Here is a 55,757-nt window from a genome sequence, read left to right as displayed (position 1 = left end):
CATGGTGCATGGTGGGGTCGGGCGAGCGCTCAGCGGGGAGAGTGGGCCTGGCGAGCGCGTTAGTGCCCTGCTCGCGCTTCCGGGCATTGGGGGCGGATGCGGGAACCCAGCCGAGCACCCATCCTGTCAGCTCGACGCTTCAAGATCGGTTGAGCAGCACCGAAACCCAGTGTCGTCGTCGAGCATGGTCTCCGCCGCGTCGTTGTACGCCGAAGGGGCGGCTCTGGCGAACGGGCTGGTGAAGGCGCCGGCCTTGAGTTCTCGCCGTCCCGGCTCGGGCTCGTCCGAGCACCACTCCCAGGTGTTGCCGCAAAGGTCGTAGACGCCGTACGGGCTGACGCCGCTGTGGTAGCGGTCGACCGGGGTGGTGGAGCCGATGCCGCCTTCGCGGCTGTTGCACTTGGCTGGGGTCGGCCGGTCGCCCCACGGGTACAGGTGCCCGCGTGGGCCGCGGGCCGCCTTCTCCCACTGCAGGCTGGTGGGCAGTGCCTTGCCGGCCCAGCGGGCGTAGGCGGTGGCGTCGTGCCAGGTGACGAAGACGACGGGGTGGTCACGTAGGCCTGCTGGGCATCGGCCGTTGGGCCAGTGCTGCGGCGCCGGGTGCTTGGTGGCCGCGACGAACCGGGCGTAGTCGGCGTTGGTGACCGGGAAGACGTCGATGTAGTACGCGGCCAGCCACACCGGCTCGTTGTCGGGGCCGGAGAGGAACACCCCGGCCTCGATCAGGGCCATCTGCCTGCCGTCGGTGTGGTGCCGTCTGTGGTCCTGCCGGGGGAGCACAGGCGTGGCGCTGCCCTGCTCCGCGGGGTCGGACGGGACGGTGGTGAGCCGTGCGAAGCGCTCGTGGACCTCGGGGCCGGAGGAAGCCAACGAGGTGTCCAACGCGGCCTGGTTCACCGGTCTGGGCTGGATCCCCGCACCGCGCGCCTCCCACTTCGAGACCATCCGGTCGCTGACGCCGAGGTGGCTGGCGAACGCTTCGATGCTCATCCGCTTGGCCTGTCGGAGGGCCCTGACCTCGAACCCGGTCCACAGTTCGACAGTTGCCACCGTGCTCGCTCACCCCCATGGTGTGTCGTCCTCTGCAGAGCCCTCCCGTGCGCCGGGCAACTAGATCAAGTCGCCCGGTACTTCGTTGTACTCCTTGCGAAGCTGTTCGATGACCGGGTGGGTGGCGGGCAGGGCGAGGCCGTCCACTCCGCTGATGGCGCGCACGCCGATGCCGACGTTCGTGGCGAAGGCGGCGTCGTAGCCGGCAATGTCGGCCAGGGTCACCTGTGCAGCGGTGGACGGGTGGGCTTGGCGCAGCAGTTCCATGGTGGTGCCGACCAGGCATTCGGCGTCAGGCCAGACCACGCGGTCGTCCTTGACGAACCCGATGTTCCACGTGCCGCCCTCGGAGATGACCGACTGGGCGTCGGTGAAGAGCGCGTCGTCGAAGCCGGCCCGCTGCGCATTGCGGCGGTGCCGGAGCGAGCCGAAGAGGCCGATGCTCTTCACCAGCGGCATGTCGCGGGTGAAGACGACCGACTGGACCCGCAGCGGCGGCAGGGGGAGCGAGCCTGCTGGCCGGGTCGTCACCAGGACCTGCGGGTGCGCGTCATCGCCGACGTGGCCGAGGTCCATCCCCGGGTCGAAGACGGTGATCCGGACCACGCAGGTCCCGCTCGCCGGCACAGCTCGCCGGGCGAACTCCCGGACGCGGTCGGTGTCGAGGTCGACGCCGAACACGGCCTGGCAGTCGCGCTGCAGACGCGCGAAGTGGAGGTCGAGGCCGCGTACCCGGCCGTCCTCGACGCGCATCGAGGTGAAGTGCCCGAAGTTGGTCAGGGCAAGGGCCTGGAGGTCGGCCAGGCCGATCGGACTACCGTTCAGTTCCGCCATGGGCCCAAGCATGGCACTACGTCACGACGCGGTGACGCACTTCTCGAACTCGGGGCAGCAAGTTCGGTGACGGTTCGGTGCCGGGTCGGGGGGAGGACGTGACGCCGAAGTCACCTTCCGCGTCAGGCTTGTCACCCAACGTTGGCGGCAGCCGATCGCCCACCCTGCGCGATACGGCAGGCAAGAGGCACGAACTCCCGAGCCAGCAAAGACCATTCTGCTCCCGACCCGGGAGGATCCCGTGTCACAAGCGCAACTCTGTTATAGCCAGCTGATGCTGGCGGACACCCCCAACGCGGTTCAGTGGGCCAGGCGCCACGCCGTCGACGTCCTGCGCCGCTGGCTGGTCCCCCCCGACGTCGTCGAGGTGGCCAGACTGCTCGTGTCCGAGCTCACCACGAATGCGGTGCGTCACCCGCAGGCCGGCGACGACCTCTCGCCGTACTCGCCCAGTTCGCCCGTCCGCTCGGTCGTCCTGCGGCTGGTGTCGGAGGATGACAACCTCTTCCTGCTGGTCCAGGACGGTGACGCCCGGCCGCCGACGCTCAAGTCCGTCGGGGCCGATGCGGAGAGCGGCCGGGGTGTCTTCCTGGTGGACGCACTGAGTGCTGGCTGGGGCTATTACCACCCGGCAGGCCTCACAGGGAAGGTGGTCTGGGCCCGGCTGAGTCTCGCCAGCGGGCCCAGCGAATCTCCCAGACCCGGCGATACCAGCCCGGCCGACGAAACCGTCTCAGCGCCCCCGCTCCTGATCGCCCGGACCCTCGTAGGCCTTCGGGAACTCTGAGGCAGCCTAGCGAACGGCTGGCGCCGCCTCTTCCAAGCGGAGACCCAACTCACTTGCATCTATCACTGATTGGGGATAGCCATGTCCGAACCCATGTCCAAGGCCGGTCCGGCCGGCCCGCCGCCGCCCGGCTACCGCATGCTCGACTTCCTCGGCGGTGCGAGCCACCTGGTCGAGGAAACCACCTGCCGCGGCTGCTACATGAACTCCAGCGAGCAGCGCCTGCCCGACATCCTCACCCCGGTCTTCGACGACGGCATGATCACCGTCCGCCAGGACGCGGAGTGGACCGTGCCCGGGTTCATGGTCGTCGGGGTCCGACCCCACATCGGTGCCCTGGACGAGATGGGGCTGCCCCTGGTGGAGCGGATCGGCCGGGTGACGCACTTCGTCCGGCGCGCCATGCGCTCCTGCCTCGGCCTGTCGGCGGTCCAGATGTACCAGGAGGAGAAGCTCGACCGCCCCCACTTCCACCTCTGGATGCTGCCGCTGTGGCCGGACGTCATGGCCGCCCACAACATCAACCCCCGGATCTACGAGTCGAACATCGCCCGCTACCTGCGCCTCTTCAGCCTCGACTCGCACGAACCGGCCATCCGCCACTGCGCCGAGCAGGTGCGCGACTACCTCGCCGCCATCCCGGAGCTGCAGGCCGGCACCGTCCTCTGACATCCACCGATCGCCTCTGCGGCCGGTCGGCCGGTCCGGCAGAGCGCACGGCGAGGGGAACCGAACAGCATGCGCATCGCCCATGTCGCCCCGCTGTGGGAGAGCGTCCCGCCGCGCGGCTACGGTGCCGTCGAGTCGCTGGTCGCCGAACTCGCGGCGGCCCAGGTGACCGACGGACACGAGGTCACCGTCTTCGCCTCCGGCGACTCCAAGGTCGCCGGCAACCTGCGCACCACCGCGGAACTCGCCCTCAACACGGACGAGCGGGTCCGCGAGCCCGAGATCTACCGGATGCTCCAACTGCAGGACGTCCACGACCACGCCAACGAGTTCGACGTCATCCACTCCCACGTCCACTCCAACAGCGGCTGCCTGGCCGTGCCGGCCCTGCAGAACCTGCGGACCCCGGTCGTGCACACGGTCCACTGCTTCTTCAACGAGGACAACTCCCAGCTCTTCCGCCGCTACGCGGCCGAGCGCTACGTGGCGATCAGCGCCGACCAGCGCGCCCGGCTGCCCGAACTCAACTACCTCGGCACCGTCCACCACGGCCTAGACGTGGAGGCCTTCCCATTCAGCACCGGGCCCAGCGGGGACTACCTGGTCTTCCTCGGCCGGATCCGGCCCGAGAAGGGGGTGCACGTGGCGATCGAGGCAGCCCGCGTGGCGGGCCTGCCACTGCGGATCGCCGGCCGGGTCAAGCCCGGCGACCAGGAGTACTTCCAGCGCCAGGTAGAGCCGCACCTGGACGGCGCCCGGGTGAGCTACCTCGGCGAACTCGGCTTCGACGCGAAGACGTACCTGCTGGCCGGCGCCCGCGCCACGCTGATGACCTCGCTCATCCCCGAGCCCTTCGGCCTCGTCCCCATCGAATCGATGGCGTGCGGCACACCCGTGGTGTCCCTGCGCACCGGGGCCGCCACCGAGCTGATCCAGCACGGCATTACCGGCTACCTCGCCGACAGCGCACACGGCCTGGCCGACTCCCTCCGGCGGGTTCACGAACTCGACCGCGCCGCCTGCCGTCGCCACGTGGCCGCGACCTTCTCGATCCGCCGGATGGTCGACGGCTACCAGTCCGTCTACCTCCGGGCCACGGCACAGCACTGAGCCACCAGCACAGCACTGCCCACCAGCAACCTCCTCCTCGACCACTGGGGACTCCATGCACAGTGTCATCCTCAGCGCGGGCAAGAGCTGCTTCGTCGCCTGCCCAGGCTGCTACAACCACTTCGGTGCCACAGTCAGCGCCACCGCCGACGTGCTCGCCTTCGCCGCCGGCCTACGGAACCGCTTCGGCCTGGAACGGATCACCGTGGGCGGCGGCGACCCGCTCACCCGCCCCGACATCCTCGTGCTGCTCACCGGACTGCACACCCTGGGGCTGCGGATCCACCTGGACACGGTCGGTACCGCGTTCCTCGGCCCGGCCCGGATCCGCTTCATGGGCAAGGGCGTCGCCGAGCATGTGTCCGCGGACCGGGTAGCGGAGGTCGCCGACCTGATCGGCATCCCGCTCGACGGCAGCACCGACCGCATCCAGCAGCAGTTCCGCCGACATGCCAGTGTCTCGGCGCAGCAGGAGATCCTGACCCTGCTGGACACCGTCGGCGCGAGCGTCTGCATCAACACGGTGGTGCACTCCGGCAACCTCGACGACCTGGCACAGATCGCCAGCCTGTTGGCCGGTCACCCCAGCATCCGCGAATGGCAGCTCTTCCAGTTCATGCCCATCGGACCGCTCGGTCACCGGAACCGCGAACGGTTTCTCGTCACCGAAACCGACTTCCATCGCGCAATCATGACGATCCATCAGGAGATGCTGGGACGGATCCGCGTGGTGGCCAAGAGCGCGGCGGAGCGCAAGCACCGGTACCTGCTGATCGACTCCGCCGGCCTCGTCTGGACACCCGACCAGTCACCAGCACCCCCTTGGCAGACCGAGGACTCCAACGACCGGCGCCACCTGATCGGGAACATCACCGACCGCGACATCCTGGACCGTCTGGCCGACCAGCAGACCCGGGAGCCGGTGTGAGGGCCGACCTGCTCGCCGTGAGCACCCACCCCGACGACGAGGTGCTCCACTTCGGCGCCCTCCTCCACCAGAGTGCACAGGCCGGCGGAACGACCGTCACCGTCACCCTGACCCGTGGTGAGACAGGGCGGACCCTGGGCATCTGCTCCCGAGAGGACCTGCCCGCCGTCCGGGAGCTGGAATTGCACCGGGCCGCGGAAGCGCTCGGGACCAGCTGCGCCGAGGTGCACGGCCTCCCCGACGGAGACCTCGAACTCCACGAGGCAGCGGGGGTCGACCTGGTCCTCAGCGCGCTCCACCGCTGGCGACCCCGCCAGGTGGTGACCTTCCCGCCCAACGGGATGAACGGCCACCCGGACCACCGGGCCACCCACCGCATCGCGCTGGCCGCCCTGCAGCGGCACTCCGGTGCCCCGGAAGTCCTTCTAGCCACCAGCAGCACGCCGTACACCGAACCCGCCAGGCCCGGCTTCCTCGCGCCGGAGTTGGTCGAGGCGGCCCGCCTGGCTCCGACCTGGAAGGTGCCGGTCGGAGCCAGCCTGGAGGCGAAGCTGCGCGCCATGGGCCACTACGAGACCCAGGCGCGCAGCATCGCGAAGACCCTCCGCTGCTACCCCGGAACCCTCGTCACCGAGGAGTTCCACCAACTCGCCTGAACACGGACTCACACGGCGGTCGGCAGCAGCTTCCGCACGTGCTCCACCACCTCGGCCACCGGCACCAGCTGCGTCTCGCCGGTGGCCCGGGTGGTGACCTCGACGGTCCCCTCGGCCAGGCCGCGGGCGCCGACCGTGATCCGGTACGGGATGCCGATCAGCTCGACGTCGCTGAACTTCACCCCGACCCGCTCGTTGCGGTCGTCCAGCAGCACGTCCACCCGCTCGGCCCGCAACTTCCGGTACAGGTCCTCGGCGGCCTCGGCCACCGCGGCGTCGGTGACGCCCAGGACGACGAGCGCGACCTCGAACGGGGCCACGGAGACCGGCCAGACGATGCCCTTGTCGTCGTGGTGCGACTCCACGATCGACGCCATCGCCCGCTCCACGCCGATGCCGTAGCTGCCCATGGTCGGCACGACCCGGTCGCCGTCGGGGCCGAGCACGGTGACGCCGAGCTTCTCGGTGTACTTGCGGCCGAGCTTGAAGATGTGGCCGACCTCGATGGTGACCACCACGTCCAGGGGCTCGCCGCAGGTGGGGCAAGGCTCGCCGGAGACGACCTCGCGCAGGTCCGCCCACCGCTCCACCGCGATGTCCCGCTCCACCGCCAGGCCGCGCAGGTGGACGCCGTCGGCGTTGGCGCCGGTGGTCATGTCGGTGCGCCCGCGCAGGGCCTCGTCCGCCAGGATCGGCAGGCCGGTGACGCCGACGGCGCCGAGGCTGCCGGGCGAGGCGCCGAGCGCTGCCTGGATCTCCTCCACGGTCGCCGGGCGAACGGCGGTGGCGGCCAGGGTGTCGATGAGCTTCTGCTCGACCAGGCTGTGGTCTCCGCGCAGCAGCACCAGGGTCAGTTTGTCGTCGACCACGTACACCAGCGTCTTGACCTGACGCTCGGCCGGGACGCCGTGCAGGCGCGCCAGCTCCTCGATGGTGCGAGCCTCGGGGGTGTCGAACCGCTCGGGCACGTCCAGCCCGGGGCCGTCCACCACGATGGCCAGGGCGGAGGTGGCCTTCTCGGTGTTCGCGGCGTAGCCGCAGCCCAGGCAGCGGACCACCAGGTCCTCACCGGCGTCGGAGGGGCTCATGAACTCCACCGAGGCGCTGCCGCCCATGCTCCCGCTGGAGGCCTGCACGGCGATGGCCGGCAGGCCGAGCCGCTCGAAGATCCGCTCGTACGCGCCCCGGTGCAGGTCGAACGAGCGGTCCAAGCCCTCGTCGGCCGCGTCGAAGCTGTACGAGTCCTTCATGGTGAACTCGCGCACCCGCAGCAGGCCGCTCTTGGGCCTGGCCTCGTCGCGGAACTTGGTCTGGAACTGGTACCAGAGCTGCGGCAGGTCCCGGTAGGAGCGCAGCTCCTGGGACAGGACGGTGAAGATCTCCTCGTGCGTCATGCCGAGGGCCATGTCCGCGCCCTTGCGGTCCTTGAGCCGGAACATCTCCTCGCCCATGACCTCCCAGCGGCCGGTCCGTTGCCAGATCTCCGCCGGGTGCATCGCCGGCAGGACGAACTCCTGGGCGCCGATCGCGCTCATCTCCTCGCGGATGATGTCCACGATCTTCGCGCGGACGCGCACCGCCAGTGGCAGCAGGGAGTAGTGACCGGCCATCAGCTGCCGGACGAACCCTCCCCTCACCAGCAGGCGGTGACTCACCGCATCCGCGTCCGCCGGGTCCTCCCGGAGAGTGGGCACGTACAGCTGGGACCAACGCATGGGACCGGAGACCGTCCTCTCGGTGAAACTGCGGAGTGTCGCGGCGGCGCTCGCGCCGACACCACGACGGAGAACGCAGTCTAGTGGTGGAGCACCGCCCGAATCGCTCCGTTTTGAGAACCCCAGGTGAGGGGCCGTCAGCACCAGCTTCCTCGCGCTCGACGCCACGGAGGAAACGGATGACCGACACCCCGGCTGACCTGCCTAGCAGCGACCGCTCGGTCGAGGACATCCGCCGCTACTACGACGACCTCGCCCAAGGAGAGCACGAAAGGCTCACCAAGGACGTAGCCGGTCGGGTCTCCTACGAGATCCACCGACGCTTCCTCGCACCGCACCTGATGGACAATCAGTACGTACTGGAGATCGGCGCCGGCCCCGGCCGCTTCACCACCCTGCTAGCCGAACACGGCGCCCGCATCGTGGCCACCGACCTCTCGCCTGTCCAGCTCCGCCTGAACCAGACCAACGTCGCCGCCGCCGGCGCCGAACACGCTGTCGAGGCCCGCCACACCCTCGACATCCGCGACACCACCCGCTTCCCCGACGCCACCTTCGACCTCGTCCTTGCCTACGGCGGTCCCCTCTCCTACGCCTTCGACCAGGAGCGCCAGGCCCTCACCGGCCTCCTACGCATCCTGAAGCCCGAAGGCGTCCTGATCGCCTCCGTCATGTCCCTCTGGGGCAGCTGGCGCGCCCGCCTCCCCGGGGCCGCCCAACTCGCCATCCGCTATGGCACCGACGTCACCGACGCCGTCATCCGGACGGGCGACCTTCGCCACGTGCCTGGTATGACCCACGTCTGCCGCATGTTCACCTGGGAACAGCTCACTGCGCTCGTCGCTGACTGTGGAGGAGAGGTGCTGGCAGGCTCAGCCAGCAACTGGGCAAGCCTAGAGGACCCGACCGTCCTCGCCGAGATCGAACGATCTGCGCGGCTCTGGCAACGGTTCCTCGCTTACGAGACATCCGCCTGCAGTGGCCTCGGCGCCCGAGACGGGGGCACCCACATCCTCTTCGCGGCACGCCGGAGCAGCTTGCCTGGGGGTTGCTACCCCTCCCAGGGGCGATGAGGACGCGTCCAGTTCCACGGCACGCACCTCTTCGGCCTGGTTGCTACCCCTCCCAGGGGCGATGAGGACCGGTCCGGCTGGGAGACCAGCAGGGCGTCGGTGGTTGCTACCCCTCCCAGGGGCGATGAGGACGGTCGGCCAGCAGGGCGGCCGAGTCTCAACGCCTGTGTTGCTACCCCTCCCAGGGGCGATGAGGACGGGAAGCCGCGGCAATGCTGCGCGAGCACTGCCCGTTGCTACCCCTCCCAGGGGCGATGAGGACTGGAGTCCGCCTCCGCGGTGACCGGCCGGGCGCCGAGGTTGCTACCCCTCCCAGGGGCGATGAGGACCACCGCCCCGGGTGAGCTCGGCCATCACGAGACGGGTTGCTACCCCTCCCAGGGGCGATGAGGACTCGCCCAGGCCGGCGTCACCGGAACCGTCACCTTCGCGTTGCTACCCCTCCCAGGGGCGATGAGGACCCGGGTCCGGCGCTGGTCGGCGATGCGGTTGCGCTGTTGCTACCCCTCCCAGGGGCGATGAGGACTGGGGCCCGGCAGGCCGGGCTCGACCGCGGTGTGATGTTGCTACCCCTCCCAGGGGCGATGAGGACCGGCTGCTCCGCAGCAGCCCGCAGCCGCTGCTCCTGTTGCTACCCCTCCCAGGGGCGATGAGGACAAGAAGGTGGCGCCCGGCCTGCCGTCCTACAGTCTGTTGCTACCCCTCCCAGGGGCGATGAGGACCAGCAGGCCGCCAGCGATCTGGGCCAGCACGCCGCCGGTTGCTACCCCTCCCAGGGGCGATGAGGACGCGTCCTCCTGGTCGAGGTCAGCGACCGGCGGTTCCTGTTGCTACCCCTCCCAGGGGCGATGAGGACCCCACGGTAAAGCCGCAGCTCCGAGGGTTGTGGAGACCTGCTCCGTGGGCGTGGATTTCAGCGAACCTCCGGTCGTGCTCCCGGCTCCGGTGTGTTGCTGAAACGGCGGTGGTCAGAGGATGTCGCTGGGAGCTGGCTCGGTCACTCCGACCTCGATGCGTTGGGGTTCTGCGCCGTAGGGCATGGTGTAGATCAGCAGATTGTCGTGAGTGAGGTCGAGGACATCTTCCACGGCAGCGCGGAAGTGTCGGAGTTGGGCCTGGCTGAGTTGCCCTTCGAAGACGCTTCGCTGCACGTGATGGAGGTACTTGCGGCATGTGCGCAGGATTTTGGGGTTTCGCTGGGCTGCGGTGTCGTAGACGACGATGACGTGGATGGCCGGTCACCACCAGATCCGGAACGGCTTGTAGGGCGTGCCTTCGAGGCAGTGGCGGGTGAGGGCGAGGGCATCGAGGTAGAGCAGTTCGTCGTAGGCGACCTGTCGGCCGAGGGTGCGGTGTGCGACCGTGGTGGCGAGTTCGTCTCGGACGGTCTGGACAACGAGTCGGCGTCCGCTGTCGCTGAGCATCGCTTGGTTGGTGTCCTGGTCGAAGTGGTGTTCCTTGAGCTGGTTGCGGCTGGCCATGCGCAGGAGGATGCGCTCTGCGAACAGGGGCTTGAACATCTCGGAGAGGTCGAGTACCAGCGAGTGCCGCTGCCGTTCCATGGTGCTGTGCAGGAACGAGATGCCGCTGTGGAGCGGTGTCAGGCGCAGGGCGGTGAGGACTCGGGCGTACGTGATGCCGTTGACGTAGCTGACGAAGGCGTTGCCGGCGTTCTTGGGCGGCCTTCTCTGGCGGCCGCCCAGTTGGAGCCAGTCCGGGAGCTTGGTGTCGATCACCTCCCAGGCTGAGCGTCGGAAGGTCCCTTCGGCTCCCATGAGTTGGGCTGGTGTGGCGGCACCTGCAACGGACTCCTGCAGGACGGCATAAGGGCGGGTGAGGAGTTTGCGGTCGACGACACGCCGGACGTTGAAGGCGCAGGCGTCGACGATGGAACGGGCGATACCGAGGCTAGCGGCGCTGTCGGCGGCGATCCGTGCCTGTGCAAGGACTGCTTCGCCGGAGGTGGAGGTGTCCGAGGTCAGGAGCGAGCCTGCGTAGTCACCGTAGTGGCTGAGGAGGTGGACGTTGATGCGGTGGCGGTTCAGAAGGGAGACGACCGACGTGTTGAGATCGACGTGGGAGCAGGCGACGATGTCGCGCACGTCGGTGACAGGGATGTGGACGTCGGGGTTGTCGTCCCGTTCGATGACGAGGGACTGGTCCTTGCGCCGGATGCGGCAGGGGGTGGTGAGCCAGTAGGTCCGGGTGGCGGCAGGCATCGTGGTCGTCAGTCCGTCCAGCAGTAGTCGGTGTAGCTGCAGCCACGGCAGTCGGAGCGGGTCAGCCGGTCCGGCGAGCTGGCCTGTGCACAGACGGCCAGGACCTGCTGGATGTCGGCCTCGGCTTGCTCGGCCTCCTGCTCGGTGAATGGGTGGCGCTGGGTGCGGCGGGTTGCGGGGTAGTGGAGGACGGTCCCCTGGGCGTCGATGCCGATCTGCTGCAGGCGGTAGCAGTAGTGGCGCCCCTGCGCCTGATCAGCCGGCGTTGGTCGGCTGGAGGACTTGACCTCGTGGACCCAGTGTCGGCCGTCGACGAAGTCCAGTCGGGCGGCGCCGAGGTCCACGGGCGAGTTGCGGGTGTAGCTGGTTTCGTGGACGGCTTCTCCGAACTGGACGGCAGCGCTGAGGTGTTCGGGTCGAAGGCCTCGCGCGTAGAGCCAGAGTTGGCGTTGGCAGTGGTAGAGGTACTTGATGTGGACCCCGCCCACGTCGGCTTCGTCGATCACAGGACCTCGCCGGGTCGGTAGGTGTCGCGGTGTTCACCGTGGACGGCCAGCAGCCCGCGGTCCGGATGGTAATCGCCTTTGATGACACGGACGTTGAGGCTCTTCTCGTACCGGGTCAGCTTGGCGGTCCAGGCAGGCATGGGGATGAGGAAGTTGTCGGCGAGCAGGCGTCCCTGAGCGCCGGTGCCCTGCGCGAGCGCCTCGGCGTAGGCGTCGAGGTCTTGCTCGAGCACGGCCTCGGTCCCGTCGAAGAGTTCGTCGAAGGTCTCGGTGAGGTGGCTGCGGTCGGCGAACGGCCGCTGGAACCCCAAGAGGGCGCGTTCGAAGGCGTCACGGTGGTCCTCGACCTCCTCCCGCCAGCTGGCGCCCCAGGCAGTGGCGTAGATGGCGTTGAGCCATCGTGTGCCGTGGGCTTCGCTGATCAGGCTTCCGTGGTGCGCCATGAGGTGGTGCCAGGCGGCTTCCACGGGTTCACGTAGATAGACGCCGTCGGCGAATTCACCGGCCTGCCCGCGGCGCCGGGTCCAGTTGGGGGCGTGGACGATGACGTCGGCCGGCGGCCGGGAGCCAACGCGGTTGACGCGTCCGAAGCGCTGCAGCAGCGCCTCCAGTGGCGCCGCAGCGGTGAACAGGACGTCGAGGTCCAGATCGAGACTGACCTCGCACACCTGCGTGGCGATCAGCAGCCCGGGCCGGTGCTCCGCGGTGCTTCCGAATCTGGCGAGAATGCTCCTCTCGATCCGGTCGCGGTCGGCTCGGGTGAACCGGGAGTGCAGGAGGAACGCGCTGTCGTCACCGTGGCGGGCACGTGCGTGCGGTGCCAGGTCATCGAACAACGCGAGGGCGTGGGCAACGTTGTTGGCGACGACCAGCACGCTCTCGCCGTGGCCGATCCGTCGGCGGATCTCCTCCTGCGCGGACGGATCGGTGAGGTGGTGTGCCCGGATCTGCAGACGGTGCCGCGCAGGCAGACCGAGGTCGGGGGTGTCCACCACCTCCGGCCGCGCACCGAGGCCGTCACGGAACAGGTCTGCCAGGGGCTCGGGCAGTGTGGCGGACACGACGGCGATGCGTCCGCCCAGGCGCTTCCACAAGCGGACGGCCGCGAGCAGGTAGCCGAGTCGGCGGGGGTCGTATGCGTGCAGCTCGTCGAGGATGAAGACCGAGTTCGCCGCATCGACGAGCAGGCTGGAGTGGGCCGGGCCCGCCAGTGCTCCCCGGAGGAGCTGGTACGGCGTGCCCACCCGGACGCTTTCGCGGAAGAGCTTGGTCGCCGCAGCCCGGGACAGCGCTTTGGCGGCCTCGTCGGCCCGGCAGGGATCGACCTCCTCCGTATCCGCGGCTGACTGGTCGCCGTGGCCGTCGGCGCTGCGGATGGCGGCGGCCAGGTGGTACGAGGCGGCGCGTGAGTGGGCCACGCCCACCAGCTCCTGGTCGCCGAGGAGTTCGCCGAGCCGGTGAGCCATCGCGTTGATCGAGGCCAGGTAGGGCAGGGTGAAGAACACCCGTGGCGCGCCCCCAGTGCCTTCGGCGATCTCGCCGACCTGCCGGGCGGCCCAGAGCAGCACGGCCTCGGTTTTGCCGCTCCCGGTCGGCGCGCGCAACAGCAGGTCGCCGCTGGCGGCGGCCGCGCGGATCTGGTGCTCGCGCAGCATGCGGCCGTGGTCGGCCATCTGCCGTTCCAGGACGGGCCGGAAACGGTGGTCGAGGGGTTGGCGGGTGTGGAGCGTGCCGTGTGCGGAGGCGAGGTGGTCGGACAGGGTGACCGCACCTTGCAGCAGCACCGCTGCCAAGCCCTGATCGCGGTCGACCCGACGGTCCCATTGCCGGAGAAGCGAGTTGAGCGTCTCGTGCGCGTGGGAGACGAGGTCGCCGGCACCCAGCAGTCCGCCGGCAGCGGGTCGAGCGGTCGTCGGCAGCCCTGCCATCGCGGCGGTCGCGTGCAGCCAGGCCTGCAGTGCGCCGACGGCCTGGTCGTCGACCGGGCCGATGCGGGCCGCGAGTTCGGCGACGGTGAGGTCGGCGTAGAGGAGCCGGAGGTCTCGGCCCGAGCTTCCGGTCAGAGGTCGGTGATGTGTGGCGACTCCGGCCGCGACCCAACGGCGCAGCCGGCTGTCGGGGACGAGGGAGTCGAGGAAGCCGAGCGACACGACTTCGTGTCGCTCCCCCCACGCGCGACTCCGCCCGCGCACCATCTGCTGGAAGCCGCGGGGGAGTTTGCCACCGTCGTGGCAGAGGGCACTCAGTTCGACGGCCGGCCAGAAGTGGCTTGCCAGGACATCCTCGGCTACCTCGATCCGGCCGACCCGCTCCCGCAGCCGGATCGCCGCGCGCAGGGTGGCCTCCAGATGGGCGGTGAGCTGCTCCGCGGCCCGGCCGCTGGTCGCGCTCTTCGCCAACACCGCGGCCAATGGGCCCGCCACGGCCGCCGGAGCCGTCACGCTCGTTCCCCGATGCCGCCGTTGGAGCCCAAGGCCGCTCGGGGATGGACGTGAGGAAGCAGGACCACTGCCTCGCCGTCGGGCCCGGTGAGGCTGTCCGGCACGATGACGTGGCTGCGCCCGACGGCATCGTGCCGGTAGTCGCCCCAGCGGGTGCGGTCGCGGCCCGGCGCCACCGCGGTGGGCAAGCGCAGGAGCGTCCCCCCGGCCTTCGGGAAAGCCGGGACGACGGCACTGCGCTGCTCGCCTTCGCGCGGCCGCAGGGTGGTGGTGCCGATCCGGATACCGACCAGGTCCTGGGATCGCCCGAGCCGGATCGGCCAGACCGGGCGGCGCAAGCGGTGGCGCCACAGGTCGATCTCGTCGACCAGCCACAGGGTGAGAGTGGCGCCGGCCAGGAACTCGCGCGTGCGCGGGGCGGGTGTCGTCGTCTTCCCCGCGGCGCCGAGCGGGTGGTAGGTCTCCAAGTCGACTCCGGTACCGGCGGCATGGAAGGCCATTGCGAAACGCAGTCCGGGATCGACGCGGTCCCACCCGCCGGCCGCTGCCGCGAGCAGTCCGCCGACCGTGGTCGGCGCGGGGCAGGGCAGGGTGACCTGCACTCCGGAGTAGAGGTGGTTGCGGAACGAGACGACAGGAGCGGTGAGCGTGACGCACAGAGCCGCGCGGTTGTCCTCCGTCACTTCGCGGGGTCCTCGAACCAGGCGGCGTGCTCGCCGGTCTCGATGCGCTGAGCCAGATCGTTGAGGAGGACCCTGGGGTGTTCCAGGACGACGGTGCCGTTGCCGATCAGATCGGCCAGGTCCTTGCGGGCACGGTCGCGCTGATCGCCCAGGAAGCCGGGTGCCCAGCCGATCAGGATCGGACCGTCCAACTCGTCGGCCCAGGCGGTGATCTCCTCCCGCAGCACGTCCGTCTGGAAGACGGTCCGGCCGTCGTGGGCGCCGACGATCCGGGTGAACGGGTTGACGCCTCCGAGCATCGGCGCCAGCAGGAGAAGGGAGGCGGTGCGGTCGCCGTAGTGCAGGGCCTGCTTGGCGCCGCCGCGCACCCGGGCCAGCGTCCGCAGCAGGGTGGCGGCGCGCTGCTGACGGGTGGCCAGCGGTAGGCGCAGAGCCGTGTTGCCACGCAGTTCGGCCTCCTCCGCACCGTTGATCCGTGCCTCCGCGGCCGCTGCCGGAGAGAGCGCGGTACGGATGCCGCCGGCCTCGGTCTCGAACACCCCTACCCGCGGCAGGTCCAGCAGCAGGTCGCCGGCCAGCGTGGCGCTGTACAGCTCGTGGGAGTGGATGACGGGGTGCTCGCCGGGCGGGAAGTCCCGGCTCATGGTGCCGAAGTCCATGGTCGGCCGCTGGGGCACCACCGAGACCAGGGTGCCGGTGGCCAGCACCGTGTCGCGCTGGTAGCTCTCCTTCTTGATCGCGACCATGTACCCGAACAGGTCGTCGTCCAGGTAGAGGTCGGGTCGGCCGGCCGTGTGGGCCTGCTGCTTGGCACCGGAGCCGCTGCGGGTGACGGGTGAGCGGTCGGTCTCGGCCGGCATGCTGTCGCGCAGCCAGCGGCGGAAGGCCTGGGCGGAGACGTAGGGGTGGATGTCGCGACCGACCCTGAGCTGCTTGACCTTGCCGTTGTTGTCGTCCGCCTCGCCGTTGTTCGGGGCTCCCGCCACCACGTCCAGCACGATCTTGCCCACCAGGTACGTCATCGCTCGTCCTCCTCCGTCTCGCGCTCGATCGCTTCGCTGTCCTGGAGCGCGAGGGGCTGCTCGGGCTCGTCCTCCGGCTTCTCCGGCTTCCACCCGAGCCGGTTCAGCTCGGCGAGTACCCCGACCAGGAGCATGTCGCGGTGGAACCAGGCCGGGTTCTCCGAGACCGGGTCGAAGAGCAGCTCGAAGCCGCGCTCGGACACCAGCGGTCCCGCCACGTCTTGGGGCGGCTTGACCGCCCACTGCACCCCCTCAGTCATCAGCCAGCGGCGCAGTTTGGCCGGCTCGCGAAGGAGGGTGCGGAAGGTGCGCAACTGACCCCCGGTGGTCGCCTTGTTCAACAGCACGGCCACGTTTCCTGCCGTCCGGGCGATCTCGGCCAGGTCCTTCTCGGTCATCAGCATCACCTCGGTGGCAAAGGAGTTCAGTAGGTCGGCCAGCGCTCGGGACCGTGCTCGGTCGTGCGCGGCACGGGTCAGGGTGCGCAGCAGGCGGCCGTGCCCAGTCGGCACGATCCTGGTCGGCGTGCGAAACGCGTTGTGGGCCAGAGCGACCAGACCGGGAGTGGAGGCGGTCGCATGGGCGCGCAGCAGTTCCGCAAAGCCCGCCCGTAGGTCGGGGTGGCGCTGAGTGCGGCGCAGCCACTCGGCCAGCGGCTGGTCCAGCTTGTGTGCTTCGAGCAGCTGGCCGCGGTTGTTGTTGTTGAAGAGCAGCAGTTCCACGGCTGCCCCGACCGGGCGGCGGTGGGTACGCAAGGCGGTCAGAGCCACGACCTCGCGCACGTCCTGCTGGCGGCGGGCGGCGTCCCCGGTCGCGGCGAGCATCAGGTTGTGGTCGACCTGCTCGGTAATGGCGTGCTGCAGGAACTCGTCGTCCCAGCTGTGCACGGCGATCGACGAGCCCCCGGTGAGCCGGACGCCGTACGGCAGTGCGTAGAAGCTCTGCAGGCACGGCCAGCACAGCGCCATTCCCTCGTGGCCGGGCGGCGTGGAGTTGCGGTAGGAAGCGCTTTCGGCCAGCGGAACGTCCCGCTTCCCGAAGAAGCCGATGGCAACCCGTCCGCACAGGACGCACTCCACATCCGGCCACGACGAGCGCGTCGGCAGGGTGCGCCAGAGCTTCACATTCTCAGCCACTTGGGCATCAGTCAGTTTGCGGTTTCTGGGATGGTTCATCGGAGCGCTCGGGAAGAAGGAGTAGCTGACTTTGAGCCAGAAGCCGATAGCGCTGTTGGTGTCTCGTACGAGCGCTGCGCGGACCGCATCACGAGCGGAGAGGTTGACAGCCCGCTCGAAGGTCTGCTCGCCCGGGGCGCTACCTGCCATGGCGAAGAGCGCGAAGGCGCCAACTCGCTGGAGTGGATGGGCAGTCAACACCACCGTCGTCTGAGTCGCCAGCTCCCAGTCTGAATCGTTCACGCGCTCACCCAACCAAAACCCGCGGAGTTCGCCTGCCCAAGTCCCCAGCTCCACAGGGCTTGCAACGTCTCTGGAGGGCCCGTCAGCTCTACCTCCACTGCGGCGCCGGGCTTCGCTCCCTGGCTCACGGCGAAGGACCGCTTCGGGCCGATCCAGGTCACCGCCTCCAGACTCACCGCCGGATCCACCTTCAGCGTCTCCGCCTTGCGTACCAGGTTCTGCTGGAAGTAGCCCGCCCACTCCGGCTCCGCCGGCAGGACCCAGGCCTGCCGCGTCGTCCGCTCGCCGGTCTCATCGCGCCCGGAGCCCTTCATCACCACGGGGGTAGCCGTACGCAGCACCGCTCTTCCGGAGGAGAACGACGGCGGGGCAACCGCGGCCACGCCGGTCACCCGAAGCGCCACCCCACCCCAGTCGACCAATTCTCGTTTGGTGAGACCGGACGCGAGCACCTGTGCGACCTCCGGTAGCGGACTGCCGAACTCCACCATCCCGCGACCGCCGACCGCATACCGGCCGCGCCGCTTGGGGGCCGACGCGAACACCGGCGCACCGTGTCCGAACGGCGCCATCCCGTGTGGCCCCAGACCCTGGTCATGCAGCCGCCGCCCTAGCTCGGGAGCTCCGCGGGCGAGCAAGTCGTAGACAAGCCCTCGGCCAGGCGCCAGCACGCTCCCCCACGGCATCTCCGACGCCGTCGTCACCACCGAGAGGCGGACCCGCATTCGCACTCCTGCGCTAAAAGGGCAAGCTTGATAGGCCAGCTGACGTAACGTCAGCTAGAGGTGGCTATGACCCTAGAACCGGCAACTGACAACCAGCAGGAGAATCCCGAAAGTGATCACGGACGCTCGCCCAGGTTCCGCCGATGGCAAGACGACGCAGCGTCGGTCGACGACTTCAACAGGCCTACGTCTGAGCTCCCGCCGCCACTGCGTCCACCGAGGCCCTGGCCGGGATTGCCAAGCACGGAACTGCCCAGCTGGGGGAGCTTAGACAAGCGCGGGCAGCACAGTTGGTCCGATCACAGACCTGTTGATCACGCCGAACTTCAGCGACACACCGGCCCATCCAACACAACCGGAGGTTCACTGCAAAAATGGCCGAGCCATCTCGCATCAACTGCTCTCGGACCTGCGGCTTCACATTGGGGTCCTCATTGCCCCTGGGAGGGGTAGCAACAGACTGCGCGGCGTGCGCGAAAACCTCCGCGGTCAGGTCCTCATTGCCCCTGGGAGGGGTAGCAACGCGCAGGTGCATCGCTCGCCGGCCGGCCGCTCGCAGGTCCGGGTCCTCATTGCCCCTGGGAGGGGTAGCAACAGGCGCGGTGCCTGGACGAGCGGTACGCCGGCGGGGAGTCCTCATTGCCCCTGGGAGGGGTAGCAACGGCTGTAGAGCAGGCCGAGCAGCCACCCGGCCAGGAGGTCCTCATTGCCCCTGGGAGGGGTAGCAACAGGATTAGCCACAGGTGCGGGGGCGCCGGCGACTCGCGTCCTCATTGCCCCTGGGAGGGGTAGCAACAGGCCGAGGCCGAGGCCGCCGACCGCGGCCGACACGTCCTCATTGCCCCTGGGAGGGGTAGCAACCTCACAGCCCACTCCCCCTCGCCCGCAGCGCCGCCAGTCCTCATTGCCCCTGGGAGGGGTAGCAACAACTGGTACTTGGTCATGAGGGGCTCCTGGTGGTCAGTCCTCATTGCCCCTGGGAGGGGTAGCAACAGCTGGTTGAGGAGGTCGCGGATCTGCTCGGCGATCCGTCCTCATTGCCCCTGGGAGGGGTAGCAACATGCGCACGGTGGCGCCGTCGGTGCCAGAGACCGAGTCCTCATTGCCCCTGGGAGGGGTAGCAACAGCCCTGCGCGCCGCGGTCCTTGCAGAGTTCCTCGACGTCCTCATTGCCCCTGGGAGGGGTAGCAACGCGTTCAGGGCGGCCAGGCGGGCGCGGGTGATGAGGTCCTCATTGCCCCTGGGAGGGGTAGCAACTCGCGCTGATCACCGCACTCGCCTGGACCTTCCTGGTCCTCATTGCCCCTGGGAGGGGTAGCAACTCGGTGAGCACCCCGTCCTCGTCGGGCAGGCTCAGGGTCCTCCTTGCCCCTGGGAGGGGTAGCAACCGCGACCACGTCGCCAAGCAGACCGCCCGCTACCGGTCCTCATTGCCCCTGGGAGGGGTAGCAACTCGCGCTGATCACCGCACTCGCCTGGACCTTCCTGGTCCTCATTGCCCCTGGGAGGGGTAGCAACTCGGTGAGCACCCCGTCCTCGCCGGGCAGGCTCAGGGTCCTCCTTGCCCCTGGGAGGGGTAGCAACCGCGACCACGTCGCCAAGCAGACCGCCCGCTACCGGTCCTCATTGCCCCTGGGAGGGGTAGCAACCGTTCTACGAGAGCATCGGTGTGACCTGCCTGGACCTGTCCTCATTGCCCCTGGGAGGGGTAGCAACCTGGTACGGGCGGAAGCAAGCGCCTGCGGCCGCGGTGGTCCTCATTGCCCCTGGGAGGGGTAGCAACCTGTCGACCCGGACGAAGGCCAGCCTGGCGGTCGGGTCCTCATTGCCCCTGGGAGGGGTAGCAACGGCCAGGGTGACGAGCCGTCAGAAGCGATTCCCAAAACGAAGATAGGGTCACGTTTTCCCAGGTGAGGTGTGTGGCCGTCGCTCGGTAGGCATGCTCGGACCGTCGTGTCGGTGCGGGGCGTGGTCGGAGGTGGCGGATGCCGTCGGTGCTGGGAGTGCTGGAGCGGCGCGAGCGGGTGGCGCTGGCCCGGGCGGAGGATCTGAGGGCCGAACTGGAACGGCTTCAAGCCGCTGTCGCGGAGGCGGAGGAAGCCGCGCGGCGCGCGGTCATCGCCCGCGAGGAGACCGTCGAGGCTCTGGCTGAGGCGGCCGATGAGACTGCGGTGTGCGGGCCGCCAGCGGCAGCGGTGCCGGTCGCGAGTGGGGTCGGGCCGCGGGTCGAAGTACCGCAGTGGCGCGAGGGGTTGGGGGCCGAGGTGCTGCCGCCCGAGTGCGCGCGGATCGTGGCCCTGGTCGAGCAGGACGTGGCCGGAGGTGGGGAGGGGGTGCGGGCGCGGGCGATGCGGGAGGATCTGGGCTGGCCCGCGACCGATGCGAGGGAGCAGGCGGCGCGGTTTAGGGCGAAGCGGCTGGTGGAGCGGGGCTGGTTGAGCGAGGGGCGGCCGGGGCTGTTCAGGCTGCGGACGGCTTGACGCGGCGGGGTGCCGGTTTGCCGGAGCGGGCCAGGCGGCGGGTGGCCGGGATGCTCGCGGCCCACCAGGCCATGGCCTCGGCGTTGTCGATTCGGGTCTCGTAGTCCCGGGCCAGGCGTCGGGCCCGGATCAGGTGGGAGAAGCTGCGCTCCACGACCCAGCGTCGCGCAAGGACCACGAAGCCGGTGGCGTGTCGCTGCGCTTGACGACGGTCAGGGCGAGGGCGAGGACGGTGTGGGCGAAGGCGACCAGCCAGCCGGTGTAGCCGCCGTCGGCCCAGAGCAGGGCGATGCGGTGGTGTTCGGCGCGCAGGCGCTCCAGGAGGTCGCAGCCGGCGTCGTTGTCCTTGACGGAGGCGGTGGTGACCATCACCACCAGCAGTAGGCCCAGGGTGTCCACGGCGATGTGTCGCTTGCGGCCGTTGATCTTCTTTCCGGCGTCGTAGCCCCGGGTGGCGGCGACAACGGTGGCGTCGGCCTTGACCGACTGTGAGTCGATGATCGCGGCTGTGGGCTCTTCCTTCTTCCCGGTCAGCTCGCGCAGGCGCTTGCGCAGTCGGCCGTAGAGCTCCTTGATGAGGTCGTTGTCGCGCCAGCGGCGGAAGAACCGGTAGACGGCCCGCCACTTGGGGAAGTCGGCGGGCAGGCTCGCCCAGCGCACGCCCTCGGCGACCAGGTAGCGCACCGCGTCGATCAGCTGACGGTGGCAATAGCCCTCCGGGCGGCCGCCTCGCCCGTTGAGCCAGGCCGGAACGGGCAGCAGCGGCCGCACGATCGCCCACTCCGCGTCGGTGAGGTCGGAGCCGTAGCGGCGGGTCCGACCGGGCTGGTCGGCGGCGTTCCCGAGCCGGTGTGCGAGGCAATCGCACGACATGCCGGAGCTGGACGCGGACGGAGCGAGCACGCCACAGTGGAGCACGAGGGCCTCCTGGTTGTTCGTTGACTCGACATCACCGAACTGTGCAGGAGGTCCTTCTCCCATGCGCTGGCCGCGGGGCGATCACCCGAACGAGGCTGATGCGCGCGGATGTTCGAGCAACAGCCGTGTCCCTCGGTTTGGGAATCGCTTCTCATGGAACGGGGGCGCCGGTCCTCATTGCCCCTGGGAGGGGTAGCAACACGCTGTGCTGCTCGGACAGGGCGACCAGCTCCCATGCGTCCTCATTGCCCCTGGGAGGGGTAGCAACAAGGCGAAGGCCACCTCGGAGGAGCTGGGCCGGCCGAGTCCTCATTGCCTGGGAGGGGTAGCAACTCGTCGTGCTCCTCGTCCTCGGTGCGCACCTCCTGGTCCTCATCGCCCCCGGGAGGGGTAGTAACGTCATAGCGGTGACCAGCGGACCGTACTGCCAGACGGTCCTCATCGCCCCCTGGGAGGGGTAGCAACCTTGTACGGTGGTCGCCGTCCGGACGACGATGCGCCGGTCCTCATCGCCCCCTGGGAGGGGTAGCAATGAGCTGCTGGCGGTCCAAGATGCGCTGGGTGAGTAGTCCTCATTGCCCCTGGAAGGGGTAGCAACTCGTAGGAATCGAACGCTTCGGCCGCCTCGTCGCTCGTCCTCATCGCCCCCGGGCGGGGTAGCAACCCCATGATCATGTTGCCCTCGCGCCACATGCGCGTGGTCCTCATCGCTCCTGCGAGGGGTAGCAACGTCATCAGGACGCCGCGCAGACTGCGGGCCTGGGCGGTCCTCATCGCCCCTGGTAGGGGTAGCAACAACACGTAATGCCAGAGCCACAGCGCCACCGCTGCGAGTCCTCATCGCCCCTGGGAGGGGTAGTAACAGGCGTGGGTGGACGCGATGTTGCAGGCGATGTACCGGTCCTCATCGGCTCGTGGCCCAGATGCGGGCCATCCGGCTGACAGAACGCCAGAATCGAGCGCCCGTGCCGCGCTTCATCTAGCGGCACGGGCAGCGGACTGTCGTGGGGTCAGCGTCCCAGGGTGCTGTCCGCCGGGATGGTGCCGAGGCGGCCGGCCTGGAAGTCCTCCATGGCCTGCTGCAGCTCCCGGTGGCTGTTCATCACGAACGGGCCGTAGTGGGCGACGGGCTCGCGGATCGGCAGGCCGCCGAGCAGCACCAGTTCGAAGTTGGCGCTGCGGGAGTCCTGCTTCTCGTCGGCGCGGATGGTGAGCGAGTCGCCCTCCCCGAAGACCACCGCCTGGCCCATGTGGAACGGCCGCCGCTCCTCGCCGGCCGAGCCGCTGCCGGCCAGGCCGTAGGCGAGCGCGTTGAAGTCGCTGCGCCAGGGCAGGGTGATCTGCGCGCCCGGGTTCACCGAGACGTGGATCATGGTGATCGGGGTGTGGGTGGCACCGGGGCCCTGGTGGCCGTCGAGGTCGCCGGCGATCAGCCGGACCAGCGCGCCGCCGTCGGCGGAGGTCAGCAGCTTGACGCTGCCGCCGCGGATGTCCTGGTACTTGGGGGCGATCATCTTGTCGGAGGCGGGCAGGTTCACCCACAGCTGCAGCCCGTGGAACAGCCCGCCGGACATCACCAGCGACTCCGGCGGGGTCTCGATGTGCAGCAGCCCGGAGCCGGCGGTCATCCACTGGGTGTCGCCGTCGGTGATGGTGCCGCCGCCGCCGTGCGAGTCCTGGTGGATGAAGGTGCCGTCGATGATGTACGTGACGGTCTCGAAGCCCCGGTGCGGGTGCCACGGGGTCCCCTTCGGCTCACCAGCTTGATAGTCCACCTCGCCCATCTGGTCCATCATGATGAACGGGTCCAGGTACTTCTGGTTGATCTTGGCGAAGGCCCGGCGGACCGGGAAGCCCTCGCCCTCGAAGCCCTCGGGGGCGGTGGAGACGGCCAGTGCCGGGCGGGGCACCGCGTCGGGTGCGGGGGCCGCGATGCGCGGCAGGATCAGCGGGTTCTCTACGGTCACGGCGGGCATGTCGGCCTCCTCGTTCGGGTCCTCGGGCCTACGTGGGCAAGATTAGTTCAATCCTCAACTAGAAGCAAGTTGAAGATTGAACTAAATGGGGAGGGAGCTGACCCGGGGCGTACCAGTGGGTCTACCCGGTCCGGCTCAGCCGTACATCCGGCGCATGGTGAAGTCCACCATCTGCTCCACCGCGCGGGCGTCGAACACCATCCGGTGCTCGCCCTCCATGTCCAGCGCGAAGCCGTAGCCGGTCGGCAGCAGGTCCAGCACCTCGGCGCCGGAGACGGTGAAGTGCTTGGACTCCTTGCCCGCGTACCGGCGCAGCTCCTTGAGCGAGCTGAACATCGGGATCACCGGGGTGGGGGTGTTGTGCAGGGCGAGGAAGCCGGGGCGGTCGCCGCGCGGGCAGTGCACCTTGGAGGTGATGAAGATCGCCTGGAAGTCCTCCATCGGCATCGAGCCGGTGGTGAAGGCGCGCACCGCGTCGGCCAGCGAGGGCGGCGAGGGCTCGGGGTAGAGCGACTGGCCGGCGGCCTGCTGCTGCTCGCCGTAGCCCGCGCCGGCCATGCCGGGGCCGGCCTGGGCGCCGTACCCCTGCTGCCCGTAGCCCGCGCCCATGCCCTGCTGACCCGCCTGCTGATAGGGGTCGCCGGGGTAGCCGCCGCTGGCGCTCTGCTCATAGCCGTACACACGGACAGGCTAGCGGGCCGGGCGGGCCTTGCGCGGCGGTCGATCCGGACAAGGTGGCCGGGGGCGGAGCTGTTGAGAGCTGACTATCGGACAATTCCATGCAGGGCAGTGGCAGACGTCGTAGAAAGGCACTCGGGGGGTCGGACGTGACCGTGTTCACGCCCGATTAACGCCCGGGGGCTTGATGAAGTTACTTACCGGTAGCATCATGAGGTGTACTGGCGGGTAGGGGCGCGTGAGGGCGCACCCTGAGCGACGAACCGGAGAAACGGCCATGGGTCACTACAAGTCCAACCTGCGGGACGTGGAGTTCAACCTCTTCGAGGTGTTCGGCCGCGACCAGGTGTACGGCACCGGTCCGTTCGCCGACATGGATGTCGACACCGCGAAGAACATCCTCAGCGAGATCTCCCGCCTGGCGGAGAACGACCTGGCGGCCTCCTTCGCCGACACCGACCGCAACCCGCCGGTCTTCGACCCGGAGACCAACACCGCGCCGATCCCGGCCACCTTCCGCAAGAGCTACCAGGCCTACATGGACGCCGAGTGGTGGCGCCTGGGCATCCCGGAGGGCGTCGGCGGCCAGGTCACCCCGTCCTCGCTGGTCTGGGCCTACGCGGAGCAGGTCCTCGGCTCCAACCCGGCCATCTGGATGTACTCCTCCGGCCCGGCCTTCGCCGGCGTCGTCTACGAGGAGGGCACCGAGGAGCAGCAGAAGGTCGCCCAGCGGATGGTCGAGAAGCTCTGGGGCGCCACCATGGTGCTGACCGAGCCCGACGCCGGCTCGGACGTGGGCGCCGGCCGCACCAAGGCGATCAAGCAGGAGGACGGCTCCTGGCACATCGAGGGCGTCAAGCGCTTCATCACCTCGGGCGAGCACGACATGTCCGAGAACATCATCCACCTGGTGCTGGCCCGCCCCGAGGGCGGCAAGCCGGGCACCAAGGGCCTGGGCCTCTACATCGTCCCCAAGTTCGACTTCGACTGGGAGACCGGCGAGCTGGGCGAGCGCAACGGCGTCTATGCCACCAACGTCGAGCACAAGATGGGCCTCAAGGCCTCGAACACCTGCGAGATGACCTTCGGCGCCAAGCACCCCGCCAAGGGCTGGCTGGTCGGCGAGAAGATCGACGGCATCCGCCAGATGTTCAAGATCATCGAGTTCGCCCGGATGATGGTCGGCACCAAGGCCATCGCCACCCTCTCCACCGGCTACCTGAACGCGCTGGAGTACGCCAAGGAGCGCGTGCAGGGCGGCGACATCGCCAACTTCGCGGACAAGGCCGCGCCCCGGGTCACCATCACCCACCACCCGGACGTGCGCCGCTCGCTGCTGACCCAGAAGGCCTACGCCGAGGGCATGCGCGCGCTGGTCCTCTACACGGCCTCGGTGCAGGACGACATGCTCGCCGCCCGCCTGCGCGGTGAGCGCGACGAGGCCGCCGAGCGCCTGAACGACCTGCTGCTGCCGATCGTCAAGGGCTACGGCTCGGAGAAGTCCTACGAGCAGCTGGCCCAGTCGCTGCAGACCTTCGGCGGCTCCGGCTACCTGCAGGAGTACCCGATCGAGCAGTACATCCGGGACGCCAAGATCGACACCCTGTACGAGGGCACCACCGCGATCCAGGGCCAGGACTTCTTCTTCCGCAAGATCGTCAAGGACGGCGGCCAGGCGCTGACCGCGGTCTCCGAGCAGATCCAGAAGTTCCTCGCCACCGGCGAGGGCGGCGAGGCGCTGGCCGCCGAGCGCGAGCTGCTGGCCAAGGCCGCCGGCGACCTGGAGGCGATCGTCGGCAAGACCCTGGCCGACCTCACCGCGGTCGAGCAGGACGCCAAGAACATGTACAAGGTGGGCCTCAACACCACCCGCCTGCTGCTGGTCTCCGGCGACGTGGTGCTCGGCTGGCTGCTGCTGCGCCAGGCCGTGGTCGCCCAGGCCAAGATCGACGGCGGCGCCACCGGCAAGGACCTCGCCTTCTACCAGGGCAAGGTGGCCGGCGCGAAGTTCTTCGCCCGCAACATCCTGCCCACCACCAGCGCCCAGCGCCTGATCGCCGAGGGCGTCGACCTGGACGTCATGGAGCTGGCCGAGGACGCCTTCTGAGCCGTCCCGCTCTGACCGCCTGACCCACCCTCAGCACCGTGGGGCCCGCACACCGCGGGCCCCACGGTGTTTTCCGGCCCCAGGCCGGGCGCGGCGCCCGCGGTAGGGCGGAGTGGCCGAAGTGGGGAAGGCTGGTTCGCAGGCGCACGCCGTTGGTCTGCAGTGAAGGTCTCATCGGCATTCTGTGGAGAAGGTGCGATCCGGCGCGATCGGGCTGTTGCGCAGGGTGATCCGGGGACTACTCGGGGCCGTGGGTCGTGGGTGTGCCAACCGGGGCGCGGACCGGGGGAGTTGCGGTGTAATGCACGGATCCGTGTGCTGCCCCGCCGGGACGGGCTGCGGCCGGGCTTCGCGGGGTGGCGGGGCGCCGTGCGGTGGGGCTTGTGCTGGGACGGGGGCGATACCCAACCTTGACTGTTCTGTCGGTGTACGGGCATATGCTCGTCCGGGGAAGCCCCACCCCACCGGCTCTCCGCTATTCCCTCGACCCAGGAGCAGCATGTCGCACGCCGAGCGTCCGGTCTTCTTCGACCGGACCCATACCGACGACCTGATCGCGTATCTGGCCGCCTCGCCGTCGCCGTACCACGCGGTGGCCCAGGCCGCCGAGCGCCTGGAGAAGGCGGGCTTCCGTCAGGTGGCCGAGGCCGACGCGTGGGAGGGCACGGCGGGTGGCCGGTACGTCATCCGGGGCGGGGCCCTGATCGCCTGGTACGTGCCGCGCTCGGCGGGGCCGGCCACTCCGTTCCGGGTGGTCGGCACCCACACCGACTCGCCGAACCTGCGGGTCAAGCCGGTGCCGGACACCGGCTCGGCCGGCTGGCGGCAGGTGGCGGTGGAGATCTACGGCGGGGTGCCGTTGAACACCTGGCTGGACCGGGACCTGGGGCTCTCCGGCCGGCTGGTGCTGCGCAGCGGGGCGACCCGGCTGGTGCAGCTGGACGAGCCGCTGCTGCGGGTGCCGCAGCTGGCGATCCACCTGGACCGGCAGGTCAACGACAACGGCTTGAAGCTGGACAAGCAGCGCCACCTGACGCCGATCTGGGGTCTCGGGCCGGTGGACGAGGGCAGCCTGATCCGGTACGTCGCGGAGCGCGCCGAGCTGGACCCGGCCGAGGTGCTGGGCTGGGACCTGATGACCCATGACATCCAGCCGCCGTCCTACCTGGGCCGGGACCGCGAGCTGCTGGCCGCCCCGCGGCTGGACAACCTGCTCTCGGTGCACGCGGCCACCGCCGCGCTGGCCGCCGTGGCCGCCGCGCCGGGCACCGAGGAGCTGCCGTACATCCCGGTGCTGGCCGCCTTCGACCACGAGGAGACCGGCAGCGAGTCGGACACCGGCGCCCAGGGGCCGCTGCTCGGCCGGGTGCTGGAGCGCAGCGTCTTCGCCCGCGGCGGCAGTGACGAGGACCGGGCCCGAGCGCTGGCCGGCACCATCTGCCTCTCCTCCGACATGGGGCATGCCGTGCACCCCAACTACTCGGAGCGGCACGAGCCCGGGCACCACCCGGTGCCCAACGGCGGCCCGATCCTCAAGGTCAACGTCAACAACCGCTACGCCACCGACGGCGTCGGCCGGGCCGTCTTCGCCGCGGCCTGCGAGCGGGCCGGGGTGCCCTGGCAGAGCTTCGTCTCCAACAACGCGATGCCCTGCGGCACCACGATCGGCCCGATCACCGCGGCCCGGCTCGGCATCACCACGGTGGACTGCGGCATCGCCGCGCTCTCCATGCACTCGGCGCGCGAGCTCTGCGGGGCCGAGGACCCGTTCCTGCTGGCCTCGGCGATCAAGTCCTTCCTGGAGGGCTGAGCCCCGGCGGCACGCACGATGACGGCGGGTCGGGGATGCTCCCCGACCCGCCGTCACGCATGCTCCGTCACTCCATACCGGCCAGCACCAGCGGCAGCCGGGTGGTGCCGCCGGCGACCAGCTTCACCGGCACGCCCCAGTCCTGCTGGTGCACGTGGCAGGCCGGGTACTCGATCTCCGGGTCGTCGTCGCAGGAGGCGGCCATCGCGGAGACGTGCAGCACACCCTCGGTCAGCTCGCCGGAGAGCACCAGCTCGCGGGAGAGCGCGCTGTCCGCGCCCGCGCCGGCGACCAGCAGCTCCGGCGGGGTGGCGCTGACCAGCAGCCGGGTGGACGGGCCGTAGCGCTCGTCCAGCTTCTGGCCGGTCGGCGCGGTGAAGACCACGTCCAGCCGCAGGGTGCCCGGCGCCACCTCGGTGGCGGCGCGCTGGGTGCGGTGCGCGACCGACTCCACCCGCACCGCCTCCTCGGGCAGCCGAAGCCGGGTCAGCCGGTGTCGGGCCGACTCCACCACCACGATGTCCCCCTCCACCAGCACCGCGCCGGAGGGCTCGCGCAGGTCGGTGGCGAGCGTGGTCACCTCGCCGCTCGCCGGGTCGAAGCGGCGCAGCGCGTGGTTGTAGGTGTCGGCCACGGCCACCGAGCCGTCCGGAAGCGCGGTGACGCCCAGCGGGTGCTGCAACAGCGCCTGCCCGGCGGCGCCGTCCCGGTGGCCGAAGTCGAAGAGGCCGGTGCCGACGGCGGTGTGCACCTCGCCGGTTTCACGTGAAACCCACCGGACCGCGGAGGTCTCGCTGTCGGCCACCCAGAGCCGGGAGCCGTCGGGGGAGACCGCCAGGCCGGAGGGCTGGGCGAACCAGGCCTCGGCGGCGGGACCGTCCACCAGGCCCTCGTTGGTGGTGCCGGCCGCGACGGCCACGGTGCCGGCGGCCGGGTCGAAGGCCCAGAGCTGGTGCACCCCGGCCATCGCGATCCAGACCCGGCCGTCGAAGAAGGCGACGTCCCAGGGGGAGGAGAGGTCGACCTCGGTGGCCGGACCGCTGGTCGGCGAGCCCTGCCACCACTGGCGGCCGGTGCCGGCCAGCGTGGTCACCGAGCCGTCGGCCAGCCGCAGGCCGCGCAGCGCGTGGTTCACGGTGTCGGCGACCACCACGTCGTAGCCCAGCTCCAGGCCCTCGGGCACCAGCGCCAGGCCCTGCGGCTCGCTGAACCGGGGCGCGGCGCCGTCCACCAGCCCGCGCTCGCCGTCGCCGATCCGGCGCAGCACCGTCTCGCCGTCCGCGGCCAGCTCCACCAGCGAGTGGTGCCCCGAGTCCGCCACCAGGAAGGACCCGCCGGGCAGCCGCACCGCCTTGCCGGGGAACTTCAGCGCCCCGGCCACCGGCTCCGGCGGCACGTACGGCCCGTCCCCGCGCCGCAGCGTGCCCTTGGCGGCGTGCTCCTCCTCCAGCTCACCCACCAGCCGCTCGATCGCGTGCGCGTGCCCCTCCCCGGCGTGCTGCGCGACCACGTACCCCTCGGGATCGATCACCACCAGCGTCGGCCAGGCCCGCACCGCGTACTGCTTCCAGGTCACCAGCTTGGGGTCGTCCAGCACCGGGTGCTCCACCTCGTACCGCGCCACCGCGTCCACCACGGCCTGGTGGTCGGCCTCGTGCACGAACTTCGGCGAGTGGACGCCGACGATCACCACGGTGTCGCGGTGCTTCTCCTCCAACTCCCGCAGCTCGTCGAGGACGTGCAGACAGTTGATGCAGCAGAAGGTCCAGAAGTCTAGGACCAAAATGCGACCTCGGAGGTCCGCCAGACTCAGTTCCTTGCCGCCGGTGTTGATCCATCCGCCTGCGCCAACCAGTTCGGGGGCGCGTACGCGTGCACGAGAAGACATGCCCCAATCAAACCTCACGGGCGCTGTCCGCATTCCGGAGGTCGGTTTCAACCAGTCACGGCGCGAGCGGTAGAGGTCTCAACGATCTCGCGTGCCACCAGGAGCGGGGTGTCTGCCCAGCCGAGCAGGGCTTTGGTGATGGCGACGGCCGGAACGATGCCCGTTCCGCGTTCCACCAGCAGAACCTGTACGGCTTCCATGCCGTTGCTCGCGAGAACAGGGCGACACTCCTCGACCAGGGCCGTTAAGCGCTCGGCCACCTCAGGCTGTAGACCGGCGACGGTCTCGAACATGTGGGCCGCTCCCTCCCGAGATGCGTGGCAGCACCGACGGCTGCTGCCTGAATCGGCAGTATGGCGCCCATGCCTCTGTGACCGCCCCTGAATTCCCAAGACGGGGAAAGCCCCGCCCACACGTCACAGGGAGACGCACGGACGGGGCTGGGCCCGCGCTGGGAGCCTTTCCACAGTCCATGGGCGGATCAGATGCCGTAGGAGCCTGATGCCCAGGTGTTCAGCGCGGCGGGGCCGGTGAGGACGGACCCGCTCGGCCGGGGGATGGGACGCCGGGTCCGGTTCACCTCGGCGAGCTGGGCTCGCACCCGCTGCATGGTCTCGGACTCCTCCTCGGGCTCTTCGACCACCTCAGGCACGTCCTCACCGGACTGCTGCTCAGGGACGGGCTCACAGGCACTGTGCGCGGGCAGGTGCCGCCGCTCCTCGCTCATGCCGCCTCCCCGGTCAGTACGGGAGCCGTCGGGCACCCCGCAGCGTGCTTGCGGATCTTCACCCGGGCGTCGGTCAGGGCCGAGCCGTCCGGGATGAACCGGCCGCCGGGGATCTTCGGTCTGAACGTGGCTTGGGCCCTGGCCAGTTCGCGGCGCAGGTTCTCGCACGTTTTGCAGGGCTCATGCGCCTTACCGTCAGTCGCAGTCATGCCACCAGAATCGGAACGTGTGGTTTCTCTCCCGAGATGCCGCGCGTCTGCCCCGGTGTATGCCAGGGTGCAGAACATGACCGTGGGGGAGCGAATCAGGCGGCTACGGACTGCCCTGACGTGGAGCCAGGGACGGTTGGCCCGAGAGATCTGCAAGGCGGCCCGGGTGCCGCTGGACAAGCTCACCCGCGTAGACGTCTACCGATGGGAGACCGGTCGCCGCACTCCAACCGTCTGGCTGCCGTTCATTGCCAAGGCTCTCGGCGTGGACGTCTCGGCTCTCGACGGCACCGTCCGGACGCTGGCCGAGCTGGTGCCCCGGTCCGCTGCTCTGGACGCCACACGGTCCGCCGCCGGCCGCAGGATCGGTGCCAGTGAGGTCTCCGACCTCATGTCCAAGGTGCACGGCCTTCGGCTCGCTGACGACGTGCTGGCCGGGCGCGACCTGATCATCCCCGCTCAGCGCGAGCTGGACCGAGCTGTGAAGCTGCACCGAGAGTCCACGTTCACCGAAGCCGTGGGGAGGCAACTCCTCATTGCCGTCGGCGAACTCGCGCAGATCGTCGGTTGGATCGCCTCGGACGCCGGGCAGCACCAGCCGGCCGAAGACGCGTACAAGCTGGGGATCACCGCCGCCCGAGAAGCCGCAGACGGGACGCTGGCCGGGAACCTCATGGGCTCTCTGGCCTACCAGTGGACCAACATCGGCAGGGAGAGTGACGGGCTCACCCTCGCGGAGGCAGCCCGCGAGGAAGCAGGCTCTGACGCGCCACCACGGGCCCGCGCCTTGTTCTCCGATCGGGTGGCGTGGGCGCGTACGAAGACCGCGCAGGCCCAGCCCACCATCCGGGCTCTGGGCGAAGCGTCCGACGCCATGGACGAAGCGAACGGGGAGGACTCGCCAGCCTGGCTCTACTGGGTGGACCGTGGAGAACTCCAAGTCATGGAAGCCCGGTGTTTCACGGAGCTTCACCGCCCGCTCCGGGCCGTCCCTTTGCTGACTGACGTTCTCGCCCGCTACGACGCCACGCACGCTCGCGAGTTGGCGTTGTACCTGTCGTGGCTGGCAGTGGCCTATGCCGACGCGAACGAGCCGGAGGCGGCGGCATCGACAGCGCAGAGGATGATCAATCTGTCTGCCGACGTCGGAAGCGACCGCACGCAGGAGCGCGCCAAGGTGGTGCTCGCTCGGCTTGCCAGGGAGTACGCCGACGTGCCCGAGGTACAGGAAGTTCTCGGACACACCTAGAAACTGCCGGCAGCGGGACTCTGGCTGCTCGCCATCCGCCGATACCCCCATGCCCTCGAATTCGCGGCGGTGTGCCCGGGCATGGGGGCCGGGTCCCCGAGGCTCATGCGCCCAGAGATTGACCTACCCCCCGGTACCCCATACGTCCGCACTGGTGCACTGCGCGATGGGGTTCCATCACTTCGGGGCCGCCCCGCGCCCTGCCCTGCTCGATCTCAGCGGAGTGCTCGGCCTGCCTGGGATGCTCTCGACATGGACCTCACGCCCGAGCAACGCAACGATGCGGCAATGAGAGGGCACGCAGCCCTCACCAGCCTGCTTCAGCAGGACGTATCAGGCTTCTTTCCGCCTGCCGAACAGCGGCGGCCAGCGCTCATCGCCTGGGGGCTGGTTGCTGCCCTGCAACGTCAGGCCTGCGCAGTTGTCCTACTGCACCGCAAGGGCTTGGGGCACGAGGCGGCTCCCAACCGACGTCTGATGATCGAGTACATGGCGCAGCTCCAGTGGCTTGCCAAGGACGGCGATGGCGCCGTGGATTCGATGAACAAGGCCTTCCAGTACACGCACAGCAAGCTGCGCAAGTCTGTGGACGAGGGCGGTGTCTTCACCTACGACGACGAGGTGGCCGCCTCGGCAGACGCCGTCGCAGCAGCAGAGATCCCGCCCAACGCTGCGAATCAATACTCGTTGACTGCCAAGCTGTTGGCACGGCTCGGGCATGGCCTGCTGGAGATTTGGACCAGCGAGACACAGCTCTCCCACGCAGGGCTGACGGCAGCGCGCGCCTTCTTCGAGGACTCATCTCAGGAGGCTGTCATCCTGCACGACACGCCCCACTTCGGCAGCACTCCGGACCCTAGCGTCCTCTCGCCCTACATGGCCTTCATGCTCTTCTATTTCGGCGTGGAGGCGTTCAACGACCTCATGGTCGGATCTCCCTGGTCGGCGGATCTGGAACGCATCGCCAGCGAGTGCGGCTTGGGCGACGCAGGGCAACAGCCTCAGAGCCAGCCAGGGGCTGACGGTAGCCAGTGACGGCCAGGGTGCACATTCCGACGTTCCGATAACGATGGTTAGTGGAACGACCCCTGCGAACCACCGAACCAGTCCCGAAGTCGTTCCAAAAGTCGTTCCAGAACACGCCCAAACCTCTTGGCGTTTTGGAACGAGTTTTGGAACGATCGAGGCATGACGACAAAGACCGCTACTGGCCACCTGATCGGCTATGCCCGAGTCTCCACCGATGACCAGGAGGCGCAGCTCCAGCACGACGCGCTGACCGAAGCCGGCTGCGCCCGGGTCTTCACCGACAAGGCCAGCGGCAAGAGCACCGATCGGCCCGAGCTTGCCGCCGTTCTGGACTACCTCCGTCCCAGCGACACCCTGTGCGTCTGGAAGCTGGACCGGTTCGCCCGCTCCCTGATCGACCTCGTGACCACGGTGGACGCCCTTGCGGCGCGTGGAGTCGGCTTCAAGGTCCTGACCGGCGCACTGGCCAGCATCGACCCGAACACGCCGGACGGACGGCTCATGCTCCAGGTGGTCGGCGCCATGGCCGAGTTTGAGCGCAGCCTGATCCAGGACCGCACGAAGGCCGGTCTCGTAGCCGCCAAGGCGCAGGGGCGCGTCGGCGGGCGACCCAAGGCCATGACGCCGGACATGCTTGCAGCGGCACAGCGTCGCAAGGCTGCCGGTGAGTCCTATGGGGAGATTGCCAAGGCGCTCGGGGTCGGCAAGGGGACCGTGCACCGGGCCCTGACCGCCGAGTAGGGCACAGCAAGCCACAGGGGACCGCCTGCGCGCTTCGTAGGTGGTCCCCTGGCATTCCTCCGCGCCCTCGCCCCGCCGTTGGGCCGTGCGCGGCCTCTCTGGAGCTCTCGGTGCCATGCCCCGTGGATGGCGGGAATCGCGCGCCATGACGATATGACGGTTTGAAGGGCAGTTCCGGTATCCCTTAGAAGCTTCTATAGGAATCCTGAAGTGTGTCTAGAACCGTCATACCGTCATAAAGACCAGGTCAGAGGGGGTGTCGAGAGATGACGGCATGACGTTTGGCGCTGTCCGGCTTGGCGCTAACCCTGTCATCATGTACGCGCCGATTCAGGCCATGTAACTCTTGGTGTCGCCTCGGCTGCGCGCCGTACTGCGGGGGTGACGAGTGACGGTTCGAACCCCAATCTGGGAATGCATCTAGAAACCTATAGGGAAACCAGAAACGGGGTCCGAACCGTCACTTCGTCACCCGAGCCCCGATCTCCGCTGCTGCCGACGAAACCCTGTGCGGCCGTCTGTGGCCGCGAAGAAGCCCCGCCGGACCACGGTGGCCTGACGGGGCTGCGGCGGCTACGCGTCCTCGGGTGGCGTGTCGGCCCATTCGATGACGCACCGATCAAGGCCAACGAACCGCTTCCCCCGCTCGCCCTTGCTAACGATCACGCGGTCGATGGCCAACCTCAGTCGGTCGCGCCGGCCAGCCACGCTATCCACCTCCCAGGCCTCCTGGAGAAGCACGCCGTCCAACAGCGGGGAGATGTCAACGGTCGGGGTCGGCATTGCTGCCAAGCTCGCGCGCAGTCCCTCGATTCGGCCCCGCAGCCGCCCAGCGAGACGGTTGTACCGCTCGATCGCGTCCACGCCGGAGAACTCACCACGGACGTACCGAGCGTCTTCCAGGTCGGCCAGCCGGGCGCTCTCGTCCCTGATTTCCGCCTCTACGGCGTCCCGCTTCGCGAACACTTCCGGATCTTTGCGCTGAACCCACCGCTGCGCGATTGCGGCCAGCAACGGGTCTTCCGGCTCCAGTGCCGGAAGGCGGCTCAGGAACGCGTCGGTGATGTGGCCGTCAAGGCTCTCGACTCGCGCGGTAACACCTGAACAGCCACGCCCCATGCGCTTGTTGGCGCAGACATAGGAGGTTCCTGACTGGCTCATCGGCGACTCGCACAGAGCACAGCGGGCAAGACCGGTGAGAAGCGCTGTGCCCTGCTTGTGGCCGTGCCTCTTGCCCGCATGCGGGAAGGTGCGTGACTCCAGCTGTCGGACGATCAGCTCGCGCTCGCCGGGAGTGATGATGCCTTCGCCGATGCTGACAGTGTCCAGCGTCTCGGGATCGCGATAGGGAACAACTCGGCTGCCGTACTTGCGCGTTCCGTCCGCTGCTTCGGTGTACTCCGTCTGCGGCATGAGGCCGGCGAACGCCGGGGCGCGAACCAACTGCATGACGCTGGAAGAACTCCAGGTGCCGCCGCGCGGCGACTCGATCTCGTGCTCGTTGAGGAAGCGGGCGATGTGCACCAAGGCCTTGCCGCTCAGCGCCTCATCGGCGATCAGGCGAGCGTAGACGGCGGTGTCCGGGTCGTGCACCAGCTTCTTCGTCTCCGGGTCCACGGCGAGCCCGTAGGGCGGCTGCCCGCCGATCCACTGGCCCCGCTGGCGCAGGAAGCGCTTCGCACTGCTCACGCGGGTGCCGATGTTGCGCGACTCCGACCGGGCAAGCTCGGCGAGCAGGGCGATCGTCACCCGGGCGCTGTCGTTGGCCGTGTCGAGACCGTCCATCACGGAGACGAGACGGCCGCCAACACGGCCTATGGCGTCCAGCGCGGTGCCGACTTCGCCGATTCCCTTGCGAGAGAGGCGGTCCAGCTTCCAGACCAGGAGGACGCCGACCACGCCGGACGTGACAGCGGTGAGCGCGGCGTCGAAGCCCTTGCGGCTCACGTCCTTGTATCCGCTGCGGCCCCGGTCGATGTGGACCTTGCGGACGGTCAGCCCGTTGCGCTCGGCCCAAGCGCGGCAGTCGGCTTCCTGGCGGTCGATGGCGGTCTTGCCGTCCCGGTCCAGCGAGAGGCGGAGGTACAGGTCACAGATCGTGTGGTGGTGCACGGGATGATTCTCCCCTGGAGTTCCTTCAATGGATCAGGACATCCAGAAGTCGGCAATCACGATCTTGCCCCTGAGGTCCGCCAGGGTCAGATCCTTGCCACCGGTATTCAGCCAGCCGCCCTCACCGATCAGCTCGGGGGCCCGGACACGTGCGCGAGTAGCCATGTCCCCATCCAACCCCATGCCGGGAAAATCGGTTCCCAGGCCCGGGAGCGGTGGCCAGAATGGGCGGATGCTCGCGAATTCACCGCAGGGGCCGGTCGAGGTGCCCGAGGCAGTGCTGGCGCTGGCCGGCCGGGAGCCGGCGGAGGCGGTGTGGCAGAACGAGGCCGGCGGGCTGACGTTCCGGGTCGGGGAGCGGTTCGTGAAGTGGACGCCGGCGGGGAGCGGGTTGGACCTGGCGGCGGAGGCGGTCCGGCTCCGCTGGGCGCGGGCGTTCGCGGTGGTGCCGCGGGTACTGGAGCAGGGGGCGGACACCGCCGGGCAGTGGCTGGTGACCGCCGCGCTCCCCGGCGGGATGGCGGTGCTCGACGAGTGGAAGCGCGACCCGGCCACCGCGGTGCGGGCGATCGGGCGCGGGCTGCGGGAGCTGCACGAGGCGCTGCCGGTCGGGGAGTGCCCGTTCGACTGGTCGGTGCCGAGCCGGCTGGCCCGGGTCCGGACGGCGAGCGGGCCGGAGGACTGGCATCCGGACCACCGCCACCTCGGCAGCGCCGAGCGGGCGCTGGCGCTGCTGGCCGAGGCGCCGCCGGTGGACCGGCTGGTGGTCTGCCACGGTGACGCCTGCGCGCCCAACACCCTGATCGGCGCCGACGGGCGGTGCGCCGGGCACGTGGACTTCGGGGCCCTGGGCCTGGCGGACCGGTGGGCGGACCTGGCCGTGGCCACCTGGAGCACCCAGTGGAACTACGGCCCGGGCTGGGAGCTGCCGCTGCTGGAGGCCTACGGGGTCGAGCCGGACCCGGAGCGCACCGCCTACTACCGGCTGCTCTGGGATCTGACCTGACCCCGTGTCGCACCGCTCCGCCGGGCCCGGGCGGTGATAGGCCGGACCGGGAAACCCAGGCGACGGGCGGAGGCCGGCATGAAGTACCAGGTGCGGGAGAAGCTGTTCACCATCGGTGAGGACTTCTGGATCGAGGACGAGCACGGCGAGAAGGCGTTCCTGGTGGACGCCAAGGTGCTGCGGCTGCGGGACACCTTCGAGCTGAAGGACCGGGACGGGCGGGTGGTCGCGGTGATCAAGGAGAAGGCGCTCACCGTGCGGGACGCGATGAAGATCGAGGACTCCCGGGGCGAGGTGGTCGCCACGGTGCGCAAGAAGCTGTTCACGCCGTTCCGGGACAAGTACCACGTGGAGCTGCGGGACGGCGGAGAGCTGGAGATCCACGGCAACCTGATCGACAAGGACTACCGGATCGAGTCGCACGGCGACCGGATCGCCGAGATCTCCCGCCAGTGGTTCCGGGTGCGGGACAGCTACGGGGTGAGGATCGCCGACGGCGCGGACGCCGGCCTGCTGCTGGCGGTGGCGGTCTGCGTGGACCACCTGGTCGAGGAGGGGTGACGGCGGCGCAGCTCGGTCACGCCGGGGACGGCGGAGCGGGCCGCGTCGTAGGTGAGCTGGTGGGCCGTCACCTCGGGCTGGTGGCGGTCGATCCAGCCCCGGATCGCGGTGAGCGGTTCGGCCAGGCTCTCGCCCAGCGGGCTCAGCCGGTAGCTGACCCGGACCACGGTGCCGGCCAGCACGGTGCGGAGCACCAGGCCGTCGCGCTCCAGGCTGCGCAGCGTCTGGGTGAGCACCTTGCGGCTGATGTCGCCGATCCGGCGTTCCAACTCGCCGTAGTGGCTGGGGCCCTCCTGCAGGGTGACCAGCAGCAGGGCCGACCAGCGGTCCCCGAGGCGGTCCAGCAGCGGTCGGCAGGGGCAGCGGTCCTCGTCCGGGGCGGCGGCAGCGGTCATGACTGCGGCAACCGGGCCGGCGGCGCGGGCTATTCCACCGGTTACCTGGAGGTGCCGTCTGTCCCGGCCGCGGCGGACCGGGCGAGGCTGGCGGCATGACGGACGAGACGAAGCAGACGAAGCAGACGAACGAGATGACGGCGGTCACCCAGGACGCCTTCGGCGCGCCCGGGGTGCTGCGCACCGCGCGGGTGGCGCGGCCGGAGCCGGGCCCGGCGGAGGTGCTGGTCCGGGTGCGGGCGGCCGGGATCAACCCGGTGGACGTGAAGACCAGCCGGGGCGAGGGCCTGGCCTGGTACTACGGCGAGCCGCCCTACACCCTGGGCTGGGACGTGGCCGGCACCGTCGAGGCGGTCGGCTTCGGTGTCACCACGCTGCGGCCGGGCGACGAGGTGCTGGGCATGCCCCGGTTCCCCGCGCTGGCCGGCGGCTTCGCCGAGTACGTCACCGCGCCGTCCCGGCACTTCGTCCGCCGGCCGGAGGCGCTGACGGTGGCCGAGGCGGCCGGCCTGCCGCTGGCCGGGCTGACGGCCTGGCAGATCATCGTGGACACCGCCCGGGTGACCGAGGGCCAGCGGGTGCTGGTGCACGCGGCGGCGGGCGGGGTCGGCCACCTGGCCGTGCAGATCGCCAAGGCCCGCGGCGCCTACGTGGTCGGGACGGCCAGCGCCGGCAAGCACGGGTTCCTGCGCGAGATCGGGGCGGACCGGGTGCTCGACTACACCGCCGGGCCCTTCGAGCGGGAAGTCGGCGACATCGACGTCGTGGTCGACAACATCGGCGACCCGGAGCACCAGCTGCGCAGCCTCGCCGTGCTGCGCGAGGGCGGGCTGCTGGTGGCCGTCCCGAGCGGGGTGGACCCGGCCGCCGCCGCCGAGGCCGCGCGGACCGGGAAGCGGATCACCGACGTGCTGGTCGAGCCGGACCAGATCGGCCTGCTCGGGCTGCTGGACCTGGCCGAGCGCGGCCTGCTGCGGGTGGAGGTCTCCGCCGAGCTGCCGCTGGACCGGGTGGGCGAGGCCTTCGAGCTGGTCGGCAGCGGCCGCACCCGGGGCAAGGTCGTGCTCACCCTCGGCTGAGCAGCGCCTCGCTGAGCCGCTGCCGCGCCGCCGGCCACTCCTCGGCGAGCATCGAGAAGTAGACGCTGTCCCGCCAGCTGCCGTCCTTGCGGCGGCGGGCCCGGCGGAAGGTGCCCTCGTACTGCGCGCCGAGCCGGCGGATCGCGTTCTGCGAGCGCTCGTTGAGGTGGTCGGTCTTCCACATCACCCGGCCCATGCCGAGCTCGCCGAAGGCGTGCTCCAGCAACAGCAGCTTGGACTCGGTGTTGACCGCCGTGCGCCAGGACGAGCGCCCGTACCAGGTGCCGCCGATCTCCACCCACTCCTGCGCGGGGTTGGCGTCGAAGAGGCAGGTGATGCCCACCGCGCGCGCCGCGTCGCCGCCGGTGGCGACCACCGCGAAGGCGACGCAGCCCGCCTCGCCGAGGTAGGAGTCGACGATCCGCGCCATCTCGGCCTCGGTCTGCGGTTCGGCCCAGCTCAGCCAGCGGAACACCTCCTCGTCCCGCCCGGCGGCGGCGAACAGGTCGGCGGTGTGCTCGGGGGCCAGCGGCTCCAGTCGGACGTGGCGGCCGGTCAGGGTGACGGGAACGGGGGTCTTCGCGCTCATGAGCGCCACGGTAGCGGCCATTTGCACTAGACGCAATGATCGATTGAACTAGTTCAATCGATCCAGGGCAAGCGAGAGGCCCCGGGCGGCGTACCGCCCGGGGCCTCTCGCAGGCACCGCTCAGATGAAGGAGTTGATCTCGATCGTCTCGGTCCGGCCGGGGCCGACGCCGATCGCGGAGATCGGGGCGCCGGACATCTCCTCCAGCGCCTTCACGTAGGCCTGCGCGTTCTTCGGCAGGTCGCCGAAGGTGCGGGCCGCGCTGATGTCCTCGGTCCAGCCGGGCAGGTACTCGTAGACCGGCTTGGCGTGGTGGAAGTCGGTCTGGCTGTACGGCAGTTCCTCGACCCGGCGGCCGTCGATCTCGTACGCCACGCAGACCGGGATCTGCTCCCAGCCGGTGAGCACGTCCAGCTTGGTGAGGAAGAAGTCGGTCAGGCCGTTGACCCGGGTCGCGTAGCGGGCGATCACCGCGTCGAACCAGCCGCAGCGCCGGTCCCGGCCGGTGGTCACGCCGCGCTCGCCGCCGATCCGGCGCAGCGCCTCGCCGTCCGCGTCCAGCAGCTCGGTCGGGAACGGGCCCGAGCCGACCCGGGTGGTGTAGGCCTTGAGGATGCCGATCACCCGGTCGATCTTGGTGGGACCGATGCCGGAGCCGGTGCAGGCGCCGCCCGAGGTCGGGTTCGAGGAGGTGACGAACGGGTACGTGCCGTGGTCCACGTCCAGCAGGGTGCCCTGGCCGCCCTCCAGCAGCACGACCTTGCCGGCCTTCAGCGCCTCGTCCAGCACCAGCGTGGTGTCGGCGAGGAACGGGCGGATCTTCTCCGCGTAGCCCAGGTACTCCTGGACCACCAGGTCGGCCGGCATCGCGCGGCGGTTGTAGAGCTTGACCAGGATCTGGTTCTTGTGGTCCAGCGCCGCTTCGACCTTCTGGATCAGGATCGACTCGTCGAAGAGGTCCTGGACCCGGATGCCGATCCGGTTGATCTTGTCGGCGTAGGCGGGGCCGATGCCGCGGCCGGTGGTGCCGATCTTGCGCTTGCCGAGGAACCGCTCGGTCACCTTGTCCAGGGTCCGGTGGTACGGCGTGATCAGGTGGGCGTTGCCCGAGATCAGCAGCTTGGAGGTGTCGATGCCGCGGTCGTTCAGGCCCTCCAGCTCGGAGAGCAGCACGCCCGGGTCGATCACCACCCCGTTGCCGATCACCGGCACGACGTTGGGGCTCAGGATGCCGGAAGGCAGCAGGTGCAGGGCGTACTTCTGGTCGCCGATGACCACCGTGTGACCGGCGTTGTTGCCGCCCTGGTAGCGGACGACGTAGTCGACGGAACCGCCGAGGAGGTCCGTGGCCTTCCCCTTGCCCTCGTCTCCCCACTGGGCACCAACGAGCACGAGTGCCGGCACAGGCGTACACCCCTTCCGGTTGGGGCATCCTGCGTAGGCCGCAGTCTGCCCCGAGATAGACGAAGCCCCTGGCGCAATAGCGCAAGGGGCTCTTGCACCGAGAGATTACCTGAGGAAGGACCGGTCGTGTCGTCCCAGTCCACGCCCGCCCCCCAGCCCCCCGACGCCGCCGGAGCCCCCGGCACCGCACCGCTGCTGGTGCTGCTCGACCCGGCCGCCAAGGCGGCGGACGGCGAGGCGGTGCGGATCGCCCGGGACGTACTGGCCGGCGGGGCGGACGTGAAGGTGGTTCTGCCGGAGAGCGCCGCCGAGCTGGACCGGGTGCTCTCGCACCGCGGCCGGCGCCGCCCGGTGGTGGTCGGCTCCGACCTGGCGCTCCAGCGAGTGGTCCAGGCCCTGCACCAGCAGGGCGAGTTGGCGGCCGGACCGGTCGGCCTGGTGCCGGTGGGCAGCGGACGCGAGGTGGCCATCGCCCGTTCGCTCGGTGTTCCGGTGGAGCCGGTGGCGGCGGCCCGGGCGGTGCTGGCCGGGGTGCCCCGGCAGCTGGGGCTGCTGCTGGACGACGGGGACGGGGTGGTGCTCGGCGAGGTGCGGATTCCCGGCCGGCGCCAGGCCCATCCGAGTGGGTGGCGTTCGCTCTGGGCGAAATTGATTACGGCCGAGCAGGTGGAGCACCTGGGCGAGCAGCTGCGGATCGAGGCGGACGGCCGCGAGCTGGGCGGCGGCGGGCGCCCGCCCCGGCTGGTGGCGCTGCGGCTGCCGGTCGGCGCGGAGGCGGCGGAGGTGCTGGTCCGGGCGGCCGGCGCGGGCCGCACCCTGCTGCGGGTGCGGGCCTCCCAGGTCACCGTGGCCGGCCCGGCCTTCGGCTACGAGGCCGACGGCTGCCCGGCCGGGCCGGTGCCGGCCCGGACCTGGACCGCCCACCCGGCGGCCTGGCGCCTGGTGCTCCCCGCGGCCTGACTGGCACGCGGCCGGTGCCGTCCACGGCCGGCCCGCCACCCGGAGTCCATCCGCCGGCCACCGCGCGGCCCGGAAGTGAGCGAGGTCACCGGGGCCGCCCCGAACCCCCGCCCGGCCTGGCCCGCTGCTGTGGTAAGGGGCCGGTTCTACGCGCGTCGTCGGTCAAACGGCCAGGCCCGGGGCGCTCCCGGCTGACGAAGCCGCTGCTCACTGCCCTAGACTCGAAGGCGTGCCACGTGGTGACGGAAGACTCAACCACGATCTCCTTCCCGGCGAGAAGGGCCCCCAGGACGCTTGCGGCGTCTTCGGGGTCTGGGCTCCCGGCGAGGAGGTCGCCAAGCTCTCGTACTTCGGCCTCTATGCCCTGCAGCACCGCGGTCAGGAATCCGCCGGTATCGCAGTGAGCAACGGCTCCCAGATTCTCGTCTTCAAGGACATGGGACTTGTCTCCCAGGTCTTCGACGAGGCCTCCCTGGGGTCGCTGCACGGGCATATCGCCGTCGGACATGCCCGCTACTCGACCACCGGGTCCTCGGTCTGGGAGAACGCCCAGCCGACCTTCCGGGCGACCGCGCACGGTTCGCTGGCGCTCGGTCACAACGGGAACCTGGTCAACACCGCCGAACTGGCGGCGATGGTCGCCGAGCTGCCCGGCGAGGAGCACGTCTCGCGCTCCGGCCGCACCGCCGCGACCAACGACACCGACCTGCTGACCGCCCTGCTGGCCGGCCACCCCGACCTGTCGATCGAGGAGACCGCCCGCACGGTGCTGCCGAGCGTCCGCGGCGCCTTCTCGCTGGTCTTCATGGACGAGCACACCCTCTACGCCGCCCGCGACCCGCAGGGCATCCGCCCGCTGGTGCTCGGCCGGCTGGAGCGCGGCTGGGTGGTCGCCTCGGAGACCTCGGCGCTCGACATCTGCGGTGCCTCCTTCATCCGCGAGGTGGAGCCGGGCGAGCTGATCGCGATCGACGAGAACGGCATGCGCAGCTCGCGGTTCGCCGAGGCCAAGCCCAAGGGCTGCGTCTTCGAGTACGTCTACCTGGCCCGGCCCGACACCTCGATCGCCGGCCGCAACGTCTACCTCTCCCGGGTCGAGATGGGCCGCCGGCTGGCCGCCGAGGCGCCCGTCGAGGCCGACCTGGTGATAGCCACCCCCGAGTCCGGCACCCCCGCCGCGATCGGCTACGCCGAGGCCAGCGGCATCCCGTTCGGCGCCGGCCTGGTGAAGAACGCCTACGTCGGGCGCACCTTCATCCAGCCCAGCCAGACCATCCGCCAGCTCGGCATCCGCCTCAAGCTCAACCCGCTGCGCGAGGTGATCGCCGGCAAGCGCCTGGTCGTGGTGGACGACTCGATCGTCCGCGGCAACACCCAGCGCGCCCTGGTCCGGATGCTCCGCGAGGCGGGCGCCGCCGAGGTGCACATCCGGATCTCCTCGCCGCCGGTGAAGTGGCCGTGCTTCTTCGGCATCGACTTCGCCACCCGGGCCGAGCTGATCGCCAACGGCATGACGGTGGAGGAGATCGGCCGCACCCTGGGTGCCGACTCGCTCGCCTACATCTCGATCGACGGCATGATCGAGGCCACCAAGCAGCCCAAGGAGAGGCTCTGCCGGGCCTGCTTCGACGGCGAGTACCCGATGGAGCTGCCGGACCCGGCGCTGCTCGGAAAGCTGCTGCTGGAGGCCGAGATCGCCGGCAGCCAGCAGCCCCCCGCGACCCGGGGCAAGCCGACCTCCGACCTCGACGGGGTGCAGTCCCTGCTCGGCGGTCACGGGGCGGCCGACGCGCTGCGCCGACCGTAGGACCACGCGGCGGGGCCCCGGAACCCGGGGCCCCGCCGTTCTCAGCGACATCCCCCACCTGACCCGAGAGGGCCGCACGCAGTGACCAGCAACGAGAGCGGTGCCACCTACGCCGCCGCCGGAGTCGACATCGAGGCGGGCGACCGCGCCGTCGAGCTCATGAAGCAGTGGGTGAAGAAGACCAGCCGCCCCGAGGTGGTCGGCGGCCTGGGCGGCTTCGCCGGCCTGTTCGACATCTCCGCCCTCAAGCGCTACGAGCGCCCGCTGCTGGCCTCCGCCACCGACGGGGTCGGCACCAAGGTCGCGCTGGCCGCGGCGATGGACAAGCACGACACCATCGGCCACGACCTGGTCGGCATGGTCGTCGACGACCTGGTGGTCTGCGGCGCCGAGCCGCTCTTCATGACCGACTACATCTGCGTCGGCAAGGTCCACCCGGAGCGGGTCGCCCAGATCGTCAAGGGCATCGCCGAGGGCTGCGTGCTGGCCGGCTGCGCGCTGGTCGGCGGCGAGACCGCCGAGCACCCGGGCCTGCTCGGGCCGGACGAGTACGACGTGGCCGGCGCCGGCACCGGCGTGGTCGAGGCCGACCAGCTGCTCGGTGCGGACCGGGTCCGGGCCGGCGACGTGGTGATCGCGATGGCCGCCTCCGGCCTGCACTCCAACGGCTACTCGCTGGTCCGGCACGTGCTGCTGAACCAGGCCGGCTGGCAGCTGGACCGCGAGGTGCCGGAGTTCGGCCGCACCCTCGGCGAGGAGCTGCTGGAGCCGACCCGGATCTACTCGCTGGACTGCCTGGCGCTCACCCGGGCCACCGAGGTGCACGCCTTCTCGCACGTCACCGGCGGCGGCCTGGCCGCCAACCTGGCCCGGGTGATCCCGGACCACCTGCACGCCCGGCTGGACCGCGGCACCTGGACCCCGCTGCCGGTCTTCCAGACCGTCGCCGAGGTCGGCCGGATGCGGACCCTGGAGATCGAGAAGACCCTCAACATGGGCATCGGCATGGTGGCCGTGGTGCCGCCGGAGTCGGTGGACGTGGTGCTGGCGATCCTGGAGGACCGCGGCGTCGAGGCCTGGCTGCTGGGCGACATCGTGGACCGCGGCGCGGAGCACGCGGACGGCGCGGCGCTCTACGGCGACTACGCCAAGTAACCGACCCGGTCGAGCGGGCCCCGCCGGGGTCCGCTCGACGCGTTTGCGGCCGGCTCCCCGGCCCGGAGCACGCCGAAAACCGGCCCGGCGCAGTGCGCTCGGACCGGTCAGGGCGTGGTGTCAGACCCGGCGGCGGGACTGGTGGTGGCCGGCGTCGGCCTCCTCCTCGTCGTCCTCGTCGTCGTTGTAGTAGTCCGCGTAGGCGGCGTAGGGGTCGTCCTCGTCGTCCTCGTCGTCAACCGGCTCAGGGTTGACGGGAACAACGGGTGTTACGCCCAGCTCGCTGGACAGACGGTTGGCGTCGAAGCCGCCGCTGTTGTACTTCAGCTCGCGGGCGACCTTCGTCTGCTTGGCCTTGGCCCGGCCGCGCCCCATGGGTCGACCCCCTCAACGATGGGGCTCACGGCCCCGAGTCTGACACGTGTTCATGATCAGGAGCGGCTTGCCCGAATCGGGAGAGCCGTCCCTTGGAGCATCAACGGTACCTGTTTCCGCCCCCGGACGGTACGTCGCCGGTGTGACGTGGCGCGCACTGTCGCCCCGCGGGACCAGGACCCTCCTGGTCGGACGGGGAATTCCGGGGAACCCAGGGCACCCGGGGAGTGGGCCGGGACCGTCGTTCCGGCACCGATTATCCCCCGACCGTGGCGCCGGGGGCGCCCGATCGGGGGATGTGCCGCAATCCGGGTCCACATTGTGATGCGGCCGGAGTCACGGAGCGTCAGCCCCGGCGTGCGCCCGGCAACAGGATCGTGCGCAGGGTGCTGATCTCCCGCATCCGGCGCTCCGCCAGCCGGTCGGCGGCGACCGCCGGGGGGATGCCGTCGGCGGCGGCCCGGGTGAAGATCTCCAGGGTGGTGTCGAAGATCTTGGTGGCCTTGTTCTTGGCCCGCTCGAAGTTGAAGCCGTCGATCTCGTCGGCCACCTGGATCACGCCGCCGGAGTTCACCAGGTAGTCGGGCGCGTACAGGATGCCGCGGTCGGCCAGGTCCTTCTCCACGCCCGGGTGGGCCAGCTGGTTGTTGGCCGCGCCGCAGACCACGGTGGTGCCGGCCGCGCTCAGCCGGGCCACGGTCTCGTCGTCCAGCGCGCCGCCGAGCGCGCACGGGGCGTACACGTCCAGCGCGGAGGCCAGCAGGGCCTTGGTGTCGGCGACCACCTCGACGTCCGGGTGGGCGGCCCGGACCCGGTTGACGGCGGCCTCGAACGGGTCGGTGACGACCACGGTGGCGCCGTCCGCGACCAGGTGGCCGACCAGGTAGTGGCCGACCTTGCCGACGCCGGCCACGCCGACCCGCTTGCCGCGCAGGGTGGGCTGGCCCCAGCGGGCCTGGGCCGAGGCGCGCATGCCCTGGAAGACGCCGAAGGCGGTCAGGATCGAGGAGTCGCCGGCGCCGCCGTGCTCCGGGGAGCGGCCGGTCACCCAGTCGCACTCGCGGGCCACCACGTCCATGTCCTGCACGTAGGTGCCCACGTCGCAGGCGGTGTAGTAGCGGCCGGCCAGCGACTGCACGAAGCGGCCGTAGGCGCGCAGCAGGGCCTCGGACTTGTCGCCGCCCTCGGCCTTGGCGGCCGGGTTGCCGATGATCACGGCCTTGCCGCCGCCCAGGTCCAGGCCGGCCAGCGCGTTCTTGTAGCTCATCCCGCGGGAGAGCCGCAGCGCGTCCTCCAGCGCCTCCTCCTCGGAGGCGTACTGGTGGAACCGGGTGCCGCCGAGGGCCGGGCCCAGCGCGGTGGAGTGGATGGCGATGATCGCCTTGAGGCCGGTGGAGCGGTCGTGGCAGAGCACGACCTGCTCGTGCCCGTCGCCCGGGACGCCGTCCTGCTCAGTACGGAAGATCCGGCTCAGCACGCCTGGTGCGGGGTGCGTCACGGACTCGGTGCGTACGTCGGTCACTGTGGTGACTCCAGTATCTGCGGGCCCGCTTGCTGTGGTGCGGGCCATCTACGGCGAAGCCTAGTGCGCGGGCGGGCCGCGGGAATCCCCCCGGGAGAGGGCGTCCGGAGGGCCGCGGTTCGGCCGGATCACGCGGGTCGGCGCCTCCCGCGGAGCCGGTGGCCCGTGCGACGATGCAGGACGTGACCGCTGTGCGCACCTCCGTGTTGCCGCCCTACGCCGCCCATCTGCGGGTGTACGAGCCGCTCGCGGCCCTGCCGGAGCCGGACCGGACCCGGTGGCAGGCCCACCTGGCCGACCGCGGCCCGGACGCCGGCTCGGCGGACCAGCCGGTGGCCCGGGCGGCGCTCGAGGCGCAGCGGGAGGCGCTCGCCGAGTTGCTCGCCCGGACCCCGCGCGCGCTGCCCGACAAGGAGAGCGGGCGGGCCTTCGTGCGGGTGGTGGACTCGGTCACCTACGTCTGCCCGTGGGCCACCCGGCTGCGCAGCTGGCAGGCGCTGGAGGAGCTGCGGGAGTCGCTGCCGGTGGCGCTGCTGGACACCGTGCTGCCGCGGGCGGTGCGGGAGGACGCGCTGGCCGCACAGGCGCGCTGGCGGACCGAACACCCGGACGCCCGGCCGTGGATCCTGACCAGCCGCTGGGAGGTGCCGGTGCGCTGGTTCCTGCCGTTCTCGGCGGAGGACCGGCGCTGGGTTCCGGCCACCGAGCCGGCGGGCGAGGAGCCGGGGGCGCCGGCGGCGCTCTTCTACCTGACCACCATGGCGCAGGCCCGCCGCCGGGTGGCCCGCGGCTACCGGGTGCTGCGCGAGCGGCTGCGCGGCAGCGCGCTGGCGCAGGGGGCCGAGGAGGTCGGGCGCTGGCTGGAGGAGTTCCACCCGCGCTCGCTGGTGGAGCTGGACTACGGCGGGCTGGTGCACGCGATCGGGGAGCGGGCGCTGGCCGCGGACCAGTCGGCGGGGGAGCTGGCGGACGGGCTGGCGGCGTTGCGCGCGGGCGATGCCGAGGCGGCGTCCGAGGTGTATGAGACGGTGACGGAACGCTGGCGGCAGGTGCAGGCACTGCGGCTGGCCAACTGACCGGCTGACGGGGGGTCGGCCGGCGCCCGTGCTCGGGCAGGCAGTGGGGGAGTCATCGGGGTGGTACCGGCTGTCGTGCTGGGTAGGAAAGATGTTCGGGACCCTTGGGACCAAGGTCCCGGTTCGGGTCAATACTCCACTAACGTGACACTACTCACCGTTGACGCGAAGTCACGGGTAACGGTAAAAATGGGACAAGCCGCCCAACTCCCCCGGATCCTGTCCACTTTTGGGTGGATCTGGGGTCGGTGCGCCCTTTGGGGGGAAATGGTAGGTCTGGGAAGCCCTTAACGGAATGTCGCGAAACAGTGACTGTCCGCTATGGGATGGTCCATCGCCTTCCGTCGCTCTTGAACCCGTGAGGGGCCAATTTTGGCGGTTTGGTCGATAGGGCTGGACGGATGGTGTAGTTGTAGACACCAGGACAAGCCGTTCGTCCTATAACCGACTCGGTCCGTCCGTGCCATTTCGGGCATCGCGGGCCAAGGTGCAGAATTTGAAGGATAGAACCGCCCTGGTTCGGTTCTCCGAGGAGGCCGCTCATGACCGCTCGTACCCCTGACGCCGAACCTCTGCTGACGCCGGCAGAGGTCGCCACCATGTTCCGCGTGGACCCCAAGACGGTCACCCGGTGGGCCAAGGCCGGGAAGCTCACGTCGATCCGCACGCTCGGCGGGCACCGGCGCTACCGGGAGGCGGAGGTGCGGGCGCTGCTGGCCGGTATCCCCGCCCAGCGCACCGAAGCCTGACACGCCGCGGCGGGTGCTCACCCCGCCGCCGCAGCACGTGATCGAGGGGGGTCGCCCCCGGACTCCGCCGGGTCCGGGAAGCGGCCCCCTTCGGCATGTCCGGCTCCGCTTTCCGCGTCGTCGAGGAGCGATCAAGGGAGTGGCAAGGGCCGGAAAAGTCATAGGACGTTTATTCGGCGACCTTGATGTGCGACATGAGCATCAACTATTACATGGCTGTCCTTTGACCTGGAAATGGCCGGTCAATGGCAGATGGTTGTGACGCCGGAGGCGCCGGGAAATCCCTTTGGCGGGGGTGGGGAAAGTCGCGAATGTCAGTACAATTTTACATATTAAATGTTGGCACTCTGGGGAGGGTCGAGGATCACCGGAGTTCAAGAAAAGATAAGTGACGACCGTCACAGTGGCACCCCTTGTGACCGGGAGTGCGCTGTCGATAATGCGCCTGACGGTCCGTCGGGCGCTCTCCGGGCGGTCCGTCAGGCCGACCCGAGGCGGGAAACACGAGAGGCCCGGAACCTCTCGGTTCCGGGCCTCTCGCTCCAGGCGACCCTGACGGGACTTGAACCCGCGACCTCCACCTTGACAGGGTGGCGAGCTAACCAACTGCTCCACAGGGCCAGGAAGTTCACTGCTTTCGCAGTGTTTCGCCGCTGTTCTCCGCAGCGACAAGACAGATCGTACTGCATCGTGGGGGCCCAGGTCGAACCGGCTGCCGGAGGGCGACCGGCCCGACCTGGGCGGGGAGTCAGAGGGCGGCCCGGGCGGCGTCCATCGCCTTCAGGATCCGCTTCTCGGAGACCGGCGCCGGGGTGCCCAGCGACTGGGCGAAGAAGCTCACCCGCAGCTCCTCGATCATCCAGCGGATCTGCCGCACATCCTCGCTCGGCTGCTGCCCGGCCGGCACCGCCGCCAGCAGCTCGCCGTAGGCCCGCTGTACCTCCTGCACCTTCAGCAGGTGCTGCAGGTCGCGCTGCGGGTGGTTGGGCAGCGCCTCCAGGCGGCGGTCCACCGCGATCAGGTACCGCTTGACGTCGCCGAGCCGCTGCCAGCCGGTCGCCGTGACGAAGCCCGGGTGCACCAGCGAGGCCAGGTGCAGCTTCACGTCGTTCACCGCGGAGAGCAGCACCGGGCTCTGCACCGACTTCAGCCGGTTGCCCGCCCGGTGGTAGGCGATCAGCGCCGAGGCGGTCTTCAGGGTGGTGTCCGCGGACAGCTCGTAGAGGTCGGCCCGGACCTTGTCGTAGAGCTTGGTGAAGGACTCGGCGTCCCAGGCCACCCCGCCGTTCAGCGCCATCAGCCGGTCCACCGCGCAGGCCGTGATGTCCTCGAACAGGGCCGGCACCGAGCCGTGCGGGTTGTAGGAGAGCGCCAGCTTGGCCTGGTTGCCCAGCCGGGCCTGGATCTGCTTGGCCGGCGAGTTGCAGGTGAGCAGCAGCAGCCGGCGGGTGCCCTGCCACATCGCCTGCTCCTGGGCCGCCGGGGTGTCGTAGAGCCGGATCGAGACCGAGTCGCCGTCGTCGGTCAGCGCCGGGTAGGCGCGCAGCGAGTGGCCGCGGGAGCGCTGCTCGAAGGTGCGCTGGATCAGCGGCAGGTCGGCCGGCCAGGCGGTCAGGCCGGTGCGCTCGATGCCGCGGCCGCTGGCCGCCGAGGAGAGGGTCTCCTTCAGCTTGGGCGTCAGCCGCAGCCGCAGCTCCTCCAGGTCCTTGGACTCGGCCAGCTTCCGCTTGCCGTCCACCACCCGGAAGGTGACCTTCAGGTGCTCGGGCACCCGCTCGTCGTCCCAGGCCTCCGGCGGGATCGGGATGCCGGACATCCGGTGCAGCACCCGCTCCAGGGCGGGCAGGAAGGGCTCCTGGCGGTCGGTCAGCTCGCGCAGCGCCGCCCTGGCGAAGTCCGGGGCGGGCACCAGGTTGCGCCGGATCGCCTTCGGCAGCGCCCGGATGTGGGCGGTCACCAGCTCGCCGCGCAGGCCCGGGATCTGCCAGTCGAAGCCCTCGGCGGAGACCTGGTTGAGCACCGGCAGCGGGATGTGCACCGTCACGCCGTCCGCGTCGCTGCCCGGCTCGAACTGGTAGGTCAGCCGGAGCTTGAGCGCACCCTGGTGCCAGTAGTCGGGGTAGTCGGCCTCGGTGACGCCGCCGGCGGCGTCGTTGATCAGCATCGACTTCTCGAAGTTGAGCAGGTCCGGCTGGTCGTGCCGGGTCTTCTTCCACCAGGAGTCGAAGTGCCGGGTGGAGACGATCTCCTCGGGCAGCCGCGCGTCGTAGAAGTCGAACAGGGTCTGGTCGTCCACCAGGATGTCCCGGCGGCGGGCCCGGTTCTCCAGCTCCGCCACCTCGCCGAGCAGCCTGCGGTTCTCGGCGAAGAACTTGTGGTGGGTCTCCCAGTCGCCCTCCACCAGGGCGTTGCGGATGAACAGCTCGCGGCAGAGCTCCGGGTCGATCCGGCCGAAGTTCACCCGGCGCTGGGTGACGATCGGCACCCCGTAGAGGGTGACCCGCTCGAAGGCCATCACCGCGCCGGCCTTCTTCTCCCAGTGCGGCTCGCTGTAGGTGCGCTTGATCAGGTGGGCGGCCAGCGGCTCGATCCACTCCGGCTCGATCTTGGCGTTGATCCGGGCCCAGAGCCGGGAGGTCTCCACCAGCTCGGCCGACATCACCCAGCGCGGCGGCTTCTTGAACAGGCCGGAGCCCGGGAAGACCGCGAACCGGGCGCCCCGGGCACCGCCGTACTCGCGCTTCTCCACGTCGAACAGGCCGACGTGGGAGAGCAGTCCGGCCAGCAGCGACTGGTGGATCCGGTCGGCGTCCGGCTCGACGTCGTCCTTCGGCTCGTCGATCGTCACGCCGAGCTGCCGGGCCACCGTGCGCAGCTGGGTGAAGATGTCCTGCCACTCCCGTATCCGCAGGTAGTTCAGGAACTCGGACTTGCACATCCGGCGGAAGGCGGAGGAGGAGAGCTCGCGCTGCTGCTCCCTGACGTACCGCCACATGGCCAGGTAGGAGAGGAAGTCGGACGTCTCCGAGGAGAACCGCTTGTGCCGCTCATCGGCAGCCTGGCGCTTCTCGGCCGGGCGCTCGCGCGGGTCCTGGATGGAGAGCGCGGCGGTGATCACCATGACGTCGTGCACGCAGCCGTTGCGGTCGGCCTCCAGCACCATCCGGGCCAGCCGGGGGTCCACCGGCAGCTGGGCCAGCTTGCGGCCGAGCTGGGTGAGGCGTTGCTTCGGGTCCTTCGCCTCGGGATCGAGCGCGCCCAGCTCCTGGAGCAGGTTGACGCCGTCCTTGATGTTGCGGGAGTCCGGCGGGTCGAGGAACGGGAAGGCGGCGATGTCGCCCAGGCCGGCCGCGGTCATCTGCAGGATCACCGAGGCCAGGTTGGTGCGCAGGATCTCGGCGTCGGTGAACTCGGGGCGGGCGAGGAAGTCCTCCTCCGAGTAGAGCCGGATGCAGATGCCGTCGCTGGTGCGGCCGCAGCGGCCCTTGCGCTGGTTGGCGCTGGCCTGGCTGATCGCCTCGATCGGCAGCCGCTGCACCTTGGTGCGGTGGCTGTAGCGGGAGATCCGGGCGGTGCCCGGGTCGATCACGTACTTGATGCCGGGGACGGTGAGCGAGGTCTCCGCGACGTTGGTGGCCAGCACGATCCGGCGCTTGGTGGAGCGCTGGAAGACCCGGTGCTGCTCGGCCGAGCTGAGCCGGGCGTAGAGCGGCAGCACCTCGGTTTCGTATCGATCAGCGCCTCCGGCGCGGGTCAGGTTGAGCTTCTCCAGGGCGTCGGCGGTGTCGCGGATCTCCCGCTCGCCGGAGAGGAAGACCAGGATGTCGCCCGGGCCCTCGGCCTGCAGCTCCCGGGCCGCGTCGCAGATCGCCTGCACCTGGTCGCGGTCGCGCTCGGCCTCGTCGGCCTCGTCCTCCTCGTCGGCGGTGTCGGCCACCAGCGGGCGGTAGCGGACCTCCACCGGGTAGGTGCGGCCGGAGACCTCGACGATCGGGGCGTCCCCGAAGTGCCGGGAGAACCGCTCCGGGTCGATGGTCGCGGAGGTGATGACCACCTTGAGGTCGGGGCGGCGCGGGAGCAGTTGCTTGAGGTAGCCGAGCAGGAAGTCGATGTTGAGGCTGCGCTCGTGCGCCTCGTCGATGATCAGGGTGTCGTACTGGCGCAGCTCGCGGTCGGTCTGGATCTCCGCGAGCAGGATGCCGTCGGTCATCAGCTTGACCAGGGTGTCCTGGCCCACCTGGTCGGTGAACCGGACCTTCCAGCCGACCGTCGCGCCGAGCGGGGTGCCGATCTCCTCGGCGATCCGCTCGGCCACCGTGCGGGCGGCGATCCGGCGCGGCTGGGTGTGGCCGACCAGGCCCTTCACACCGCGGCCCAGCTCCAGGCAGATCTTCGGGATCTGGGTGGTCTTGCCGGAGCCGGTCTCACCGGCCACGATCACCACCTGGTGGTCCCGGATCGCGGCCAGGATCTCGTCCTTCTTCTGACTGACCGGCAGCTCGGCCGGGTAGCCGATCTCCGGCACGGCCGCCCGGCGCTGGGCCAGCCGCTGCTCGGCCCGGTCGATCTCGGCGGCCAGCTCGGCGGCGATCGCCTGCCGGGCCTCGGCTTTGCGCACCCGCCGGGCGCCGTCCAGCCGGCGGCCGATCCGCTGCTGGTCGCGCAGCATCAGCTCGGGCAGCCGGGCCGCCAGCTCACCGATGGCGGGCGCGTCGGCGGACTGGGCGGGGGAACTCATCGCGGGCATCCCTCAAGGGTCGCAAGGAGGCGCGGGGCAGCGCACCTCAGTTTTCCGGGGCCAGCCGGCCGGCTCGGGCCGCCGGACCGCACCGCTGGGCCCGGGACGGGGGACCGGGCCCGTCAAGTGTCACATCCACCGGGGCCTCAGCGGACGGCCGCGGGGCTGCGGCGGACGCCCGGCGCGGGGTAGTCCGGCAGCGGGACGGCGTTGGCGGCTTTGGAGACCATCCGGGCGAAGAGCGCGCCGAGGATCCGGGTGGTCAGCATCTTGTAGACCCGGTTGCGCTGCTTCAGCTTCTTCGCGCTGACCGGGGCGAGGAACGGGCCGGCGCCCTTGGCCTGCTTGCGGGAGACGGCGGCGGCCGGGCGGAGCAGCTTCTCGTAGGCGGCGAACGCGGCCCGGTGGTCCGGGTGCGCCGCCAGCTCGCCGGCCAGCACGTAGGCGCCGATCATCGCCAGGCCGGTGCCGCCGCCGCCCGGGCCGGAGCACCACGCGGCGTCGCCGAGCAGCACCACCCGGCCGCGGGAGTACTCGGGCACGTCGATCTGGCTGAGCGAGTCGAAGTACCAGTCGGTGGCGCCCGCCAGGTGCGGCAGCAGCCGCGGGGTGTGCCAGCCGACCCCGGCGAAGGCCTCGGTGACCAGCCGCCGCTGGGCCTCGGGGTCGTGGCGGTCGTAGCTCAGCTCGCCGGCGTGGAAGACCAGGCCGAGCCCGGCGGTGGCCGGGTCGCGGTGGCTCATCACCAGCACCCCGCGGCCGGGGGTGTTGTAGATCCGGCCCTCGTGGTCCAGGCCGAGCAGGTTGGGCACCGTGCAGCCGGCGGTGTAGAAGCCGCTGTCGGTGCGGAACCGCGCCTCCGGGCCCCAGCCCAGGTCGCGGACCACCGAGTGCATGCCATCCGCGCCGACCACCAGGTCGAAGGTGCGCGGGGCGCCGTGCCGGAAGCCGACCCGGACGCCGTCCGGGCCCTCGGCCAGCTCGGTGATGCTGTCGCCGAAGACGTACTCGACGTCCTGCTCGGTGCGCTCGAAGAGGATCCGGGTCAGCTCGCCGCGCTCGATCTCCACCTCGCCGGAGAAGAGCAGCGCGGGCAGTTCGACGACCGGGCGGTCCTGCTCGTCGACGATCACCTCGGCGCCCATCGCCGTCGCCCTGGCCCGGATCTCGTCCAGGATGCCCATCCGCCGCAGCACCTCCAGTTGCGCACCGCGGAAGTCCACGGCGCTGCCGCCGTCGCGCAGCGCGGGGGCCTGCTCGACCACGGTGACGGTGAAGCCCCGGCGGTGCAGCCAGAAGGCGAGGGCGGGGCCGGCGATGCCGGCGCCGGAGACCAGCACGGTGCGGGCGGTGGAGCCGGGGGTGCTGACGGTGGCGTTCATGAGGTCCTCCCGGTGGGTCCGCCGCGCTCGGTGCGGCGGCGATGGCTCCACCGTACGGCGGGTTTATCCATCTGGTCAATCCGCTTGGATAAACCCTTTGGATGAACCGATTGGATTAACCATCTGGATGGGCTGCGCTAGCCTGGGCGCATGGGAAACCGTGAGGACCTGCTCGCCGGAGCCACCCAGTGCCTGAAGGAGAAGGGCTGGGCGCGCACGACCGTGCGCGACATCGCCGCCGCCGCGGGGGTGAACCACGCCGCGATCGGCTACCACTTCGGCTCGCGGGACGCGCTGCTCACCGCGGCCTTCATCCAGGCCATGGACGAGTGGGGGCAGGCGATCGGCGGCGCGCTGCGGGTGTCCGCCGAGCCGGCCGGCGACCAGCGCCGGCAGTACACCGAGATGTGGCAGCGGATGCTGGACTCCTTCGCCGGCGCCCGCCAGCTCTGGCTGGCCTCGGTGGAGGCGGCGGTGCAGGCCGAGCACAACCCGGCGCTGCGCGAGCTGCTGACCGCCGCGCAGCGGGAGGGCCGGCGGGGGCTGGCGGCCGGGCTGCTCGGAATCCCGGAGGACCAGGTGGACGGGACGGCCGAGCGGAGCGTGGGCTCGGTGCAGTCGGCGCTGCTCAGCGGGATCTTCACCCAGTGGCTGCTCGACCCGGAGGGGGCGCCGAGCGCCGAGGAGGTGCTGGCCGGGGTGCGGGCACTGGGGCGGCTGGCCGGGAACTGACCCCCGGTCAGCCCCCGAGCTCGCGCACCAGGACCGCGGCCTGCGCCCGGCTGCGCAGGTCCAGCTTGCCGAGCAGCCGGCTGACGTGGGTCTTCACGGTGGGCTCCGCCATCCCCAGCCGGGCCGCGATCTCGGCGTTCGACAGCCCCTCGCCCAGGCAGCCGAGCACCTCGCGCTCGCGCGGGGTGAGCGCCGCCAGCGCCGCCGGGTCGGCCGGCCGCCCGCGCTCCGGGCGGGTGGCGGCGAACTCGCTGATCAGCCGCCAGGCCAGCTCCGGGGCGATCAGCCCGTCGCCCGCCGCCACCGAGCGGACCGCGCCGACCAGGCCCGCCGCGTCCACCGTCTTCAGCAGGAAGCCGGCGGCACCGGCCCGCAGCGCGCCGTAGACGTACTCGTCCAGGTCGAAGGTGGTCAGCACCAGCACCTGGGCCAGCCGCTCGGCGACCACCGCGCGGGTGGCCGCGACG

The 55,757-nt window shown here is 70.3% G+C and carries 49 protein-coding genes, 1 tRNA gene, 1 pseudogene and 2 CRISPR repeat arrays (1 of these 53 only partly in view); of the genes and pseudogenes, 21 read left to right on the top strand and 30 right to left on the bottom strand.

All coding sequences use genetic code 11. The features are described 5' to 3' along the window. Positions 1 to 126 precede the first annotated feature (126 nt). Complete coding sequence (locus ACFYNO_RS33780) at positions 127 to 990, bottom strand: SUMF1/EgtB/PvdO family nonheme iron enzyme (protein WP_388021339.1); 864 nt, start codon at positions 988 to 990, stop codon at positions 127 to 129. A gap of 120 nt (positions 991 to 1,110) precedes the next feature. Then, on the bottom strand, positions 1,111 to 1,884 hold the full coding sequence (locus tag ACFYNO_RS33775) for an aminotransferase class IV family protein (protein ID WP_388021338.1): 774 nt from the start codon (positions 1,882 to 1,884) through the stop codon (positions 1,111 to 1,113). A gap of 274 nt (positions 1,885 to 2,158) precedes the next feature. On the opposite strand from ACFYNO_RS33775, the gene ACFYNO_RS33770 reads away from it, so the two are divergent. The 5 genes from ACFYNO_RS33770 to ACFYNO_RS33750 all read left to right on the top strand — a co-directional run bounded on the left by ACFYNO_RS33770 (position 2,159) and on the right by ACFYNO_RS33750 (position 6,034). Next, positions 2,159 to 2,671 carry an ATP-binding protein gene (locus ACFYNO_RS33770; RefSeq protein WP_388021337.1) on the top strand — a complete coding sequence of 171 codons (513 nt, stop codon included), beginning with the start codon at positions 2,159 to 2,161 and terminating at the stop codon, positions 2,669 to 2,671. A gap of 81 nt (positions 2,672 to 2,752) precedes the next feature. Further along, entirely contained in the window at positions 2,753 to 3,340 is a 588-nt protein-coding gene (locus tag ACFYNO_RS33765; RefSeq protein ID WP_388021336.1) for a hypothetical protein, read from the top strand. A 69-nt stretch (positions 3,341 to 3,409) separates the two neighbouring features. Next, the gene (locus ACFYNO_RS33760) at positions 3,410 to 4,450 is read left to right on the top strand and encodes a glycosyltransferase family 4 protein (RefSeq protein WP_388021335.1); all 1,041 of its coding nucleotides are present in this window, start codon (positions 3,410 to 3,412) and stop codon (positions 4,448 to 4,450) included. A 55-nt stretch (positions 4,451 to 4,505) separates the two neighbouring features. Next, on the top strand, positions 4,506 to 5,378 hold the full coding sequence (locus tag ACFYNO_RS33755; protein ID WP_388021334.1) for a radical SAM protein: 873 nt from the start codon (positions 4,506 to 4,508) through the stop codon (positions 5,376 to 5,378). Continuing rightward, positions 5,375 to 6,034, top strand: coding sequence for a PIG-L deacetylase family protein (locus ACFYNO_RS33750; RefSeq protein WP_388021333.1), 660 nt, complete (start codon positions 5,375 to 5,377; stop codon positions 6,032 to 6,034). Before ACFYNO_RS33755 ends, ACFYNO_RS33750 begins: the two co-directional genes overlap by 4 nt. A gap of 8 nt (positions 6,035 to 6,042) precedes the next feature. Here the strand turns inward: ACFYNO_RS33750 and ACFYNO_RS33745 are convergent, their stop codons facing one another. Then, positions 6,043 to 7,749 carry a proline--tRNA ligase gene (locus ACFYNO_RS33745; RefSeq protein ID WP_388021332.1) on the bottom strand — a complete coding sequence of 569 codons (1,707 nt, stop codon included), beginning with the start codon at positions 7,747 to 7,749 and terminating at the stop codon, positions 6,043 to 6,045. Between the two features lie 179 nt (positions 7,750 to 7,928). Here ACFYNO_RS33745 and ACFYNO_RS33740 point away from each other — a divergent pair. Then, a pseudogene (locus ACFYNO_RS33740) lies at positions 7,929 to 8,459 on the top strand (class I SAM-dependent methyltransferase); the annotation flags it as partial. Between the two features lie 337 nt (positions 8,460 to 8,796). Further along, positions 8,797 to 9,678: a CRISPR direct-repeat array (repeat unit 30 nt; unit sequence GTTGCTACCCCTCCCAGGGGCGATGAGGAC). A 112-nt stretch (positions 9,679 to 9,790) separates the two neighbouring features. On the opposite strand, the gene cas2 reads toward ACFYNO_RS33740, so the two are convergent. From cas2 to ACFYNO_RS33700, 8 genes are read right to left on the bottom strand one after another with little or no spacing between them, the layout of a single operon-like run. Then, positions 9,791 to 10,045, bottom strand: coding sequence for a CRISPR-associated endonuclease Cas2 (gene cas2, locus ACFYNO_RS33735; RefSeq protein ID WP_388021345.1), 255 nt, complete (start codon positions 10,043 to 10,045; stop codon positions 9,791 to 9,793). A 15-nt stretch (positions 10,046 to 10,060) separates the two neighbouring features. Next, on the bottom strand, positions 10,061 to 11,041 hold the full coding sequence (gene cas1b / locus ACFYNO_RS33730) for a type I-B CRISPR-associated endonuclease Cas1b (protein WP_388021331.1): 981 nt from the start codon (positions 11,039 to 11,041) through the stop codon (positions 10,061 to 10,063). Between the two features lie 8 nt (positions 11,042 to 11,049). Next, complete coding sequence (locus tag ACFYNO_RS33725; RefSeq protein ID WP_388021330.1) at positions 11,050 to 11,547, bottom strand: CRISPR-associated protein Cas4; 498 nt, start codon at positions 11,545 to 11,547, stop codon at positions 11,050 to 11,052. Then, positions 11,544 to 13,988, bottom strand: a complete 2,445-nt coding sequence (gene cas3, locus ACFYNO_RS33720) for a CRISPR-associated helicase Cas3' (protein WP_388021329.1) — start codon at positions 13,986 to 13,988, stop codon at positions 11,544 to 11,546. The genes ACFYNO_RS33725 and cas3 overlap by 4 nt, the downstream gene beginning before the upstream one ends. Beyond that, entirely contained in the window at positions 13,985 to 14,671 is a 687-nt protein-coding gene (gene cas5 / locus ACFYNO_RS33715) for a CRISPR-associated protein Cas5 (RefSeq protein ID WP_388021328.1), read from the bottom strand. Before cas5 ends, cas3 begins: the two co-directional genes overlap by 4 nt. Beyond that, the gene (gene cas7i / locus ACFYNO_RS33710) at positions 14,668 to 15,693 is read right to left on the bottom strand and encodes a type I-B CRISPR-associated protein Cas7/Cst2/DevR (RefSeq protein ID WP_388021327.1); all 1,026 of its coding nucleotides are present in this window, start codon (positions 15,691 to 15,693) and stop codon (positions 14,668 to 14,670) included. The genes cas5 and cas7i overlap by 4 nt, the downstream gene beginning before the upstream one ends. Continuing rightward, complete coding sequence (locus ACFYNO_RS33705) at positions 15,690 to 17,111, bottom strand: hypothetical protein (protein ID WP_388021326.1); 1,422 nt, start codon at positions 17,109 to 17,111, stop codon at positions 15,690 to 15,692. Before ACFYNO_RS33705 ends, cas7i begins: the two co-directional genes overlap by 4 nt. Next, positions 17,108 to 17,656: a CRISPR-associated endoribonuclease Cas6 gene (locus ACFYNO_RS33700; protein WP_388021325.1), complete on the bottom strand. Its 549-nt coding sequence runs from the start codon at positions 17,654 to 17,656 to the stop codon at positions 17,108 to 17,110. The genes ACFYNO_RS33705 and ACFYNO_RS33700 overlap by 4 nt, the downstream gene beginning before the upstream one ends. 607 nt (positions 17,657 to 18,263) lie before the next feature. Beyond that, positions 18,264 to 19,684: direct repeats of the CRISPR family, unit length 30 nt; unit sequence GTCCTCATTGCCCCTGGGAGGGGTAGCAAC. A gap of 137 nt (positions 19,685 to 19,821) precedes the next feature. On the opposite strand from ACFYNO_RS33700, the gene ACFYNO_RS33695 reads away from it, so the two are divergent. Beyond that, positions 19,822 to 20,316, top strand: a complete 495-nt coding sequence (locus tag ACFYNO_RS33695; RefSeq protein ID WP_388021324.1) for a hypothetical protein — start codon at positions 19,822 to 19,824, stop codon at positions 20,314 to 20,316. Here ACFYNO_RS33695 and ACFYNO_RS33690 read toward each other — a convergent pair. The 4 genes from ACFYNO_RS33690 to ACFYNO_RS33675 form a co-directional block, all read right to left on the bottom strand. Then, positions 20,297 to 20,470 carry a hypothetical protein gene (locus tag ACFYNO_RS33690; protein WP_388021323.1) on the bottom strand — a complete coding sequence of 58 codons (174 nt, stop codon included), beginning with the start codon at positions 20,468 to 20,470 and terminating at the stop codon, positions 20,297 to 20,299. The genes ACFYNO_RS33695 and ACFYNO_RS33690 overlap by 20 nt on opposite strands. Further along, on the bottom strand, positions 20,446 to 21,189 hold the full coding sequence (locus ACFYNO_RS33685; protein WP_388021322.1) for an IS5 family transposase: 744 nt from the start codon (positions 21,187 to 21,189) through the stop codon (positions 20,446 to 20,448). Before ACFYNO_RS33685 ends, ACFYNO_RS33690 begins: the two co-directional genes overlap by 25 nt. 1,055 nt (positions 21,190 to 22,244) lie before the next feature. Continuing rightward, positions 22,245 to 23,210: a pirin family protein gene (locus ACFYNO_RS33680; RefSeq protein WP_388021321.1), complete on the bottom strand. Its 966-nt coding sequence runs from the start codon at positions 23,208 to 23,210 to the stop codon at positions 22,245 to 22,247. Positions 23,211 to 23,345: 135 nt separating this feature from the next. Then, positions 23,346 to 23,891: an SseB family protein gene (locus ACFYNO_RS33675; protein ID WP_388021320.1), complete on the bottom strand. Its 546-nt coding sequence runs from the start codon at positions 23,889 to 23,891 to the stop codon at positions 23,346 to 23,348. Positions 23,892 to 24,165: 274 nt separating this feature from the next. Between ACFYNO_RS33675 and ACFYNO_RS33670 the strand changes: the two genes are divergently transcribed. Then, on the top strand, positions 24,166 to 25,995 hold the full coding sequence (locus tag ACFYNO_RS33670) for an acyl-CoA dehydrogenase (protein ID WP_388021319.1): 1,830 nt from the start codon (positions 24,166 to 24,168) through the stop codon (positions 25,993 to 25,995). A gap of 499 nt (positions 25,996 to 26,494) precedes the next feature. Beyond that, entirely contained in the window at positions 26,495 to 27,805 is a 1,311-nt protein-coding gene (locus ACFYNO_RS33665; protein WP_388021318.1) for a M18 family aminopeptidase, read from the top strand. A 67-nt stretch (positions 27,806 to 27,872) separates the two neighbouring features. Here ACFYNO_RS33665 and ACFYNO_RS33660 read toward each other — a convergent pair whose 3' ends face one another. The 4 genes from ACFYNO_RS33660 to ACFYNO_RS33645 all read right to left on the bottom strand — a co-directional run bounded on the left by ACFYNO_RS33660 (position 27,873) and on the right by ACFYNO_RS33645 (position 30,629). Next, positions 27,873 to 29,693, bottom strand: a complete 1,821-nt coding sequence (locus ACFYNO_RS33660; protein WP_388021317.1) for an NHL domain-containing thioredoxin family protein — start codon at positions 29,691 to 29,693, stop codon at positions 27,873 to 27,875. A 47-nt stretch (positions 29,694 to 29,740) separates the two neighbouring features. Continuing rightward, positions 29,741 to 29,986, bottom strand: coding sequence for a hypothetical protein (locus ACFYNO_RS33655; protein WP_388021316.1), 246 nt, complete (start codon positions 29,984 to 29,986; stop codon positions 29,741 to 29,743). A 188-nt stretch (positions 29,987 to 30,174) separates the two neighbouring features. Continuing rightward, complete coding sequence (locus ACFYNO_RS33650) at positions 30,175 to 30,420, bottom strand: hypothetical protein (protein ID WP_388021315.1); 246 nt, start codon at positions 30,418 to 30,420, stop codon at positions 30,175 to 30,177. Continuing rightward, positions 30,417 to 30,629 (bottom strand): hypothetical protein, encoded by a 213-nt coding sequence (locus ACFYNO_RS33645; protein WP_388021314.1) that lies wholly within the window; start codon positions 30,627 to 30,629, stop codon positions 30,417 to 30,419. Before ACFYNO_RS33645 ends, ACFYNO_RS33650 begins: the two co-directional genes overlap by 4 nt. A gap of 166 nt (positions 30,630 to 30,795) precedes the next feature. On the opposite strand from ACFYNO_RS33645, the gene ACFYNO_RS33640 reads away from it, so the two are divergent. The 3 genes from ACFYNO_RS33640 to ACFYNO_RS33630 all read left to right on the top strand — a co-directional run bounded on the left by ACFYNO_RS33640 (position 30,796) and on the right by ACFYNO_RS33630 (position 33,648). After that, positions 30,796 to 31,878 (top strand): transcriptional regulator, encoded by a 1,083-nt coding sequence (locus ACFYNO_RS33640; protein WP_388021313.1) that lies wholly within the window; start codon positions 30,796 to 30,798, stop codon positions 31,876 to 31,878. 252 nt (positions 31,879 to 32,130) lie between these two features. Beyond that, a complete protein-coding gene (locus tag ACFYNO_RS33635; RefSeq protein WP_388021312.1) occupies positions 32,131 to 32,913 on the top strand; it encodes a hypothetical protein in 783 nt (260 codons plus the stop codon). Between the two features lie 153 nt (positions 32,914 to 33,066). Next, positions 33,067 to 33,648 carry a recombinase family protein gene (locus ACFYNO_RS33630; RefSeq protein WP_388021311.1) on the top strand — a complete coding sequence of 194 codons (582 nt, stop codon included), beginning with the start codon at positions 33,067 to 33,069 and terminating at the stop codon, positions 33,646 to 33,648. A 573-nt stretch (positions 33,649 to 34,221) separates the two neighbouring features. Here the strand turns inward: ACFYNO_RS33630 and ACFYNO_RS33625 are convergent. Both ACFYNO_RS33625 and ACFYNO_RS33620 read right to left on the bottom strand, forming a co-directional pair. Further along, positions 34,222 to 35,760, bottom strand: coding sequence for a recombinase family protein (locus ACFYNO_RS33625; RefSeq protein WP_388021310.1), 1,539 nt, complete (start codon positions 35,758 to 35,760; stop codon positions 34,222 to 34,224). Positions 35,761 to 35,793: 33 nt separating this feature from the next. Next, positions 35,794 to 35,925: a hypothetical protein gene (locus ACFYNO_RS33620; protein ID WP_388021346.1), complete on the bottom strand. Its 132-nt coding sequence runs from the start codon at positions 35,923 to 35,925 to the stop codon at positions 35,794 to 35,796. Positions 35,926 to 35,992: 67 nt separating this feature from the next. Between ACFYNO_RS33620 and ACFYNO_RS33615 the strand changes: the two genes are divergently transcribed. Then, a complete protein-coding gene (locus ACFYNO_RS33615; RefSeq protein ID WP_388021309.1) occupies positions 35,993 to 36,766 on the top strand; it encodes an aminoglycoside 3'-phosphotransferase in 774 nt (257 codons plus the stop codon). Positions 36,767 to 36,844: 78 nt separating this feature from the next. Beyond that, positions 36,845 to 37,327, top strand: a complete 483-nt coding sequence (locus ACFYNO_RS33610; protein WP_388021308.1) for an LURP-one-related/scramblase family protein — start codon at positions 36,845 to 36,847, stop codon at positions 37,325 to 37,327. On the opposite strand, the gene ACFYNO_RS33605 is transcribed toward ACFYNO_RS33610, so the two are convergent. Further along, complete coding sequence (locus ACFYNO_RS33605; protein ID WP_388021307.1) at positions 37,240 to 37,722, bottom strand: winged helix-turn-helix transcriptional regulator; 483 nt, start codon at positions 37,720 to 37,722, stop codon at positions 37,240 to 37,242. The genes ACFYNO_RS33610 and ACFYNO_RS33605 overlap by 88 nt on opposite strands. A 95-nt stretch (positions 37,723 to 37,817) precedes the next feature. On the opposite strand from ACFYNO_RS33605, the gene ACFYNO_RS33600 reads away from it, so the two are divergent. Beyond that, on the top strand, positions 37,818 to 38,801 hold the full coding sequence (locus tag ACFYNO_RS33600) for an NADP-dependent oxidoreductase (RefSeq protein ID WP_388021306.1): 984 nt from the start codon (positions 37,818 to 37,820) through the stop codon (positions 38,799 to 38,801). Here the strand turns inward: ACFYNO_RS33600 and ACFYNO_RS33595 are convergent. Both ACFYNO_RS33595 and ACFYNO_RS33590 read right to left on the bottom strand, forming a co-directional pair. Beyond that, positions 38,788 to 39,390, bottom strand: coding sequence for a GNAT family N-acetyltransferase (locus tag ACFYNO_RS33595; RefSeq protein WP_388021305.1), 603 nt, complete (start codon positions 39,388 to 39,390; stop codon positions 38,788 to 38,790). The genes ACFYNO_RS33600 and ACFYNO_RS33595 overlap by 14 nt on opposite strands. A 120-nt stretch (positions 39,391 to 39,510) precedes the next feature. Next, entirely contained in the window at positions 39,511 to 40,794 is a 1,284-nt protein-coding gene (locus ACFYNO_RS33590) for an adenylosuccinate synthase (RefSeq protein WP_388021304.1), read from the bottom strand. Between the two features lie 126 nt (positions 40,795 to 40,920). Here ACFYNO_RS33590 and ACFYNO_RS33585 point away from each other — a divergent pair, with 126 nt between their 5' ends. The 3 genes from ACFYNO_RS33585 to purM all read left to right on the top strand — a co-directional run bounded on the left by ACFYNO_RS33585 (position 40,921) and on the right by purM (position 44,716). Further along, entirely contained in the window at positions 40,921 to 41,754 is an 834-nt protein-coding gene (locus ACFYNO_RS33585) for a diacylglycerol kinase (protein ID WP_388021303.1), read from the top strand. A gap of 229 nt (positions 41,755 to 41,983) precedes the next feature. Further along, positions 41,984 to 43,561 (top strand): amidophosphoribosyltransferase, encoded by a 1,578-nt coding sequence (purF, locus tag ACFYNO_RS33580; RefSeq protein ID WP_388021302.1) that lies wholly within the window; start codon positions 41,984 to 41,986, stop codon positions 43,559 to 43,561. A gap of 81 nt (positions 43,562 to 43,642) precedes the next feature. Continuing rightward, positions 43,643 to 44,716, top strand: a complete 1,074-nt coding sequence (gene purM, locus ACFYNO_RS33575; RefSeq protein ID WP_388021301.1) for a phosphoribosylformylglycinamidine cyclo-ligase — start codon at positions 43,643 to 43,645, stop codon at positions 44,714 to 44,716. 120 nt (positions 44,717 to 44,836) lie between these two features. Here the strand turns inward: purM and ACFYNO_RS33570 are convergent, their stop codons facing one another. Continuing rightward, entirely contained in the window at positions 44,837 to 45,091 is a 255-nt protein-coding gene (locus ACFYNO_RS33570) for a DUF3073 domain-containing protein (protein ID WP_388021300.1), read from the bottom strand. A gap of 346 nt (positions 45,092 to 45,437) precedes the next feature. Next, entirely contained in the window at positions 45,438 to 46,613 is a 1,176-nt protein-coding gene (locus tag ACFYNO_RS33565; RefSeq protein WP_388021299.1) for a Glu/Leu/Phe/Val dehydrogenase dimerization domain-containing protein, read from the bottom strand. Between the two features lie 173 nt (positions 46,614 to 46,786). Between ACFYNO_RS33565 and ACFYNO_RS33560 the strand changes: the two genes are divergently transcribed. Beyond that, complete coding sequence (locus tag ACFYNO_RS33560) at positions 46,787 to 47,689, top strand: hypothetical protein (RefSeq protein ID WP_388021298.1); 903 nt, start codon at positions 46,787 to 46,789, stop codon at positions 47,687 to 47,689. 542 nt (positions 47,690 to 48,231) lie between these two features. After that, positions 48,232 to 48,438: a developmental transcriptional regulator BldC gene (bldC, locus tag ACFYNO_RS33555; RefSeq protein ID WP_014137253.1), complete on the top strand. Its 207-nt coding sequence runs from the start codon at positions 48,232 to 48,234 to the stop codon at positions 48,436 to 48,438. A 547-nt stretch (positions 48,439 to 48,985) separates the two neighbouring features. Here bldC and ACFYNO_RS33550 read toward each other — a convergent pair. The 3 genes from ACFYNO_RS33550 to ACFYNO_RS33540 form a co-directional block, all read right to left on the bottom strand. Continuing rightward, positions 48,986 to 49,059: transfer RNA gene (locus ACFYNO_RS33550), tRNA-Asp, on the bottom strand. A 127-nt stretch (positions 49,060 to 49,186) separates the two neighbouring features. Continuing rightward, entirely contained in the window at positions 49,187 to 53,176 is a 3,990-nt protein-coding gene (gene hrpA, locus ACFYNO_RS33545; RefSeq protein ID WP_388021297.1) for an ATP-dependent RNA helicase HrpA, read from the bottom strand. Positions 53,177 to 53,322: 146 nt separating this feature from the next. Continuing rightward, a complete protein-coding gene (locus ACFYNO_RS33540) occupies positions 53,323 to 54,558 on the bottom strand; it encodes an FAD-dependent monooxygenase (protein ID WP_388021296.1) in 1,236 nt (411 codons plus the stop codon). Positions 54,559 to 54,708: 150 nt separating this feature from the next. On the opposite strand from ACFYNO_RS33540, the gene ACFYNO_RS33535 reads away from it, so the two are divergent. After that, the gene (locus tag ACFYNO_RS33535) at positions 54,709 to 55,290 is read left to right on the top strand and encodes a TetR/AcrR family transcriptional regulator (protein ID WP_388021295.1); all 582 of its coding nucleotides are present in this window, start codon (positions 54,709 to 54,711) and stop codon (positions 55,288 to 55,290) included. Between the two features lie 7 nt (positions 55,291 to 55,297). Here ACFYNO_RS33535 and ACFYNO_RS33530 read toward each other — a convergent pair whose 3' ends face one another. Further along, positions 55,298 to 55,757, bottom strand: partial view of a response regulator gene (locus ACFYNO_RS33530; RefSeq protein ID WP_388021294.1) — the 3' portion only. 188 nt of this gene lie beyond the right edge of the window; the window shows 460 of its 648 coding nt (coding positions 189–648); its start codon lies off the right edge, out of view; it ends in the stop codon at positions 55,298 to 55,300.

The organism is Kitasatospora sp. NPDC006697, assembly GCF_042869935.1.
Taxonomy (GTDB): domain Bacteria; phylum Actinomycetota; class Actinomycetes; order Streptomycetales; family Streptomycetaceae; genus Kitasatospora.
This window is presented reverse-complemented; position numbering and strand designations above follow the sequence as displayed.

Bases quoted from the DNA above. Each gene is read 5' to 3' on its own strand.
- ACFYNO_RS33780 (WP_388021339.1), bottom strand. From the start codon at position 990: ATGAGCATCGAAGCGTTCGCCAGCCACCTCGGCGTCAGCGACCGGATG.
- ACFYNO_RS33775 (WP_388021338.1), bottom strand. From the start codon at position 1,884: ATGGCGGAACTGAACGGTAGTCCGATCGGCCTGGCCGACCTCCAGGCC.
- ACFYNO_RS33770 (WP_388021337.1), top strand. From the start codon at position 2,159: ATGCTGGCGGACACCCCCAACGCGGTTCAGTGGGCCAGGCGCCACGCC.
- ACFYNO_RS33765 (WP_388021336.1), top strand. From the start codon at position 2,753: ATGTCCGAACCCATGTCCAAGGCCGGTCCGGCCGGCCCGCCGCCGCCC.
- ACFYNO_RS33760 (WP_388021335.1), top strand. From the start codon at position 3,410: ATGCGCATCGCCCATGTCGCCCCGCTGTGGGAGAGCGTCCCGCCGCGC.
- ACFYNO_RS33755 (WP_388021334.1), top strand. From the start codon at position 4,506: ATGCACAGTGTCATCCTCAGCGCGGGCAAGAGCTGCTTCGTCGCCTGC.
- ACFYNO_RS33745 (WP_388021332.1), bottom strand. From the start codon at position 7,749: ATGCGTTGGTCCCAGCTGTACGTGCCCACTCTCCGGGAGGACCCGGCG.
- cas1b (WP_388021331.1), bottom strand. From the start codon at position 11,041: ATGCCTGCCGCCACCCGGACCTACTGGCTCACCACCCCCTGCCGCATC.
- cas7i (WP_388021327.1), bottom strand. From the start codon at position 15,693: ATGACGTACCTGGTGGGCAAGATCGTGCTGGACGTGGTGGCGGGAGCC.
- ACFYNO_RS33695 (WP_388021324.1), top strand. From the start codon at position 19,822: ATGCCGTCGGTGCTGGGAGTGCTGGAGCGGCGCGAGCGGGTGGCGCTG.
- ACFYNO_RS33685 (WP_388021322.1), bottom strand. From the start codon at position 21,189: ATGTCGTGCGATTGCCTCGCACACCGGCTCGGGAACGCCGCCGACCAG.
- ACFYNO_RS33680 (WP_388021321.1), bottom strand. From the start codon at position 23,210: ATGCCCGCCGTGACCGTAGAGAACCCGCTGATCCTGCCGCGCATCGCG.
- ACFYNO_RS33670 (WP_388021319.1), top strand. From the start codon at position 24,166: ATGGGTCACTACAAGTCCAACCTGCGGGACGTGGAGTTCAACCTCTTC.
- ACFYNO_RS33665 (WP_388021318.1), top strand. From the start codon at position 26,495: ATGTCGCACGCCGAGCGTCCGGTCTTCTTCGACCGGACCCATACCGAC.
- ACFYNO_RS33660 (WP_388021317.1), bottom strand. From the start codon at position 29,693: ATGTCTTCTCGTGCACGCGTACGCGCCCCCGAACTGGTTGGCGCAGGC.
- ACFYNO_RS33655 (WP_388021316.1), bottom strand. From the start codon at position 29,986: ATGTTCGAGACCGTCGCCGGTCTACAGCCTGAGGTGGCCGAGCGCTTA.
- ACFYNO_RS33650 (WP_388021315.1), bottom strand. From the start codon at position 30,420: ATGAGCGAGGAGCGGCGGCACCTGCCCGCGCACAGTGCCTGTGAGCCC.
- ACFYNO_RS33645 (WP_388021314.1), bottom strand. From the start codon at position 30,629: ATGACTGCGACTGACGGTAAGGCGCATGAGCCCTGCAAAACGTGCGAG.
- ACFYNO_RS33635 (WP_388021312.1), top strand. From the start codon at position 32,131: ATGGACCTCACGCCCGAGCAACGCAACGATGCGGCAATGAGAGGGCAC.
- ACFYNO_RS33630 (WP_388021311.1), top strand. From the start codon at position 33,067: ATGACGACAAAGACCGCTACTGGCCACCTGATCGGCTATGCCCGAGTC.
- ACFYNO_RS33620 (WP_388021346.1), bottom strand. From the start codon at position 35,925: ATGGCTACTCGCGCACGTGTCCGGGCCCCCGAGCTGATCGGTGAGGGC.
- ACFYNO_RS33615 (WP_388021309.1), top strand. From the start codon at position 35,993: ATGCTCGCGAATTCACCGCAGGGGCCGGTCGAGGTGCCCGAGGCAGTG.
- ACFYNO_RS33610 (WP_388021308.1), top strand. From the start codon at position 36,845: ATGAAGTACCAGGTGCGGGAGAAGCTGTTCACCATCGGTGAGGACTTC.
- ACFYNO_RS33605 (WP_388021307.1), bottom strand. From the start codon at position 37,722: ATGACCGCTGCCGCCGCCCCGGACGAGGACCGCTGCCCCTGCCGACCG.
- ACFYNO_RS33600 (WP_388021306.1), top strand. From the start codon at position 37,818: ATGACGGACGAGACGAAGCAGACGAAGCAGACGAACGAGATGACGGCG.
- ACFYNO_RS33595 (WP_388021305.1), bottom strand. From the start codon at position 39,390: ATGAGCGCGAAGACCCCCGTTCCCGTCACCCTGACCGGCCGCCACGTC.
- ACFYNO_RS33570 (WP_388021300.1), bottom strand. From the start codon at position 45,091: ATGGGGCGCGGCCGGGCCAAGGCCAAGCAGACGAAGGTCGCCCGCGAG.
- ACFYNO_RS33560 (WP_388021298.1), top strand. From the start codon at position 46,787: ATGCAGGACGTGACCGCTGTGCGCACCTCCGTGTTGCCGCCCTACGCC.
- bldC (WP_014137253.1), top strand. From the start codon at position 48,232: ATGACCGCTCGTACCCCTGACGCCGAACCTCTGCTGACGCCGGCAGAG.
- hrpA (WP_388021297.1), bottom strand. From the start codon at position 53,176: ATGAGTTCCCCCGCCCAGTCCGCCGACGCGCCCGCCATCGGTGAGCTG.
- ACFYNO_RS33540 (WP_388021296.1), bottom strand. From the start codon at position 54,558: ATGAACGCCACCGTCAGCACCCCCGGCTCCACCGCCCGCACCGTGCTG.
- ACFYNO_RS33535 (WP_388021295.1), top strand. From the start codon at position 54,709: ATGGGAAACCGTGAGGACCTGCTCGCCGGAGCCACCCAGTGCCTGAAG.